Annotated in this window: 49 protein-coding genes and 2 rRNA genes (2 of these 51 only partly in view); 22 read left to right on the top strand and 29 right to left on the bottom strand. The window is 70.8% G+C overall.

Annotation, left to right across the window (positions count from 1 at the left end; translation table 11 throughout):
- From OG519_RS20470 to OG519_RS20460, 3 genes are all read left to right on the top strand, one after another.
- Positions 1-426, top strand: partial view of a bifunctional 5,10-methylenetetrahydrofolate dehydrogenase/5,10-methenyltetrahydrofolate cyclohydrolase gene (locus tag OG519_RS20470; protein WP_405585906.1) — the 3' end only. 513 nt of this gene lie to the left of the window's left edge; 426 of the gene's 939 nt are visible here — the last part of the coding sequence; its start codon lies off the left edge, out of view; its stop codon occupies positions 424-426.
- Positions 427-673: 247 nt separating this feature from the next.
- Complete coding sequence (locus tag OG519_RS20465) at positions 674-1,435, top strand: SDR family oxidoreductase (RefSeq protein WP_405585903.1); 762 nt, start codon at positions 674-676, stop codon at positions 1,433-1,435.
- A gap of 48 nt (positions 1,436-1,483) precedes the next feature.
- A complete protein-coding gene (locus OG519_RS20460; RefSeq protein WP_405585900.1) occupies positions 1,484-2,266 on the top strand; it encodes a hypothetical protein in 783 nt (260 codons plus the stop codon).
- Positions 2,267-2,293: 27 nt separating this feature from the next.
- Here OG519_RS20460 and OG519_RS20455 read toward each other — a convergent pair whose 3' ends face one another.
- The 3 genes from OG519_RS20455 to OG519_RS20445 all read right to left on the bottom strand — a co-directional run bounded on the left by OG519_RS20455 (position 2,294) and on the right by OG519_RS20445 (position 5,360).
- Positions 2,294-2,905, bottom strand: coding sequence for a hypothetical protein (locus tag OG519_RS20455; RefSeq protein ID WP_405585898.1), 612 nt, complete (start codon positions 2,903-2,905; stop codon positions 2,294-2,296).
- The gene (locus OG519_RS20450) at positions 2,902-4,521 is read right to left on the bottom strand and encodes a sensor histidine kinase (protein ID WP_405592866.1); all 1,620 of its coding nucleotides are present in this window, start codon (positions 4,519-4,521) and stop codon (positions 2,902-2,904) included. The genes OG519_RS20455 and OG519_RS20450 overlap by 4 nt, the downstream gene beginning before the upstream one ends.
- A gap of 149 nt (positions 4,522-4,670) precedes the next feature.
- The gene (locus OG519_RS20445) at positions 4,671-5,360 is read right to left on the bottom strand and encodes a response regulator (protein ID WP_405585895.1); all 690 of its coding nucleotides are present in this window, start codon (positions 5,358-5,360) and stop codon (positions 4,671-4,673) included.
- A 182-nt stretch (positions 5,361-5,542) separates the two neighbouring features.
- Between OG519_RS20445 and OG519_RS20440 the strand changes: the two genes are divergently transcribed.
- The 6 genes from OG519_RS20440 (at position 5,543) to OG519_RS20415 (ending at position 11,614) form a co-directional block, all read left to right on the top strand.
- On the top strand, positions 5,543-6,454 hold the full coding sequence (locus OG519_RS20440) for a DUF3152 domain-containing protein (RefSeq protein ID WP_405585892.1): 912 nt from the start codon (positions 5,543-5,545) through the stop codon (positions 6,452-6,454).
- A 228-nt stretch (positions 6,455-6,682) separates the two neighbouring features.
- On the top strand, positions 6,683-7,108 hold the full coding sequence (locus tag OG519_RS20435) for an RDD family protein (protein ID WP_405585889.1): 426 nt from the start codon (positions 6,683-6,685) through the stop codon (positions 7,106-7,108).
- 447 nt (positions 7,109-7,555) lie between these two features.
- Complete coding sequence (locus OG519_RS20430; RefSeq protein ID WP_405585886.1) at positions 7,556-7,702, top strand: hypothetical protein; 147 nt, start codon at positions 7,556-7,558, stop codon at positions 7,700-7,702.
- Between the two features lie 171 nt (positions 7,703-7,873).
- Positions 7,874-8,287 carry a DUF3592 domain-containing protein gene (locus OG519_RS20425; protein ID WP_405585883.1) on the top strand — a complete coding sequence of 138 codons (414 nt, stop codon included), beginning with the start codon at positions 7,874-7,876 and terminating at the stop codon, positions 8,285-8,287.
- Positions 8,288-8,486: 199 nt separating this feature from the next.
- Positions 8,487-9,686: a polysaccharide lyase family 7 protein gene (locus tag OG519_RS20420; RefSeq protein ID WP_405585880.1), complete on the top strand. Its 1,200-nt coding sequence runs from the start codon at positions 8,487-8,489 to the stop codon at positions 9,684-9,686.
- A 368-nt stretch (positions 9,687-10,054) separates the two neighbouring features.
- Entirely contained in the window at positions 10,055-11,614 is a 1,560-nt protein-coding gene (locus OG519_RS20415) for a hypothetical protein (protein ID WP_405585877.1), read from the top strand.
- A gap of 402 nt (positions 11,615-12,016) precedes the next feature.
- Here the strand turns inward: OG519_RS20415 and OG519_RS20410 are convergent, their stop codons facing one another.
- Complete coding sequence (locus OG519_RS20410; protein WP_405585874.1) at positions 12,017-12,964, bottom strand: NADP-dependent oxidoreductase; 948 nt, start codon at positions 12,962-12,964, stop codon at positions 12,017-12,019.
- A gap of 48 nt (positions 12,965-13,012) precedes the next feature.
- Here OG519_RS20410 and OG519_RS20405 point away from each other — a divergent pair, with 48 nt between their 5' ends.
- Entirely contained in the window at positions 13,013-13,636 is a 624-nt protein-coding gene (locus tag OG519_RS20405) for a TetR/AcrR family transcriptional regulator (RefSeq protein WP_405585871.1), read from the top strand.
- Between the two features lie 205 nt (positions 13,637-13,841).
- Here the strand turns inward: OG519_RS20405 and hemC (OG519_RS20400) are convergent, their stop codons facing one another.
- The 4 genes from hemC (OG519_RS20400) to OG519_RS20385 all read right to left on the bottom strand — a co-directional run bounded on the left by hemC (OG519_RS20400) (position 13,842) and on the right by OG519_RS20385 (position 16,620).
- The gene (gene hemC / locus OG519_RS20400) at positions 13,842-14,807 is read right to left on the bottom strand and encodes a hydroxymethylbilane synthase (RefSeq protein WP_405585868.1); all 966 of its coding nucleotides are present in this window, start codon (positions 14,805-14,807) and stop codon (positions 13,842-13,844) included.
- A 76-nt stretch (positions 14,808-14,883) separates the two neighbouring features.
- On the bottom strand, positions 14,884-15,441 hold the full coding sequence (locus OG519_RS20395) for a class IV adenylate cyclase (protein WP_405585865.1): 558 nt from the start codon (positions 15,439-15,441) through the stop codon (positions 14,884-14,886).
- A 142-nt stretch (positions 15,442-15,583) separates the two neighbouring features.
- Entirely contained in the window at positions 15,584-16,141 is a 558-nt protein-coding gene (locus OG519_RS20390; protein ID WP_405585862.1) for a DUF6907 domain-containing protein, read from the bottom strand.
- 53 nt (positions 16,142-16,194) lie between these two features.
- The gene (locus tag OG519_RS20385; protein ID WP_405592864.1) at positions 16,195-16,620 is read right to left on the bottom strand and encodes an ATP-binding protein; all 426 of its coding nucleotides are present in this window, start codon (positions 16,618-16,620) and stop codon (positions 16,195-16,197) included.
- A 420-nt stretch (positions 16,621-17,040) separates the two neighbouring features.
- Between OG519_RS20385 and OG519_RS20380 the strand changes: the two genes are divergently transcribed.
- A complete protein-coding gene (locus tag OG519_RS20380; RefSeq protein WP_405585859.1) occupies positions 17,041-18,219 on the top strand; it encodes a hypothetical protein in 1,179 nt (392 codons plus the stop codon).
- A gap of 19 nt (positions 18,220-18,238) precedes the next feature.
- Complete coding sequence (locus OG519_RS20375; RefSeq protein ID WP_405585857.1) at positions 18,239-18,958, top strand: creatininase family protein; 720 nt, start codon at positions 18,239-18,241, stop codon at positions 18,956-18,958.
- Positions 18,959-19,130: 172 nt separating this feature from the next.
- Here the strand turns inward: OG519_RS20375 and OG519_RS20370 are convergent, their stop codons facing one another.
- Positions 19,131-20,387, bottom strand: a complete 1,257-nt coding sequence (locus tag OG519_RS20370; protein WP_405585854.1) for an RtcB family protein — start codon at positions 20,385-20,387, stop codon at positions 19,131-19,133.
- Positions 20,388-20,694: 307 nt separating this feature from the next.
- Between OG519_RS20370 and OG519_RS20365 the strand changes: the two genes are divergently transcribed.
- The 4 genes from OG519_RS20365 to OG519_RS20350 all read left to right on the top strand — a co-directional run bounded on the left by OG519_RS20365 (position 20,695) and on the right by OG519_RS20350 (position 28,558).
- A complete protein-coding gene (locus OG519_RS20365; protein WP_405585852.1) occupies positions 20,695-21,525 on the top strand; it encodes a DUF3558 domain-containing protein in 831 nt (276 codons plus the stop codon).
- Between the two features lie 198 nt (positions 21,526-21,723).
- Positions 21,724-22,533 carry a DUF3558 domain-containing protein gene (locus OG519_RS20360; protein WP_405585849.1) on the top strand — a complete coding sequence of 270 codons (810 nt, stop codon included), beginning with the start codon at positions 21,724-21,726 and terminating at the stop codon, positions 22,531-22,533.
- Between the two features lie 277 nt (positions 22,534-22,810).
- Positions 22,811-24,472, top strand: coding sequence for a DUF2637 domain-containing protein (locus OG519_RS20355; RefSeq protein WP_405585846.1), 1,662 nt, complete (start codon positions 22,811-22,813; stop codon positions 24,470-24,472).
- 495 nt (positions 24,473-24,967) lie between these two features.
- Complete coding sequence (locus OG519_RS20350) at positions 24,968-28,558, top strand: discoidin domain-containing protein (RefSeq protein ID WP_405585844.1); 3,591 nt, start codon at positions 24,968-24,970, stop codon at positions 28,556-28,558.
- Between the two features lie 83 nt (positions 28,559-28,641).
- Here the strand turns inward: OG519_RS20350 and lysS are convergent, their stop codons facing one another.
- Entirely contained in the window at positions 28,642-30,393 is a 1,752-nt protein-coding gene (gene lysS, locus OG519_RS20345; protein ID WP_405585841.1) for a lysine--tRNA ligase, read from the bottom strand.
- A 218-nt stretch (positions 30,394-30,611) separates the two neighbouring features.
- On the opposite strand from lysS, the gene argS reads away from it, so the two are divergent.
- Positions 30,612-32,384 carry an arginine--tRNA ligase gene (gene argS, locus OG519_RS20340; protein WP_405585838.1) on the top strand — a complete coding sequence of 591 codons (1,773 nt, stop codon included), beginning with the start codon at positions 30,612-30,614 and terminating at the stop codon, positions 32,382-32,384.
- Between the two features lie 119 nt (positions 32,385-32,503).
- Entirely contained in the window at positions 32,504-33,370 is an 867-nt protein-coding gene (locus tag OG519_RS20335) for a DUF4253 domain-containing protein (RefSeq protein WP_405585835.1), read from the top strand.
- Between the two features lie 89 nt (positions 33,371-33,459).
- Here the strand turns inward: OG519_RS20335 and OG519_RS20330 are convergent, their stop codons facing one another.
- The 9 genes from OG519_RS20330 to OG519_RS20290 form a co-directional block, all read right to left on the bottom strand.
- Positions 33,460-35,028 (bottom strand): hypothetical protein, encoded by a 1,569-nt coding sequence (locus OG519_RS20330; RefSeq protein ID WP_405585832.1) that lies wholly within the window; start codon positions 35,026-35,028, stop codon positions 33,460-33,462.
- A 184-nt stretch (positions 35,029-35,212) separates the two neighbouring features.
- The gene (locus tag OG519_RS20325) at positions 35,213-35,767 is read right to left on the bottom strand and encodes a L,D-transpeptidase (protein WP_405585829.1); all 555 of its coding nucleotides are present in this window, start codon (positions 35,765-35,767) and stop codon (positions 35,213-35,215) included.
- A 93-nt stretch (positions 35,768-35,860) separates the two neighbouring features.
- Entirely contained in the window at positions 35,861-36,844 is a 984-nt protein-coding gene (gene hemB / locus OG519_RS20320; protein WP_405585826.1) for a porphobilinogen synthase, read from the bottom strand.
- A 403-nt stretch (positions 36,845-37,247) separates the two neighbouring features.
- Positions 37,248-38,897, bottom strand: a complete 1,650-nt coding sequence (locus OG519_RS20315) for a uroporphyrinogen-III synthase (RefSeq protein ID WP_405592862.1) — start codon at positions 38,895-38,897, stop codon at positions 37,248-37,250.
- Between the two features lie 44 nt (positions 38,898-38,941).
- Positions 38,942-39,982: a hydroxymethylbilane synthase gene (hemC, locus tag OG519_RS20310; protein ID WP_405585823.1), complete on the bottom strand. Its 1,041-nt coding sequence runs from the start codon at positions 39,980-39,982 to the stop codon at positions 38,942-38,944.
- Positions 39,979-41,334, bottom strand: a complete 1,356-nt coding sequence (locus OG519_RS20305) for a glutamyl-tRNA reductase (RefSeq protein ID WP_405585820.1) — start codon at positions 41,332-41,334, stop codon at positions 39,979-39,981. Before OG519_RS20305 ends, hemC (OG519_RS20310) begins: the two co-directional genes overlap by 4 nt.
- Complete coding sequence (locus OG519_RS20300) at positions 41,331-42,041, bottom strand: redox-sensing transcriptional repressor Rex (RefSeq protein WP_405585817.1); 711 nt, start codon at positions 42,039-42,041, stop codon at positions 41,331-41,333. The genes OG519_RS20305 and OG519_RS20300 overlap by 4 nt, the downstream gene beginning before the upstream one ends.
- Positions 42,042-42,172: 131 nt before the next feature.
- Entirely contained in the window at positions 42,173-42,865 is a 693-nt protein-coding gene (locus OG519_RS20295; protein WP_405585814.1) for an exonuclease domain-containing protein, read from the bottom strand.
- Positions 42,866-42,988: 123 nt separating this feature from the next.
- Positions 42,989-43,348: a glutaredoxin family protein gene (locus OG519_RS20290; RefSeq protein WP_405585811.1), complete on the bottom strand. Its 360-nt coding sequence runs from the start codon at positions 43,346-43,348 to the stop codon at positions 42,989-42,991.
- Between the two features lie 83 nt (positions 43,349-43,431).
- Here OG519_RS20290 and OG519_RS20285 point away from each other — a divergent pair, with 83 nt between their 5' ends.
- From OG519_RS20285 to OG519_RS20275, 3 genes are all read left to right on the top strand, one after another.
- A complete protein-coding gene (locus OG519_RS20285; RefSeq protein WP_405585808.1) occupies positions 43,432-44,442 on the top strand; it encodes an HAD family hydrolase in 1,011 nt (336 codons plus the stop codon).
- Between the two features lie 417 nt (positions 44,443-44,859).
- Positions 44,860-45,678, top strand: a complete 819-nt coding sequence (locus tag OG519_RS20280; protein ID WP_405585805.1) for an ECF subfamily RNA polymerase sigma factor, BldN family — start codon at positions 44,860-44,862, stop codon at positions 45,676-45,678.
- A gap of 204 nt (positions 45,679-45,882) precedes the next feature.
- On the top strand, positions 45,883-47,241 hold the full coding sequence (locus OG519_RS20275) for a DUF5667 domain-containing protein (RefSeq protein ID WP_405585803.1): 1,359 nt from the start codon (positions 45,883-45,885) through the stop codon (positions 47,239-47,241).
- Positions 47,242-47,313: 72 nt separating this feature from the next.
- Here the strand turns inward: OG519_RS20275 and OG519_RS20270 are convergent, their stop codons facing one another.
- The 7 genes from OG519_RS20270 to OG519_RS20240 all read right to left on the bottom strand — a co-directional run bounded on the left by OG519_RS20270 (position 47,314) and on the right by OG519_RS20240 (position 53,717).
- Positions 47,314-48,522: a lysophospholipid acyltransferase family protein gene (locus OG519_RS20270; protein ID WP_405585800.1), complete on the bottom strand. Its 1,209-nt coding sequence runs from the start codon at positions 48,520-48,522 to the stop codon at positions 47,314-47,316.
- Between the two features lie 52 nt (positions 48,523-48,574).
- Positions 48,575-49,621, bottom strand: a complete 1,047-nt coding sequence (locus OG519_RS20265; RefSeq protein ID WP_405585798.1) for an NAD-dependent epimerase/dehydratase family protein — start codon at positions 49,619-49,621, stop codon at positions 48,575-48,577.
- A 154-nt stretch (positions 49,622-49,775) separates the two neighbouring features.
- Positions 49,776-49,874: a 30S ribosomal protein bS22 gene (locus OG519_RS20260; protein WP_003948845.1), complete on the bottom strand. Its 99-nt coding sequence runs from the start codon at positions 49,872-49,874 to the stop codon at positions 49,776-49,778.
- A 137-nt stretch (positions 49,875-50,011) separates the two neighbouring features.
- Positions 50,012-50,224 (bottom strand): helix-turn-helix domain-containing protein, encoded by a 213-nt coding sequence (locus tag OG519_RS20255; protein ID WP_405585795.1) that lies wholly within the window; start codon positions 50,222-50,224, stop codon positions 50,012-50,014.
- A gap of 127 nt (positions 50,225-50,351) precedes the next feature.
- Positions 50,352-51,176 carry a phosphatase gene (locus OG519_RS20250; RefSeq protein WP_405585792.1) on the bottom strand — a complete coding sequence of 275 codons (825 nt, stop codon included), beginning with the start codon at positions 51,174-51,176 and terminating at the stop codon, positions 50,352-50,354.
- Between the two features lie 125 nt (positions 51,177-51,301).
- Positions 51,302-52,474 (bottom strand): acetoin utilization protein AcuC, encoded by a 1,173-nt coding sequence (locus OG519_RS20245; protein WP_405585790.1) that lies wholly within the window; start codon positions 52,472-52,474, stop codon positions 51,302-51,304.
- On the bottom strand, positions 52,443-53,717 hold the full coding sequence (locus OG519_RS20240; protein ID WP_405585787.1) for an MFS transporter: 1,275 nt from the start codon (positions 53,715-53,717) through the stop codon (positions 52,443-52,445). Before OG519_RS20240 ends, OG519_RS20245 begins: the two co-directional genes overlap by 32 nt.
- Before the next feature lie 188 nt (positions 53,718-53,905).
- Between OG519_RS20240 and OG519_RS20235 the strand changes: the two genes are divergently transcribed.
- On the top strand, positions 53,906-54,637 hold the full coding sequence (locus tag OG519_RS20235; protein WP_405585784.1) for an SDR family oxidoreductase: 732 nt from the start codon (positions 53,906-53,908) through the stop codon (positions 54,635-54,637).
- Here the strand turns inward: OG519_RS20235 and OG519_RS20230 are convergent.
- The 3 genes from OG519_RS20230 to OG519_RS20220 form a co-directional block, all read right to left on the bottom strand.
- The gene (locus tag OG519_RS20230) at positions 54,634-55,281 is read right to left on the bottom strand and encodes an HAD family hydrolase (RefSeq protein ID WP_405585783.1); all 648 of its coding nucleotides are present in this window, start codon (positions 55,279-55,281) and stop codon (positions 54,634-54,636) included. The two genes, OG519_RS20235 and OG519_RS20230, sit on opposite strands and share 4 nt — an antisense overlap.
- An 84-nt stretch (positions 55,282-55,365) precedes the next feature.
- A 5S ribosomal RNA gene (gene rrf / locus OG519_RS20225) occupies positions 55,366-55,482 on the bottom strand.
- A gap of 92 nt (positions 55,483-55,574) precedes the next feature.
- Positions 55,575-57,671: ribosomal RNA gene (locus OG519_RS20220) — 23S ribosomal RNA — on the bottom strand (it continues 1,031 nt past the right edge of the window).

Below are 57,671 nucleotides of genomic sequence, written 5' to 3'. Positions count from 1 at the left end.
GCGGCCGTCCTGGAACTGCTCGACGCGCACGGGATCGCGCTCGCCGGCCGTACGGTCGCGGTCGTCGGCCGCTCCACGGTGGTCGGCAAACCCGTCGCCCATCTGCTGCTCGACCGGGACGCGACGGTCACCGTCTGCCACTCCCGGACCACCGACCTGGCCGCCGTCACCCGCCGGGCGGACATCGTGGTCGCGGCGGCCGGCCGCCCCGGGCTGATCACCGCGGAGCACCTCGCGGACGGCGCGGTCGTGGTCGACGTCGGGACGAACCCGACGGCGGACGGCGGCTTGGTCGGCGACGTGGACGCGGAATCCGTCGCCGGCAAGGCGGGGGCGCTCTCGCCCGTCCCGGGCGGGGTGGGACCGATCACCACGGCGCTGCTCCTGCACCACACGGTGCAGGCGGCGATGGTCTCCGTCGACTGAACTGGACTTCCCTGATCTGAACTGGCCTCATCTGAACTGGTCTGATCCGGGCGGCTGTTGACACCGCGGAGCGCCGAAAGCCCAGCTCACGGGGTATCTGCACCGTGTCCACAGCGGTTGTCCACAGGGGTTGTCCACAGGGACGGCGTCAGGATCCCGGGGCAACATATGCTGCTCAGGGAGCCGATGAGCCCCGGTCCGCGGACCGGGGAACGCCCCAGGACCCACCAGGAAAGGCAGCCCCGACATGAGTCCCCGTCCGCGTACCGCAGTGGTCACCGGAGCCAGCAGCGGCATCGGTGCCGCGACCGCCCGCCGCCTCGCCGAGGCCGGCTTCCATGTGGTGCTCGTCGCCCGCCGCGCCGACCGGCTGGACGCGCTCGCCAAGGACCTCTCCGCCGCCGGGCACAGCAGTGTCGTGCACGTCCTCGACGTCACCGACCGGGCCGCCGTTGACGCTTTCGCCACCTCGCTGGCCGAGTGTGACGTGCTGATCAACAACGCGGGCGGCGCGCTGGGCCTGGATCCGGTCGCCACCGCCGACCCGGCCGACTGGCGGACGATGTACGAGGTCAATGTGATCGGGGTGCTCAACGTGACGCAGGCGCTGCTGCCCGCGCTGACCGCCTCCGGCGACGGCACGATCGTGGTGATCTCCTCCACGGCGGGTCTCGGCACCTATGAAGGGGGCGGCGGTTATGTGGCCGCCAAGCACGGCGCGCACGCCATAGCCGAGACCCTGCGGCTGGAGCTCAACGGCCAGCCGGTCCGGATCATCGAGATCGCGCCCGGCATGGTGAAGACCGAGGAGTTCGCGCTCACCCGTTTCCGCGGCGACACGGACCGCGCCGCCGGGGTCTACGCGGGCGTGCCGGAACCGCTGACCGCCGAGGACGTCGCCGACACCATCGCCTGGACGGTCACCCGCCCCTCGCACGTCAACGTCGACCTGCTGGTGCTGCGGCCACGCGCCCAGGCGAGCAACACCAAGGTGTACCGGGAGAAGTAGGGGTCGTGAGCCGTAAAGTGTGGTCATACGGTGACTGGGGGGAACCAGGTGATCACAGAGCCGGAGATGTGGGACGAGTCGGGCGCGGACCGGCCCGCGGACGTGCTCAGCGACGCCGACCGGGCGCCGGGCGCGGACCGGTCGGCGTGGCGCGGCCGACCGTGGGCGTGGGCGCTGGGCGGCGTCGTGGCGAGTTCCGCGGTCTGGGCGGCGCTGCTCAACGGGACGGCGCTCGGCCATGACACGGCCCCCGACCTGCACGGCTATCACCTCGGGGGCAGTCTCTGCGACGGCGACGGCCTCAAGCCCCTCACCGACGCCCTGCACGGGCCCACCCTCGCGACTGCCCCGACGAATGTGCGCCGGGGACCCGCGCTCGACCAGGCGTCGTGCACGCTGAGCGTCGAGGCATCGGCCGACGGGGCCGGGACCAACGAATACAACGTCTCCGTCTCCGTCGAGCTGCACAAGAAGACCGATCCCCGCGCCGAGTTCGAGAACGCCAGTCAGGTAAGGATCTCCAGCGTCACGGGCGGCGGAAGCGGCGGCAGCCTAGGGCTCAGCACCAGCGACTCGATTTTCAGCGGCGAACAGGTCGAGCCCCTCCCCGGCCTCGCCGACGGCGCCTTCCTGGAGTCGCGGGGTCCGAGCGAGCAGACCCTGGAAGTCCTGCACGGCGGCGCCGTGCTCACCATCGGTGTCTACGCCTACAGCGGTTGGAGCGGCCCGGGCAACTCCCCCGGCGCCGAGCCCCCGCAGCCCGACATCACCGACCTCCGCCCGGTCCTGCCGGTGGCGATGCGGCACTTGATGCGCGTGCTGGCGTCCTGAGACCGGCTTGCGGGGAGCGGTCAGCGGTCAGCCGGTGGGGCAGGATTCGTCGCCCTGGGTCGCCGACCAGCCGGGTGCGGTCACCCGGACCGTCACATGCTGCCGGGCGGTCGGTCGGGGGAGGGCGAGCGGGGAGCCCGGACTCGCCGGAGTCGTTTTGCCGGTCGGGGTGGACGCGGGCGAGTCGCGTAGCGGTACGGAGGTCGGCCGGTTGTTCGCGGGCGGGGCGGGGTCGGGGTTCTGCCGCAGCACTCCGGCGACCGTGCAGACCAGTTGGCTCATGCCCAGCGGGCTGATCCGGGGCACGCCGTCGTGGAGACGGACGAGGACGAGCGCGGGGCCGGCGTCCACCACCACGGGCGGCACCTTCACCCAGGGCAGCGCGGTGCCGATCTTCGAGGCCTCCATCGGGTCGGGCCCTTCGAAGAGCAGCGCCACGGCGGTGGTGACGTCCGCTTCGACCGGGCGGGAGATCGCCAGGAGCTTGCCGCCGGAGGTGAAGTAGAGACTGATCGCGGGGGTCAGACCGGTCGCCGGGTCGCCCGCCTGTATGACGCCGGAGGGCGGGACCCCGCACGCCGACAGGGTGAGGACGGCGGCGAGTCCGGTCAGTACGGCCGCGGTACGGGCGCGCCTCATGAGGTGGCCGCCCGCCGGTCCTGGGTGCCGGGGGAGGCGCCGTGGCCGCTGCCGTTCGCGCTGCCGAGGTCCATGCTGTGGTCCGGGGCGTCGTCCATGATGGGATCCGTAAGGTCGTCGCTGGCGGGGTCCATGGGGTCCGCGTCCGCCGAGTCGCGGCGCAGCGGGAGTTCGACGATGAAGGCCGAGCCGCCCTCGGGCCGGTTGGCGGCGCGGATCCGCCCGCCGTGCAGATGGACGTTCTCCACTGTGATGGCGAGCCCGAGACCGCTGCTCTCACTGCGGCTGCGGTGGGTGGCCGCCTTGTAGAAGCGTTCGAAGATGTGGGGCATCGCGGCGTCCGGGATGCCGGGGCCGTTGTCGGCCACCTCGATGACGGCCCACGCGCCGCCCGGCCGCTCGTCGTTCACCCGCAGCGACAGGCGGACCGGCGGCGCGCCGTGCCGCAGCGCGTTGCCGACCAGATTGGCCACCACGACGTCGAGCCGGCGCGGATCCACCCGCGTTCTGAGCACCCCGGGTCCCGGCAGCCGGGTCTCGACCTGGTCGAGCCAGCCGCGCGAGGCGAGCGTACGCGTCACCGACTCCGCCAGGTCGATCTCGTCGAGGTTGAGCCGGGCGGCGCCCGCGTCGAAGCGGGAGATCTCCATCAGGTCGTCCACCAGCCGGCTGAGCCGCTGGGTCCCCTCGCTGATCAGCCGCAGCGCGTCGCCGGTCTCCCGGTCCAGGTGCGCCGCGTCCTCGTCCAGCACGTCGGTGACCGCCGACATCGCGGCCAGCGGGGTGCGCAGTTCATGCGAGACGTCGGCGACGAAGCGGCGGGCCTGGGCCTCCAGGCGGCGCAGTTCGCTGACCGACTGCTCCAGCGCGGCGGCCGTGTCGTTGAAGGTCTGGGACAGGTCGGCGAGTTCGTCCGAGCCGTTGACGGCGAGCCGCACGTCGAGGTGCCCCTCGGCCATCCTGCGGGTCGCCCGGCGCAGCGCCCGTACCGGCCGCAGCACCCCGCTCGCGGCCAGCAGCGCCAGCAGGACGGCGAGGCCGAGCGCCACCCAGGTGGCGTGCTCGATGGCGGTGATCATCGCCCTGACGTAGGCCTCCTCGGTGTTCTGGGGGACCACCAGGTACATCACCAGCCCCGAGAGGGCGGGCACTCCGTCCGTGCCGTGGTAGGTGACGGGCAGGCCGACGACGAGCAGCGGTTCGCCGTGGATGTTCACCCGTTGGAAGACGGCGGCGGGCTGGGTGCGCACCGATTCGAGAAGTTCGGGGGTGAGCGCGGCGGCGGCGCCGTCAGCGCCGAAGCCGACCCGCAGGCTGCCGTAGCTGGCCAGTACCTGCCAGCCCTGTGACTGGTTGGCCCGGGACACCTGTTGGGCGAGCGCCTCCATGGTCGCCTGGTCCGCGGCCGACGGGATCTGGATCTGGGCGGCCAGCGCGTCGACGCTGTTGCGGAACTGTCTGATGGTGGCGTCCTGGCTCTGCTGCAACACACCGGTACGGGCTTCCCTGAAGGCGAGGGCGCCGGTGCTGAGGGCGCTGACCACGGCGACGAGGGCGAAGCCGACCACCAGGCGGAAGCGCAGGCCGCGCAGCGGGAGGGGTGCCTTCGCGAGCAGGGCCCGCGGGCCCCGGGGCGGCCGCGGGCGGTTCGGGCGGTTCGGGCGGGTGGCGGTGCTCCGGCCGTGCCGGGCGTGCCGGCCGTTCTGACCGTTCGGGCCGCTCCCGCCGTCCCCGCCGCTCAGGCCGCTCACGCCGCTCACGCCGCTCACGAGGAACGGAAGCGGTAACCGAAGCCGCGGACGGTCTGGATGTAGCGCGGATCGCCGCTGAGTTCGCCGAGCTTGCCGCGCAGCCGCTTGACGCAGGCGTCCACCAGCCGGATGTCGCCGTGGTAGCTGTGCTCCCAGACCGCCTCCAGGAGCTGCTGGCGACTGAGCACCTGGCCCGGTGACGCCGACAGGGTCAGCAGCAGCCGCAGCTCGGACGGCGCGAGCGGGACCCGTTCGCCGTGGTGGGTCACCAGCAGCCCGGCCCGGTCGATGATCAGATCACCGTGGGACTCCGCCCGGGGCCTGGCGAGGTCCGCGGCGGACGCGTCGAGCCGGCGCAGCACCGCCCGTATGCGGGCGTCGAGCACCCGGGCCTGCACCGGCTTGACCACGTAGTCGTCGGCGCCCGCCTCGAGTCCGACCACCACGTCGATGTCGTCGCCGCGGGCGGTGACCATGATGATCGGCACCTGGTCGCGCTCCCGGATCCGCCGGCACACGTCGAGCCCGGGTATCCCGGGCAGCATGAGGTCGAGCACGACGACATCGGGGCGGAAGGAGCGCAGCCGTTCCAGACCCTCCTCGCCGGTCGCCGCGGCGGAGACGTCATGCCCCTGGTGCCGCAGCGCGAGCTGGACGCCCCTGCGCACCGCGGGGTCGTCTTCGACGAGCAGGACTCGGGACATGCGGCCAGTATGCGCGAGCGACCTGCGGCGTCCACCTGCTGAGGCGGCTGGGAGGACAGCCGTTACAGAAGGATCACACAAGGGCCGGACCTGCGGATCGTCGCCGAGCCGGATGGCTCCGTTACCGTTTCGTCATTGCTTGGGCAAGGGGCGATCACCTGGCAACCGCAAGGTGAGCTGCCATGCACTCGGTACAACAGCGGAAATCCCGGCCGGTCGCCGGCGGCACCGGAACCTCCCACCGAGGCGGTCGCCCCCGCCGTCGGTATCGGGCGCTGCTGCTCGGCGGGGTGGTGGTCGTCGGTCTGCTCGGCTCCCTGCTGGTTTTCCGCAACGGCGGGGACGGGAAGGCGTCGAGCACGTCGAGCAGGCCCGCCGGGGAGACGCGGGTGGCCGTCCCGCCGAAGGTGCCGGGCGCCCCCGGGGCTCCCGCCGGGTCCTCGTCGTCCTCCTCCGGGGATTTCGTCGCGACACCGCGGGCCATCTCGCCGACACCGACCGCGCCCGACACGGCGCCCGCCGGCTCCACGCCGGAGACCGGGACCGGTGACTTCACCACCGCCAGGGCCAACGGGAAGTCGGTGGGCAGCGGAACCGTCCGGCGGTACAAGGTCCAGGTCGAGGGCGGCACCGGTGTCTCCGCCACGAGCGCCGCCCGGGAGATCCAGCGGATCCTGGGCGACCCGCGCGGCTGGACCGCCGACGGCCACGACGCCTTCCAGCTCGTCTCCAGCGGCTCCTACGACTTCGAGGTCAAGATCGCCACCCCCGTGACCGTGGACGCGATCTGCGGGGCCGCGGGTCTGCACACCCACGGCGAGGTCAACTGCGACGTCGGCGACCAGGTGATCGTCAACCTGAAGCGCTGGAACACCGGTTCCCCCGAGTTTCCCGGACCCATCGACCAGTACCGCGCCCTGATCATCAATCACGAGGTCGGCCACCGCATCGGCCACGGCCACGAGGGCTGCCCGGGACCCGGCAAGCCGGCCCCCGCGATGATGCAGCAGATAGACGGTCTGCACGGCTGCGTCGCCAACGCCTGGCCGTACGATTCCCACGGTCATTACCTCGCCGGTCCGCCGGCGCCCTGACCGCCCGGGCCTGCGAAGACAAGCTGTCGGACACTTGTTGCTCCGTTGTGACTACCAACTGCTTTACTCACTGCCATGAGTGAGAACCAGCCACCTCCATATGGCTCCACTCCGGGGGGACAACCCGGACCTTACGGCCAGCCCGATCCCTATGGGCAGCCGAACCCGTACGCACAGCCCGGTCCGTACGGAGCACCCGATCCGTACGGCCAGCCCTACCCGGGAGGGGTGCCGCCGCAGGACGCGTACGGTCAGCCGCCGGCCGGCATTCCGCCGCTGGCCAACTGGGGCTGGCGGGTCCTTTCCTCGCTGATCGACGGCCTTTTCGCCGGCGTGCCGAATCTGATCTTCGGGTTGGCGATCGGCGGCGGCGCGGGCCGGGCGATCTCGGACCTGTGGTCGCTGATCGTCCTCCTCGCCCTCTGCTGGATGGAGGGTACGACCGGTCAGACCCCCGGCAAGAAGGTCGTGGGCACCCGCACCCTCCGCGCCGCCGACGGCAACCTGCTCGGCTTCGGTCTCGCGCTCGGCCGCAAGGTGCTGCACATCGTGGACGCCCTCCCCTGCCTTCTCGGCTTCCTCTGGCCGGCCTGGGACTCCAAGCGGCAGACCTTCGCGGACAAGATCGTCTCCAGCGTGGTGATCAGGCCCTGACCTCGCCGCCGGGCGTCTCACCCGCCAGGGCGGGTTGAGGTCGGCCCGACCGGCCCGGGCCCGGGTTCCGCGGACGTCTCCGCCCGCGGAACCCGGTCAACGGGGCCTCGCCCGCGACCCGTTACGGCGCCACGTACGAGCCGCCGGCTACTAGGGTCTGTTGCGAAAGTGGAGGGCCCAGGGACCGGTCCTACGACCTGTTCCCGCGCTGGCAGCGCGACGGCACCTGGCAGCGCGTCTTCGTGCGACCGCAAGCCGAAGCTGACGCGAAAGGCCTGATCACCTGGGACGTCAGCGTGGACTCCAGCGTTGCCCGCGCCCACCAGCACGCTGCCAGAGCGCGCGTAAAAAGGGGCTCTGCGGAAGGATCCTCCCGGTGGTGTCTCCACAGAGCCGGGCGACCATGGCCTCGGCCGGTCGCGCGGTGGACTGACCACCAAGCCGCACTTGGCGGTCGAGCAGGGGCAAAAGCCGCTCTCGCTGATCATCACTGCTGGTCACTGGCATGGCAGTCCGCAGTTCCAACCGGTTCTGCAACACATTCGTGTGCTGGCCGGTGGTGGGTTGCTCGCGCGGTTCCTCGCGCCCCTTTGAGGCCCGGATCCTCTGGCTTGCGGGTTGGCGCCGGCCCCAGAGCTTTGCCTGGGGGTACGCCCAGCGCCCCTTTGGGGCCCGCGTGCCGGCACCCGGAACCCCCCACTTCAGAGGTTCCCTTGAGCTGGATCGGGTTCGCCGGCGGGTAGGTTCCATCGAGGGGGGATACCGATGGTCATGTTCTACATCGTGCCCGCGCTGATCGCGCTTGGCGCGCTGGGGATGGCGTACAAAGTGGTGCGGCGGGCGGGGGAGTTGCGTGCCGCCTGGCGCAGTGGGCTTACCGCGGAGGGGCGGTGTCTGCGGGCGTACACCACGCATGGGGAGAGCAGTACGACCCAGCACCATCTGTACGGATTCACCACTGCCGAAGGGCGCGAGGTCCGTTTCGAGGAGCGCAACGGGTCGGCCACCGTGGTGGCGGGCGACTACGTCACCGTCCACTACACCGCCGCGCGCCCGGAGAAGGCCACCGCGACAGCGCCGCGCCCGGTGCTCAACGTGATCGCCACGCTCGGGGTGTTGACGCTGCTGGGCGCGGTCGTCGCGTTCTCCGCCGTGTTCGTCGCCTCGGTCCCGGCGTAACGGCGGCCGCAACAGGAGGGACACGCCGCGGGGGACGAGGGCGACGCACGGCGCCTCGCCAACAAGGCCGGAAAAAGAACGAGTTGCACCCCGCCCCCGCCAAGCGTGGCGTTGACGCGCCCCCAGCTCCGTGTTATTCAACTCAGGCGCTCAACTTGGACTAGACCATCCCCCTCTAGGCGTGAAGGACCCCCCACACATGAAACGCCGCTCCAAGCTCCTCGCGGTCGCCACCGCAGCCGGCGTCGCCGGCACGCTCAGTGTGCTCGGCAACACCAACGCCTCCGCCGCCACCGCCGGCCAGATCACCGGGCTCGGCGGCAAGTGCGTCGACATCGCTTCCGGCTCGGCCGCCAACGGCGCCCATGTGCAGCTCTACGACTGCAACGGCACCACCGCGCAGACCTGGACCGTCGGCAACTCCGACAACTCCGTCCGGGCGCTGGGCAAATGCATGGACGTCACCGCCGCGGCCACCACCAACGGATCCAAGGTGCAGCTCTACGACTGCAACGGGACCAGCGCCCAGAAGTGGACCGTGAGCAACGGGGAGTTGGTCAACACCGCGTCGGGAAAGTGTCTCGACGCCACCGACAACTCCTCGGCCAACAGCAACCAGCTCCAGATCTGGACCTGTACGGGCGCAGCCAACCAGAACTGGACGCTGCCCACCGGCACCACCCCGCCGACCAGCCCGCCGTCCGGCGGCCTCAACACCTCGGTCGCCCCCGGCGGCAACTTCAACCTGTCGGTCTGGGAGTTGCAGGAGCCGGTCGGCTCGCCCGGCTCGCCCACCACCATCTCGTCGTCCAGGCTCCAGGGCTCCGGCGGCTTCCAGGACCAGTACTTCTACACCGACGGCTCCGACGGCGCGATGACGTTCTGGGCCCCGGAGAAGGGCGTCACCACCCCCAACTCCAACTACGCCCGCTCCGAGCTGCGGGAGATGAACTCCAACGGCAGCGCCGCCGACTGGTCGCTCAGCGGCAGCCACCGGATGAACGCGACCCTGCGCGTGGTGTCGGTGACCTCGAACGTCTGCGTCGGCCAGATCCACCTCGGCTCCGGCGGTACGTCCACCAAGCCGCTGATCGAGCTCTACTACCACTCCAACGGCGATGTCGTCGCGGGCGTCGAGAACTCGCCCGACGGCGGCCAGACGACCCACACCGTCGGGCACGTCGCGGTCGGCACCACCTGGAACTACACGATCGCCGTCTCCGGCGGCAACACGATCGACCTGACGGTGAACGGCAGCACGACGCACTACGCCATCCCGTCGTCGTTCAACCCCTACAAGCAGTACTTCAAGGCCGGCTCCTACAACCAGTCGTCCTCGAGCAGCACCACCAACGGCGCCCGCGTCGCCTTCTACGCGCTCACGGTCGCGCACAGCTAGGGTCTGTTGTGAAAGTGCTGGTCGCAGCCACTCGTTGATGGCTGCGACCAGCACGGTCGCTTCGTAGCGGACTGCGAGCTTGTCGAACCTCGGCGGACGCCCTCCGTGGGAACCACGTTTCCTGCGGTCGCGGACCTGGTCGGCCTTCTCCGGGATACGGTCCCAGGGCTGTACACGCCGGTACACGCCGGTACGCGCCGCCACCGCTCGGTCACGCCGGGTCGCGGCGGGCACAACCTTCCGGAGGGCTGGGCTATCTGACGGAGGGCGAGGGTGGGTGAACGCGAGCGGAACGCCGGGTGACGACAATCCCCGGCGCGGTTCCCGCGGCATCGGCCCCCGCGCCCGATCGGATCAGGGGAGGGCACATGAAACACACCCGCAGGAGAGTTCTCACGGCCGCGGCCGCGGTCGCCGCCGCCGCACCCGCGCTGCTCGCGGGCGCCGCGCCGCCAGCGGCCGCGGCATCCGCCGACGGCACACTCACGGTGACCACCGTCAACCGGTCGGGGGCGGACGTCGTCGTGCACGGCATCTCCGTCATCGACAGCGCGACCGGCGCCCTCGCCCAGGTGGACAGCGGGGTGGCCACCCCACTGCCGCCTGGCCGCTACCGGGTCGGCACCAAGATCCAGGAACCGGACATCACCGACACCCTGGCCGGGACGATCGTGACGGTGCGCGCGGGCGTGGCCACCCCGGTCACCTTCGACGCCCGCCAGGGCCGCGAACTCAAGGTCGGGCTCGACGATCCCCCGGGCCCCGGCTCGCTTTACACGCAGGAGCTGCTGGCCAGCATCTGCGACGGCGGCGTCGCCTTCACCGGCACCACCAACGCGCCGGGCAAGCTGTTCGTCATCCCCGACGCCTCCGTAGGGGCCACGCTCGGCTACGGATCGGTGTGGACCGCCCCGGGAGACGTGATCGAGGTGGTCGGCGGCGAGGCCCTCACCGCCCCTCCGGTGGCCTCTGTCGACCTGGCCACCCTCGGCACCGTGAACACGGAGGTGCGCCGGGGGCCGTGGAGCGGGAACGGCGGGGTGGCCCCGGGTGTGTCCCCGTCGGCGCCGGGATGCATGCAGTGGGCGTCCGGCGACGTCCGGCAAACGGACGGCCCCTACCGGGTGGCCTACCACCTGAGCATGGGTGACTGGAACTGGTTCTACGGCGGGGGCGTCGCCGCCTGGTCCGCGGACCGGACCGTACGGGAGGGCGAGACCAGCACGCTGGTCTTCAACGGCGCGGTCAGCGGACCGGTGCGCTATCTGCCCTGGACGAGCAAGGGCACGCTGGGCTTCTTCACCGCCGGCCTGTACGCCGACCCGGTGCTGGACGGCAGGGACCTGTCGGTGAAGGCGGACGTCGCCCTCTACCGCGGCAGCACGCTGGTCGCCTCGCGCAAGGGCCTCGGCAACTCGACGGACAGCGCGGTGCGGACCTTCTACGGCCCGGTCCGCACCTCCGCCTGGTACACGCTCAAAGCCCACGCCGTACGGTCGGAGACCGTGGCGCCACTGCGGCCCGACCGGCTCTCGACCGCGGTGGACGCGGCCTTCCGGTTCCACGCGGGGCCCGGCTCGAAGGCGGTGGCGCCCGGCTGGCTGACCCGGTTCGTGCCCGCCGGACTGGATTTCGAGAACAGCGCGGCGCCCGGCACGGACACGCCCGTCCGCCTCACCCTGGATCGCACCAGCACGCAGGCGGGCGTCCCGATGTGGCCCAGCACCGTCAGGAAGGTCGAGGTCTTCGCCTCGCCCGACGGCGGCGGAAGCTGGCGTCCGCTGACGGTCACCCACACGACCGCCGGGTGGTCCGCGCTGCTGCCCGCGCAGGCGTCGCCGACCTCCGTCTCGCTCAGCGCGCGCGTCACGGACACGGGGGGCAACACCGCGGTGACCACCGTCTACCGGGCTTTCACCGTCCGCTGAACCGCCCGACCGCGCGCATGGATCGCACGAGGGTCTGTTGTGAAAGTGCTGGTCGCAGCCACTCGTTGATGGCTGCGACCAGCACGGTCGCTTCGTAGCGGACTGCGAGCTTGTCGAACCTCGGCGGACGCCCTCCGTGGGAACCACGTCTCTTGCGGACGCGGACCTGGTCGGCCTTCCCCGGGATAGTGCAGCGGATCCCGCGTCTGCGCGGGTAGGCCCGGTTCGCTCGGGAGCCGTAGGCCTTGTCGGCGCGGACCCGGTCGGGCTTGGTACGTGGCCGGCCCGGACCCGTGCGCGGCGGCCCGGACACGACCGCAACCCCCCCTCGTGCCGGTGCCAACCCACAGCCGCCTGCCGGGAAGCGGCCCCCCGTGGCCGGCCACGCCCCCGCCACCGGGGTCAGTGCACCAGCACAACCTTCCCCCGAGCATGCCGCGTCTCACTCAGCTCGTGCGCCGCCACCACCTCCGCGAGAGGGAACGCCGCCGCGACCGGCACGCGTAGCCGCCCCTCGGCGGCGAGCGTGACCGCGATCGCGAGGCCATGCACGGCCAGCGGATCCGCGGCCGTTCCTACCCCCTCCTTCGCGCCCGGCACCCCGTGCGACATGTGCACACCATGCGCCGCCGCGGTGAAATCGTTGATCGTCACCACCCGCGCCGGATCGCCGCCCGCGACGGCGATGAGGTCCGGCAGCGCCCCGCCCGCGCAGTCGAACACCGCGTCCACGCCGCCCGGCGCGAGCGCGCGCACCCGTTCGACCAGACCTGGTCCGTACGTCGTCGGCTCCGCGCCGAGCGACCGCAGGAAGTCGTGGTTGTGCTCGCTCGCCGTACCGATGACAGTGGCACCGCGGGCGACGGCGAACTGGACGGCGACCGTACCGACCCCGCCGGCCGCGCCCTGCACCAGCACCGTCTGCCCGGCGCCGACCGCGAGCCGGTCCAGCACCCGGGTGGACGTCTCGACGCTGCCAGCGGCGCCGCCCGCCTCCGCCCAGCTCCACCCGGCCGGTTTGGGCGCCCACGCGGCGAGCACCACGAAGTCGGCGTTGGCGCCGCGCACCGCGGCATCCGCCATGCCGAACACCTCGTCGCCGACCCGCACGTCCGTGACGCCCGCGCCGACCTCGTCCACCACACCCGCCGCGTCGAAGCCGGTGCGGTACGGGAACGTGATCGGCACCACGTCACGCAGCGTGCCGGAGCGGATGTACATCTCCCCCGGCGAGATGCCGGAGGCCCGTACGGCGATACGGATCCGGCCTGGTCCGGCGTGCGGCTCGGCCACCTCGGCGACGTGCACAACGCCGGGCGGGCCGTATTCGGTGAACTGGATCGCTCTCATACGCCCACCGTGCCGGAGCACCCCGTCCGTTTGGCTAAAGTGAGAGCGATGACGGCCGAAGTGGTAGCGAAGCTGCGTTCCGACGCCCGCGACAACCGCGGGCGGATCCTCGCGGTCGCCCGCGCGGCCTTCGCGGCCGAGGGCCTCGACGTACCGATCCGGGAGATCGCCCGGCGGGCCGAGGTGGGCGTGGCGACCGTCTACCGCCACTTCCGGACCAAGGAAGCGCTGCTCACCGAGGCTTTCGCCGAGCAGATGGCCTCCTGCTCGGCGGTCCTGGCGGAGGGCCTGGCGGCGGACGACCCGTGGCGCGGGTTCTGCCAGGTGGTCGAGCGGCTGATGGAGATGCACGCCCTCGACCGCGGCTTCGCCCGTGCCTTCACCTCGCAGTTCCCCGACGCGACCGGCTTCGCCGCGGACCGCGACCGCGCGCTGCGCCTGCTGCTCGAACTGATCCGCCGCGCCAAGGAAGCGGGCCCCCTGCGGCCCGATTTCGTCCTGGAGGACGTCAGCCTGGCCCTGATGGCCAACGAGGGCATCCGCGCGGAGTCCCCCGACCTGCGCGTCGCCGCCTCCCGCCGCTTCGCCGCGCTGATCCTCCAGTCCTTCCACACCACCCCCACCCGCACCCCCCTCCCCCCACCGGTCCGCCTCCCCCTCTCCCGCCACTAGCCCCCCTGCCGGGGCCTGTCCGCGCGACGAATGCCGCCGGAGCGCCACTGACGATCGAGGCTAATCGGCCATGTCGCGCGCTTCGTAGCCGAGCAAGCCCACGGTGACAGGGCGCGCGAACTCGAAATCGATGTCGGCCGTCCTGGACAACTGTGCCTCCCGTTCTTCGGCGGGGCGGACCCGACGCGGGCCACGGGGCCGGAGTTCAGTGGGGGATGCCCGCGATGATCTCGCCTGCCCCCTGGCTCAGCAATTGCTCGCAGACACGGGCGCCGAGCGCGGCGGGGTCGCTTGCGCCACGGAGGTGGGCGTGGACGAACGCCGAGCCATCGCTGGTGAAGACCATGCCCTGGAGGGAGAGTCGGCCGTCCGGCTCGGTGGCGCAATATCCGGCGATCGGGCTGTTGCAGTGGCCCCGTAGGCCGTGGAGCATGGCGCGTTCCGCCGTGACCTCGGTCGTCGTCCGCTCGTGGTTGAGCCGGGTCAGCAGGCCGGTCACGGGGCGGTCGTCGTGGCGGCACTCCAGGCCGAGGGCCCCGGCGCCGACGGCCGGGAGCATCTCGTGGACGGTGAAGACCTGGCGGCCCCGGTGGGAGAGGCCCAGCCGTTCCAGGCCGGAGGCTGCCAGGATCATCGCGTCCGGCCTGGCATCGGTCTGCTTCTTGCCGTCGAGTTTCTCGATGCGGGTGCCGACCGCTCCGCGCACCCGGACGACGTCGAGATCGGGGCGCACCCGCTTGACCTGGGCCTTGCGCCGGACCGCCGAGGTGGCCACGACGGCCCCGGGCGGGAGATCGTCGAGCGTCCGCATCGGCGAACCCTCGGGGAAGAGCAGCACGTCCCGTACGTCGTCGCGCGGCAGATAGGCGGCGAAGACCAGGCCCTCGGGAATGGGTTCGTCGCCGGGGACGTCCTTGACGCAGTGGACGGCCATGTCCACCTCCGCGCGCTGGACCATGGCGTCGATCTGCTTGACGAAGAGGCCCTTGCCGCCGAGTTGGGCCAGGTCCCCGTGCCACCGGTCGGCCTCGGTCGTGACCGGGACCAGCTCGACCTGGATCCCCGGTTCCTCCTCGCGCAGGAGGTCGGCCACCATAGTGGCCTGCGCGAGCGCCATCGGCGAGCTGCGCGTGCCGATCCGCAGGGTCCGGCCGGCCGGAAAGTCGCTCATGGAGTCCTCTCGTTCCTCAGCCCCACGGTAGAGCGTCACTCCGGGGACCGTCGCGGTGCCCCGGAGCGCCCCCGGCTCACTGGCACGGCTCCTGCTCCTCTGACGCGAAAGTGAGCCGGGGGATCGCCTCGATGTCGATCCCGTAGCGGCGGTAGACCTTGGTGGTGTTCTCGCTGGTCAGCTCTTCGATCGGCAGGCCGAGGGCGCGGGCGGTCGCGTGGACGTGGTCGGCGCTGTCGCCTTCGATCTCCGCGTAGGGCGGGATCAGGGGCCAGTGGTCGACCTCGACAGCCGCACCGCCCAGGGTCCAGGACGAGCGGCGGTTCTCCTGGTAGGCCTTGGGCTGGTAGCCGAGCTTGGCCAGCAGGTCATTGGCGGTGTCGAAGTCACCGACGGTGGTCTCGGTCTCGGTGACGCCGTCGATGGCGTCGGAGTGGATCTCCTTGACGCACAGCGTCACCTCGGTGCCGGTGTCCCGCAGACGAACCCAGGCGCCGGGACGGCCGGGGATGTCGTAAACGTACCGGCGCTGAAAGCGGTCGCCCACATGCTCGGCCCCGGCCTCGACCAGCAGCGCACGCATCTCCTCCGGGTCGATCTCCAGGACCTTGGCTTCGAATTCGGTTGCCGTCATGGCGGGTTGTCCTTCGCGTGAGTGTTGCCGGATTGGTGGCCTCACCGGGTCAACGAAATCCACCCCTGCCCGGCTCCCGCTACCGCACCGGCCGACGCTACGAGAGCCGGGCGGCGCCGGACGTGATTGCGCTCACGAGGAGTCAGCGCTGGGCCGCGCCCGCGACGGGCTCCGTACAAACACGTGGGAAAGGACTCCCGGCAGGTGAAGCTCCGGTGGCGTGGTGTTCGGCCCAATCAGCTCGCGCTGCGATGAGCCGTGGGCGTATTTCCTGATCGAGGCGGTCAGCCTGGGCACGTAGCTGGGCCGCGACCCGAGCGAGTCCGTCCGGGTCGAGATTGTTGATCCAGAAGTCCTCGATGATCGCGAGGTTGACTACGGGGACGCGGGGCTCGGGGTCATCAGCGTACGGGTGGCAGTCGATGCTGCCCCAGAAGACCTGCTCCTCGCCCTCGCCACCGCCTTCGCCCTCGAAGGCCGGCGAGCGAACCCGCATCGACTGCCCACCGAAGTGGGTCCAGTGCCCGACATCCGCCAACCGGACCGGAAGCCGGTCGAGCGGCACACCGGTCGCGCTCGGGTCCTCCTCGGCCCAGGCCGGCAGATAGCCCTCCACGGTAAAACCTGCCGTGGTGGTGATCGTCCACGTCCGGCCGGTCCCAGCGGGCTCGGCCGAAGCAGCGGGCAAGGCGCTGGGCATGCCTGCGACGACAGCGGCAGAGCCTGGCCCGCGGGGGCGCGTCTCAGCCGCGGTCACAGCCCCTGCTCCCCGCACGGGCCGCTACCCGGCCGATCCTCATGTCCGTCGTCAGCAACAACGGCCCACACCAGTTTGCCGACACCCTCGCGCCCGCTCACTCCCCAGCATCCGCCCGTCAGAGCATCGACCAGCGCCAGACCTCGCCCGGACTCCGCGTCCATCGACGCCTCCCGCACCACCGGCCTCGTCTCGTCCGCGTCATGCACCTCGATCCGCACCCCACCCGCCAGACGCTCGTACCGGGTCTCGACCAGCCGATCCTGGGGCGCTCGGACATGCCGCACGGCGTTGGTGAGCAGCTCCGACACCACCAGCTCGGCGGCGTCTGTCAGCCCGGTCAAATCCCATTCAGCCAGCACCTGACGGAGTTCGCGCCTGGCCAGGCTGACGCACCGAGGACTACGGGCCCACCTGTTCACGACAGCCGCACCACTCCTGTCCTGCGCCAGCACCCGCGCCCTCACCGGCCCGGTCCCCGCGTAATCCGGCGCTCCGCCGACGGCTTCCCCGTCGTCGGAGCCGGGCGGCCGGCGTTTGTGATGAGTACATGCATGCGTTCCACTCTCCGTTGCTGATCTCGCATGGAAATCCACACCGCAACCCCCTGTGCAGCGAGCTCCGTTGGTCGCGCACAAGGGATCTGCCGCCTTCGCACGCCGACGGCGAAGGCGGGGCCCAGCACCGTGGGGCCCGAGCGGAGATGCCAGTAACGCGGATTTCCCGTCGCCCCGCAGCGGACAGGGTTGACAGCGCCCTGGTGTTAACCGTTAACCGCCACCGGTCGCGAGCGGGCTGGCATCATGGAAATCGCCCCACATTGCCCGACGCAGGGGGAAGCGATGAAGACGAAATTGCAGGCGGCACGCATGGCCAAGGGCTGGACCCAGGCCCAACTCATCGGGGCCATGGCAGCCGCCGCCGAACGCCTAGGCGTCGAGTTACCCGCGCCGTCCAGCCTCAAGACCCAGGTCTCGATGTTCGAAAACGGGAGGCGCATTCCGGGACGTGATTACGGACTGGTCTTTTGCGAGGTCTACGAGAGCACCCGGGCGGAACTGGGCCTCGGACTGTCCCCGATGAAGGCCGGCACACTTCCCGGAGTGCCGAACCCGCGAACGCCTTCCCCCGAGGCCAGCCCCGAAGTGCTCGACTACCTGAGGTCGGTGCTGGTCCAGCACGCCCACGCCGAACCGCTGGTCGGAGCCCGCTTCCTCGTCCCGGCGGTGCAGAGCCAGATGCCCCTCATAGAGGAGCTGTGCAAGGGCACTTCTACCGCAAACCGTACGGAAGTGGTCCGGGTAGGCGCACGGTACGCCGAATTCCTGGGCTGGCTCCACCAGGACACGGGCGACACCGAAGCAGCCATGTTCTGGACCATCCGGGCTCTCGATTACGCGTCCGAACTGGACGATCCGGCACTCACCTCCTATGTGTTCCAGCGGCGCAGCAACATCGCCGCCGAGGTGGGACAGCCGGGACACGCCGTCGGACTTGCCAACGCCGCACTCCGCGAGTCCCACCGCCTCCCCGAGCAAGTCCACGCCGTCGCCCTTCGGGCCCGTGCCAACGCTCACGCCCTGCTCGGGCACGCCACCGAATCCTTACGCGCACTCGATGAAGCGCGGGTCTTGATCGAGGCGGCGGTCCACGACGGGAGCAGCCTGGCACCGTTCTGTTCGGCCTCCTACATCGACATGGAGGCAGCGAACTGCGCCCTCCAGCTCGGGCGCCCGCACGACGCGGTGCGGACACTGGAGGCGAGTCTCATCCGCTGGCCGGCCGAGCAGCAACGCGACCGCGGCCTGTGCCTGGCCCGGCTCGCCACCGCCTACGCGCACCTGGAAGACGTGGAAGCCGGTTACAACACGGCCGCACAAGCTCTGGCGATCGCCCGGTCGACGGGCTCGGCGCGCATCCTCGCAGAGTTGCGACGGCTGCAGAAACGCCTCGCGCCCTGGAGCAAGCTGGTGGAGATCGCGGCACTCAACCGGCAGTTGGGCACTATGGGAGGTAGTTGAGCCGCACACGAGGAGAGCCGTGAACCTGCTTCCCACGATCACCACCGTCGACGTCCAGGAACGGGCGCCGCGCGTCGCCGTACTCCCGATCGGGTCCTTCGAGCAGCACGCCGGCCACCTCCCCCTCATCACCGACACCGCGATCGCCTGCGTCATCAGCCGGGAACTCGCTGCGGCCTACCCCGTCCTGCCACTGCCGCCCATCACCATCGCGTGCAGCCACGAGCACAGCAGTTGGCCGGGCACCGTCAGCATCAGCGCCCGGACGCTGCACCTCCTGGTCACGGACATCGCCCAGTCCCTCGAAGCGTCGGGCATCCGCAAACTGGTCCTCGTCAACGCCCACGGCGGCAACTACATCCTGTCCAACGTCGTCCAGGAGGCCAATCTCACCGAATCGCGCATGACCCTCTTCCCGCACACCCTTGAGTGGAACCGGGCCCGCGAACACGCCGGCCTCGTCACCAACGCCCACGACGACATGCACGCCGGCGAGATCGAAACCTCCATCCTCCTCCACGCCCAACCCGACCTCGTCCGCCCCGGTTGGAAAACCGCCGACCACGACGCCGGCGAACGCCCCTTCCTCCTCACCCACGGCATGCGCGCCTACACGCAGACCGGCGTCATCGGCTACCCATCCCATGCCACGGCGGAGAAGGGCAAAGCCGTACTGGCCAGCCTCGTCACAGACTTCGCAGCGCACCTAAGGGTTCTCGGAGAGCGGCCAGTCGGCTGACGAGCGGTCTCGGACGCGTCAACGGGCCAACCACGCTCCTCGGGAGCGGCCCGAATCCGAGTTCCCGCGCCCCGCGCCCGGCTCCCCGGTTCCGTCGAGGGCAAGGGCGAGGGGCCGCGTGGCGATGCGCCGCACGCGGGCCCTCGCCCTGGTCCAATAACGGTCAGCCCGGTCAGCCCTTGACGCAGACGACCTGCTTCAGCCTCGCCACCACCTGCACCAGGTCCTTCTGCTGCTCGATCACCTTGCCGATCGGCTTGTACGCGCCCGGGATCTCGTCCACAACCCCGGAATCCTTCCGGCACTCGACGCCCCGGGTCTGGTCCTCCAGGTCGCGGACGCCGAACTTCCGCTTGGCCGCGGAACGCGACATCTTGCGGCCGGCGCCGTGGGAAGCGGAGTTGAAGGACAAGGTGTTGCCCAGGCCGCGGACGATGAAGGACTCCGTGCCCATCGAGCCGGGGATGATCCCCCACTCCCCCGAGTCCGCGCTGATCGCGCCCTTCCGTGTGACCAACAGGTCCATCCCGTCGTACCGCTCCTCGCTGACATAGTTGTGGTGACAACTGATGACACCGGGGCGGTACTCCACCGTCCTCATCTGACCTTCGGCGTCCTCCTGTTGGCATGAGATGACCGGCTCGAAGGTCGGGCGGGCCTTGGGGAGTTGGCGGCGGACGACGTCCTGGAGGAGGGCCATCATGATCGCCCGGTTGTGCTTGGCGTACTCCTGCGCCCAGAAGAGGTCGTTGCGGTAGGCGGCCATCTGAGGGGTGTCGGCGATGAAGACGGCGAGGTCGCGGTCGACGAGGCCCTGGTTGTGCGGGAGTTGCTGGGCCTGGCCGATGTGGTGGTCGGCGAGTTCCTTGCCGATGTTGCGCGAGCCGGAGTGCAGCATGAGCCAGACGGCGTCGTCGGTGTCCAGGCAGACCTCCACGAAGTGGTTGCCGGAGCCGAGGGTGCCCATCTGCTTGGCGGCGCGCTCCGCGCGGAACTTGACCGACTCGGCGAGGCCGTCGAAACGGGACCAGAAGTCGGACCAGCCCTGGGTCGGGAAGGCGTGCAGCCGGGCCGGGTCCACCGGGTCGTCGTGCAGGCCGCGGCCGACCGGGATGGCCTGCTCGATCTTGGCGCGGAGCCGGGAGAGGTCGGCGGGCAGGTCGTCGGCGCGCAGCGAGGTCTTGACGGCGCTCATGCCGCAGCCGATGTCGACGCCGACCGCGGCCGGGCAGACCGCGCCGTGCATGGCGATGACCGAGCCAACGGTGGCGCCCTTGCCGTAGTGGACGTCGGGCATGACGGCCAGGCCCTTGATCCACGGCAGCGAGGAGACGTTGCGGAGCTGCTGCATCGCCTGGCCCTCGACCGTGGCCGGGTCGGCCCACATGCGGATCGGCACCCGGACGCCCGGTACCTCGGTGTACGGCATGACCATCCCCCCAGAGGACGTATGTGCGGTGTGGGACGTTTGAGATGTACGACGTGTATGAGAAGAAAAGAAGACCGGGTGGCCGGGAACTCTCCCGGCCGCTGGCACGTGTCACCCATTGATCCGCCCCGACGGGCGGTTTACGCAGGACGTGCGATAGACATTGTGTCCAGGGCTCGCTCAAGCGCGCCAAAGGTTTACCGCCGGACCGCCGTGTCACCGCGTCGCTACGTCGCCGCGGACCCGGGGTCGGGTGAACCTGTACCCAAGGACAGGCACAGCGCCGGACGAGGAAGGGGCCCGCTCAGTGGGGTCTACGCGAAGGCTGCCGGTCCCCGTCGCCACGGCGGTGGGCCTGGTCGCGCTCGCCGTCGTCGGCCTCGGCGCCTGCACGGGCGGCGGCTCGGATCCGGGCGCGGCGACCGACAGCAAGTCCGCCTCGCTCGGCGGCGCCGCCCTCCCGGTGCTGCCCCCGGGCAAGTACCAGACCCTCCCCCAGCCCTGCATCGCCGTCGACCTGAAGACGCTCCAGAAGCTGGTGCCGGGCGCGACGGACTACGCGGGCAAGGAGAAACTGACCTACGACACCGACCGGCGGGTCGGCTGCGCCTGGCAGGGGGCCAGCTCGGACGGGACGACCCGCGACCTCAGCGTCGACTTCGAGCGCGTGGTCTCCTACGACCCCGGCATCAGCGACGACGTGCAGGCCGAGGCGGACATCGAGCACAAGGCGGCCGCGGCGGCGATCCTGCTGACGCCGGCCAGCCCGCCCGACAGTTCGCTGACGACACCGCCCTCGACCCCGCCGACCGCCCCCACCGGGAGCCAGGCCCCGACGGACGGCGGCACGTCCACCGGGCTGAAGAACGACGGGGACGACGACCTCGCCCCCCGCGCCCTCACCGATGTGGGGGACACCGCCTTCATCAACGACGTGCTGAAGCCGCCCGCGACCCCGGCCAGTTCCCGGACCGGGGCCCGCCGTGACGTCACGCTGGTCTTCCGCACCTCGAACGTCGTGGTGAGCATCACGTACGCCCAGACGGCCCCGCGCGGCGCCGTCGACCCGCAGAGCGACACGCTGCAAAAGGGCGCGCGCGAGGTGGCCGATCAACTGGAGCACCGGATCAAGAGCTGAGGCGGGGGCCGGGCGCGGGACCCCTTAGGGTGGATGGCCCACCGTCGGCCGCGAGCCGCCGTCTCCGCACCGGTCCGGCAGCCCGCCGGCCACGCACCGGCCGCCGCCGGCCGCCGCACCGATCCGCACCCGCACCCGCACCCACACCCACACCCACAAGAGCACCCGCACCCCGCAAGAGCAAAGGACCCGGGACCCATGGAACGACGACGCCGCCGCACCGCCCCGCGCCTGGCCGGGCTGCTGGTCTGCGCGGCCGTGCCCGCGCTGCTGCTCGCCGGCTGTTCTTCCGGCTCCGGCGGCGACGCCAAGGGCTCGGACGGCGCGCCGAGTACGGCGAAGGGCACCACCTTGCCCACCGTCGCCCCGGTGAGGTTCGCCGCACTGCCCGCGCCCTGCACCACGCTGGCCAAGAGCACCGTCACCGCGCTCGTCCCCAAGGCGAAGGCGCCGGGCGGCACGCAGGCACAGTCCTCCGACGTGGCCACCCGCGGGAGTTGCTCGTGGACCGGCAACGGCAAGGACGGCTACCAGTACCGCTGGCTCTCGGTCACCCTCCAGCGCTACGACAACTCCACCGTGTTGGGCAGCGCCGAGGACCAGGCGAAGAAGCGGTACGCCGACGAGATCGGTGAGGCGAGCGCGGCCAAGGGCTTCACCACCTCGGTACTGACCGGCATCGGCGACCAGGCGGGCTCGGCGAGCGGCAAGGCCACGGTCGCCAAGATCACCTCGCAGAACGACACCGTGGTGGCCAGGACCGGCAATGTCGTGGTGATCGTGGAGTACGACGGGGCCGGCCTCATCGACAAGAAGAACCCGACCGCGACGGTCGTGAACAGCGGGGCGCTGCGGGCGGCGAAGGACGCGGTGGCGTCGATCGCGGCGGCGAACCCCGGCAGCGCCGCCGCCCCTGGCGGTACGGGTGGTACGGGCAGCGGCACCGGGGACGGCAAGGCCGGTACGCCGAGCAGCACCGCGAGCGGAAGCGGCGGCCTCAGCGGCTGAGGGGCCGAGCGGCTGACCGCCCGGCGGTGCCGAACCAGCTCCGGCCACCCCCGACGCCACTCGGCACCCCTGACCCCCCGACCCCACTCGTCACCCCTGACGCCCCCCGACGCCCCCTCCCGCAGCCTCCAGGACGTAACAACTGCCGGGAGTTCGCGCCCTCCTATCCTCAATCCGCACATTTGTCCGAGGGTCGGGTGTCCACGGCGCCGCCCCCGTATGGCAGTCTGGGGCGGCCAGTTGCGGGGGCAGGAGCAAAGCGGTAGGAGGGTCGCGGGTGGCCGCGATACATTTGACCCGGACGCACCGAATATTGGCGGGTATCGTCATCACCGGGGCGGTGATCATCGCGGGGATCGGCTTCGCCGGTTCCTACGCCGCCGTGCGTACGCTCGCGCTGCACAAGGGGTTCGGCTGGTTCGCGAACGTCTTCCCGATCGGCGTCGACGCCGGCATCGTGGTGCTGCTCGCGCTCGACCTGCTGCTGACCTGGCTGCGCATCCCGTTCCCGCTGCTGCGGCAGACCGCGTGGCTGCTGACCGCCGCCACCATCGCCTTCAACGGCGCCGCCGCCTGGCCCGATCCGCTCGGCGTCGGTATGCACGCGATCATCCCGGTGCTGTTCGTGGTCTCCGTCGAGGCCGCCCGGCACGCCATCGGGCGCATCGCGGACATCACCGCGGACAAGCACATGGAGGGCGTGCGGATCACCCGCTGGCTGCTGGCCCCGGTGCCGACCTTCAAGCTGTGGCGGCGGATGAAGCTGTGGGAGCTGCGGTCGTACGAGGAGGTCATCCGGCGCGAGCAGGACCGGCTGGTCTACCGGGCCCGGCTGCGCGCCCGTTACGGCGTTTCCTGGCGCCGCAAGGCCCCGATCGAGGCGATCATGCCGCTGCGGCTGGCCAAGTACGGGGTGCCGCTGTCCGAGACCGCGGACGCCGGGCTGGAGGCGGCCGGCATCGAGATCGGCGCCCCCGTACGGCAGTTGGAAGTCGCCAGGGTCGAGCCCATCGAGCCGGACGCGACCGCGGCATCGATACGGAAGGCGGCCGGGGGCGCCGCGGAGGCGATACCGGCCGCCGCGGCGAGGCCGCCCGGCGCCGAACAGGCCCTCGAAGCCGCCACCGAGCACACCCGCGAGCAGGACTACGACCCGGCTTTCGAGGAACAGCAGTCGGCGTACGACCAGGAGCGGCTCTACGAGCAGCAGATGTACGAGCAGCAGCCGTCGTACGAGGAGCAGTGGCAGGGCACCCACGACAGCCCGTGGTTCGCGGCCCCCCAGCCGCAGGCGCACCCGCAGCAGCGGCAGCAGCAACCGCAGGCCCGGCGCCCGTACGACCCCGAGGGCGGGCAGCAGCAGTACCCGCAGGAGGAGTTCCGGGAGCAGAGCCAGCAGCCGCAGCTCATGGTCCCCAACGGCCCCTACCGGCAGCGCCCGTTGCGCAACCCGGAGTCGAACGGCGCCGCGAACGGCAGCAATGGAGCCAACGGCTTCAACGGCGTGACGCCCGTGAACGGCACGAACTCCGTGAACGGTGCCAACGGAGCGAACGGTGTCAACGGCACGAACGGCTTCGACGCCCCGGCCGTCCAGGAGTTCCGCGAACCCCCGTACACCGCTCCGCAGTACCAGCAGGCGAACCTGAACGGCGCGGACGTCCAGCTCCCGGCCCAGGGCGGCGACTCGGAAGCCGAGACCTACCCCGTCGGCGGCCTCAACCTCCCCGACGGCATCCCACCGTCCGAGGCGTACTTCGGCGCCTATCGCAACCACGTGCTGAACACCGGCGAGCGCCTCAACACCGCCCGCCAGCTCGCCCGCATCCTGGAGAACGAGTTCGGCGGCACCGCCCCCGAACAGCGTGAACTGACGAGGGCGGTCCGCGAGCTGCGGACCCGCTTCCAGTCCGAGCAGGAGACTGAGCCCATCCCCTAACGGGCGCCGGCGCGGCCCACGGCCTCGGCACGTCCGTTATTGACCGGCCCGTCCCCGCCTGCCCGTCCGCCGTGGCTTGTCGCGCAGTTCCTCGCGCCCCTGACGGGGCACGTCCGTAACCGACCGGCCCATCCCCGCCCGCCGGTCCATCGTGGCCGAGCGCGCAGTTCCGCCCCCAGAGCTTCGCCTTGGGGTACCCCCAGCGCCACCTGACGGGGCACGGTTCCGCCGCCGCAGCAGTAGGCGGCGCCCTACAGGGGCGCGAGGAACCGCGCGACAAGCCACGACCGGCGGACGGTCCGGCAACCGGCGGGCAGGGGCACCACGGGCGGCCCGGTCACCCCACCCCGCATCGTGCACAAGCATTGACACCCCCCACGGCATCCCACAGACTCCCGGAGAGCGCTCTCCAAGCTGTGCATCATCTGTGAGCCCAGCGACTCCGCTCCCTCGCGTCCCCTGCGATCTCTCACACCCCCCACCGTGGAGATGCCCATGAGACTGATTTCCCGGCTGCTCCGGAACGATCGAAGGCGCAGACCACTCATCGCCGCCGGTGTCGCGGCGGCCCTCGCCCTCGGCGGCGCCCTTACCGCCACCGGTGGCACCGCGCACGCGGCCGACACCCTGCTGTCGCAGGGCAAGACGGCCACCGCCTCCTCCACCGAGAACGCCGGCACCCCGGCCTCGGCGGCCGTCGACGGCAACGCCGGCACCCGCTGGTCCAGCGCCGCCAGCGACCCGCAATGGCTGCAAGTCGACCTCGGAGCCACCGACACGATCACCTCGGTCACCCTCAACTGGGAGTCCGCGTACGGCACCGCCTTCAAGATCCAGACCTCGGCCAACGCCACCGCCTGGACCGACATCTACTCCACCACCACCGCCACCGGCGGCGTACAGAACCTTTCCGTAAACGGTTCCGGGCGCTATGTCCGTTTCTACGGGACCGCCCGCGCCACCGGATACGGCTACTCCCTCTGGGAGTTCCAGGTCTACGGCTCGACCGGCTCGACAACCGGCGGCACCAGCAGCGGCACCACCGGCGGCTCCACCGGCACCTGCGGCACCACCAACGCGGCGCTGAACAAGACCGCCACCGCCTCCTCCACCGAGAACGCCGGCACCCCGGCCTCGGCGGCCGTCGACGGCAACGCGGGCACCCGCTGGTCCAGCGCCGCGAGCGACCCGCAGTGGCTCCAGGTCGACCTCGGCAGCTCGCTGCCGGTCTGCCAGGTGGGCCTCAACTGGGAAGCGGCCTACGGCACCGCCTTCAAGATCCAGGTCTCGGACAACGCCACCACGTGGACGGACGCCTACTCCACCACCACCGGCACCGGCGGCGTGCAGAACCTGACGGTCAGCGGCACCGGCCGCTACATCCGCCTCTACGGCACCGCCCGTGCCAACGCGTACGGCTACTCCCTCTGGGAGTTCCAGGTCTTCACCACCGGCGGTACGAGCGGCGGCACCACGACCGGCGGCACCACCGGTGGCACCACCACCCCGCCGCCCGGCGGCGGTGACTTCTCCGGTTCGGTGATCTCCGCCTACAAGCAGGTGAGCGCCTCCTCCTACGAGGGCGGCAACGCGCCGGCCGCCGCGCTCGACGGCCGCACCAACACCCGCTGGTCCAGCCTCGCCACCGACAGCCAGTGGCTCCAGGTGGACCTCGGCAACATCGGGACCATCAGCGGCATCGTGCTCAACTGGGAGTCCGCGTACGGCACCGGCTACCACATCGACGTGTCCGACAACGGCACCGCGTGGACGACGGTCTACACGACCACCACCGGCAAGGGTGGCATCGAGAAGCTGCCGCTGACCGCGAAGGGCCGCTATGTCCGGCTGACCGGCACCGCCCGGGCCACCGGATACGGCTACTCGCTCTGGGAGTTCCAGGTGTACGGCACGGTGGACAACTCCACCGCGACGGCGCCGATGCTCTCCGGCCCGACCAAGGCCCCGGCCACGCTCAACCAGTTCCAGCTCGCCGCGCCCGCCGACAAGGCGATGGTCAGCAACACCCGGCGGCCCGCACTGTCCTGGGCGGCCGTCACGGGAACCGCGCACTACGAGGTGTGGCTCAACCTCAGCCGCACCGACTACGACTTCACCGCCTCGGGCAACCTCCTCGACCTCTACACCAAGGTCGCCGAGCCCACCGGCACCAGCTACACACCGACGTGGGACATCACCGACCGGTGGACGTACAAGTGGTTCGTGGTCGCGGTGAGCGGTTCCGGCGCCAAGACCACCTCCAACATCCGGACGTTCAGCCTCTATCTGCCCGACATCGAGCAGGTGGCCGACGGCGTCAACGTGATCAACGGCGCCCGTGACCTCAACAAGGACGGCACGATCGAGCCGTACGAGGACTGGCGGCTGTCGGTCGACACGCGGGTCAGCGACCTTCTCGGGCGGATGACGCTGGAGGAGAAGGCGTACCAGATGTTCTACAACGTCCAGCAGTACCCGCTGTCCGGCTGGCACTTCGGCCCCGCGCAGCCCGGCGACCTCAACAACGTGCTGCTGTCCACCGCGGCCACCCGGCTCGGCATCCCGCCGGTCTCCGCGGGTGACACCACGGCCGGCTACCAGACGACGTATCCGCTGCAGAGCACGCTGGCGGCGGGCAAGGACTACCCGCTCGACTACAAACTCGGCGACATGCAGCGCAAGGAGGAGCTGGAGGTCGGCGCCCGCGGCACCCTCTCCCCGCTCGCCGAGGTCGGCACCAAGGTGCTCTACCCGCGCATCCAGGAGGGCAACGGCGAGAACGCCGATGTGGCCGCGGCCCAACTGCGGGCGCTGGTATCCGGGTTGCAGGGCGGCCCGGAGCTGAACCCGGGTTCGGTGCTGGCCACCGTCAAGCACTGGCCGGGCGAGGGCGCCGGCGGCGAGGCGGGCATCGTCTACGACGGGGTGACGATCAAGTACCACATGATCCCGTTCAAGGCGGCGATGGAGGCCGGCGCGGTCAACATCATGCCGGGCTACGCGGGCAGTTCGTATCTCGACCCGGGCGGTCCCGGCGCGGGTGACAGCGCGAAGATCCTCACCTACCTGCGCCAGAACCTCGGCTACACCGGTCTCATCACCACCGACTGGCTGCCGTCGAGCGCCTGGATCAACGCGGCCAACGCGGGCTCCGACGTGATGGGCGGCGCCGACCCGGGCGCCACCGGCTTCACCATGGGAAGCTTCGAGAGCGGCGTGCCGCTGGCCCGTATCAACGACGCGGTGACCCGTGTCCTCAAGCTCAAGTTCGAGCTGGGCATCTTCGACCACCCCTACGGCGACCCGGTGAACGGTCCCTACCGCTTCCACCAGCCCAGCTACACCCAGCTCGCCAACCAGGCGTCCCGCGAGTCCAACACCCTGCTGAAGAACAACGGTGTGCTGCCGATCAAGCTCGGCTCGGGCGCCAACATCGCGGTGGCCGGCGACCGGGCCACCGACGGCGCGGCCTGCTGCATCTGGTCGAGCTACTTCCACCCGGACTACGGTTCGCTCGACCAGCTCGACGCGCTCAAGGCGAGAGCCACCCAGGCCGGCGTCAATGTCTACCAAGGCACCGGACCCACGCCGAAGTTGGCGGTGGTCTACGTCGGCGAACCCTCGTACACCCACGCCACCGCCTGGCCGGACACCCAGCCCTATCTGCCGGCCGACCAAGTGGCGCTGATCCAGAACTACAAGAACCAGGGCATCCCGGTGGTGGTCGTCCTCACCCTGCCCCGGCCCATGGTCATCAGCGACTGGCAGAACCTGGCCGACGCCATCGTGGTCACCTATCGCGGCGGCGAGGAAGTCGGCCCGGCCACCGCCAGCCTGCTCTTCGGCGACTACACCCCGCGCGGCAAGCTGCCCTGGCAGCTCCCCCGCAGCCTGGACCAGGTGCTCAAGCCGGGCGGCGGCGACAACCAGGCGGACGCCAACGAGGCGTGGGACCTGCCGTACGACCTCGGCGCGACGGCGGCGGAACGGGCCGACATCCGCGCCAAGATCGACGCGGGCCAGACGGTGCCGCCGACCTACGGCAATCCGCTCTACCAGTACGGATCGGGGCTGACGAACTTCTGACCCGACCCACGCGCTGAACGACCGGGCGGCCCGGAGTCACCGACTCCGGGCCGCTCGTCGTGCGCGCGGTACGGCGCCCCGGGCTATCCGGCGCTGCCGCCGAGCAGTTCCCGCACCCGCGGCTGGCCCACCGCGAGCAGCAGCGTCGGCAGCCGCGGGCCGGTGTCGCGGCCGACCAGCAGTTCGTAGAGCAGGGCGAAGAACGTCCGCTGGGCCACCTTGAGTTCGGGCGTCGGCTTGGCGTCCTGGGCGAGGCCGGCCCGTACCTTCGGGACCGCGTAGACGAGGGTGGTCAGGCCGTCCAGCGACCAGTGGGAGTCCAGCCCGTCGAGCAGCAGCTTGATCGCGCCGCGGTCCTCGTCGGCCAGGGACGCGAGCCGCTCGGCGTCGGGGACGGCCCGCACCACCGTGCGCTGTTCGGCCGGCACCTGGGTGCTGATCCAGCTCACCGCGCGGTCCAGCCGGGGCCGGGCCTCGTCCAGCGAGGTGAGCGGGTGCCCGGGGTCGAGCTCGGAGAGGATCCGCAGGGTCTGCGCCTGCGCGCCGGCCGTGATGTCGGCCACCGAGGCCAGCGTGCGGTACGGCAGCGGGCGCGGGGTCCTCGGCAGCTCACCGGCGGCGGTGCCGATCGCCCTGCGGTAGGCGGCGAGGTCCCCCGGCAGCGCCGAGCCGTCATCGACCTTGCGGGTCAGCGCGTCCCACTCGTCGTAGAGCCGCTGGATCTCCTGGTCGAAGGCGATCTTGAAGGACTGGTTGGGGCGCCTGCGGGCGTAGAGCCAGCGGATGAGCTGCGGCTCCATGATCTTCAGCGCGTCCCCCGGGGTCGGCACACCGCCCTTGGAGGAGGACATCTTCGCCATGCCGGAGATGCCGACGAACGCGTACATCGGCCCGATCGGCTGCTTCCCGCCGAAGATCGGCCCGACGATCTGCCCGCCGACCTGGAATGACGAACCGGGCGAGGAGTGGTCGACGCCGGACGGCTCGAAGACCACCCCTTCGTACGCCCAGCGCATCGGCCAGTCGACCTTCCACACCAGCTTGCCGCGGTCGAACTCGCTGAGCTTCACCGTCTCGCCGTGCCCGCAGGCGCAGGTGTACGTCAGCTCGGTGGTCTCGTCGTCGTACGCGGTGACGGTCGTCAGATCCTTGCCGCACGCACCGCAGTAGGGCTTGTACGGGAAGTAGCCGGCGCCGCCGCCGCTGCCGTCGTCCTCGGCCGCCGCGCCCGAGCCCTCCTCGGCCTCCAGCTCGGCGGCGTCCACCGGCTTCTGCTGCTGCTTGGCGGGCGCCTTCTTGGTCCGGTACTGGGCGAGGATCGCGTCGATGTCCGCGCGGTGCCGCATGGCGTGCAGGATCTGCTCGCGGTAGGTGCCCGCGGTGTACCGCTCGGTCTGGCTGATCCCGTCGTACTCCACACCCAGCTCGGCGAGCGCGTCCGTCATCTGGGCCTTGAAGTGCTCGGCCCAGTTGGGGTAGGTGGAGCCGACCGGGGCCGGCACCGAGGTCAGCGGCTTGCCGATGTGCTCGGCCCAGGACGCGTCGATGCCGGGGACGCCGCTCGGCACCTTGCGGTAGCGGTCGTAGTCGTCCCAGGAGATCAGATGCCGGACCCGGTGGCCGCGCCGCCGGATCTCGTCGGCGACCAGGTGCGGGGTCATCACCTCGCGCAGATTGCCCAGGTGGATCGGCCCTGAGGGGCTCAGACCCGAGGCGACGACGATCTCCGGGGCGCCGGTGGCCGGTGTTTTCCTCTCCGCCGCGCGGCGCTCCGACTCGGCGATCACGTCGTCCGCGAAACGGGAGACCCAGTCGGCCTCGGTGTTCTGCGCCACGGTCCTCTTCTTCCTGCGGTGCTGGGGTGCTGGGGTCTGCGGTTCTTCCTGCGGCTGTGTCGGTCCGCCGCCGGCCGGGAAACCGGTGTCCCCATTCTCCCAGAAGGAAAACCGGTGGCGCCCCGTGAAATAATTGGCGTGAGTCGCACCTCCTTGATCCCCCGCGCGTCCCGCACGCATCCCCCGACCATCCCGCACACACACGGAAACGGCATCCCATGGCCTCGGTCCCCTCCCTGTCCGCCTCGCTCCAGCAGCGTGTCTCCACCGCGCTGACGGCCGCCGTGCCGTCGGCCGAAGGTGCCGACCCGCTGCTGCGCCGAAGCGACCGGGCCGACTTCCAGGCCAACGGCGTGCTGGGCCTGGCCAAGCGGGCCAAGGCCAATCCGCAGCAGCTCGCGCACGCGGTGCTCGCCGAACTGCCCGGCGACGACCTGATCGCCCAGGTCGAGGTCTCAGGACCCGGCTTCCTCAACATCACCGTCGCCGACGCGGCCATCACCACCAACCTGGCGAAGCGGCACGCCGACGACCGGCTCGGCGTGCCGGCGAAGGCCGACCCCGGCATCACGGTGATCGACTACGCCCAGCCGAACGTGGCCAAGGAGATGCACGTCGGCCATCTGCGGTCCTCGGTGATCGGCGACGCCATCGCCAGGATCCTGCGGTTCGCCGGCGAGCGGGTGATCCCGCGCCACCACATCGGCGACTGGGGCACCCAGTTCGGCATGCTCGTGCAGTATCTGATCGAGCACCCGCACGAGCTGGACCACACCGAGGACGCGCCGGACGCCGGAGAGGCGTCCATGTCCCGGCTCAACCGGCTCTACAAGGCGTCCCGGGTCGTCTTCGACAGCGACGAGGGGTTCAAGGAGCGGGCCCGGCGGCGGGTGGTGGACCTCCAGGCCGGCGAGGAGGAGACGCTCGCGCTGTGGCAGCAGATCGTGGACGAGTCGAAGGTCTACTTCTACTCGGTCTACGACAAGCTCGACATCGAGATCGTGGACGCGGACATCGTCGGCGAGTCGGGCTACAACCACATGCTGGCGGAGACCTGCGACCTGCTGGAGAAGTCGGGGGTCGCGGTCGTCTCCAACGGGGCGCTCTGCGTCTTCTTCGACGACATCCTGGGCAAGGACGGCGAACCCGTCCCGCTGATCGTCCGCAAGGCCGACGGCGGCTTCGGGTACGCGGCCGCCGACCTCTCCGCGATCCGCGACCGGACCGGCGAGCTGCACGCGTCCACCCTGCTCTACGTGGTGGACGCGCGGCAGGCGCTGCACTTCCGGATGGTCTTCGAGACCGCCCGGCGGGCCGGCTGGCTCACCGACGAGGTGACCGCGACGCATCTGCCGTTCGGCACCGTGCTGGGCAAGGACGGCAAGCCGTTCAAGACCCGGGACGGCGAGAGCGTGCGGCTGGAGGACCTGCTGGACGAGGCGGTCGCCCGCGCCACCGCGGTGGTAAGGGAGAAGGGCGAGAAGATCGGCCTGTCCGAGGAGGAGATCACCGAGAACGGCGTACAGGTGGGCATCGGCGCGGTGAAGTACGCCGACCTGTCGACGTCGCTCGGCCGGGATTACGTCTTCGACCTGGACCGGATGGTCTCGCTCAACGGCGACACCAGTGTGTACATCCAGTACGCGTACGCGCGGACCCGGTCGATCTTCCGCCGGGCGGCGGCCGGGCAGAGCCCGGTGGCCCACCCGGAGCTGCCGCTCGCCCCGGCCGAGCGGGCGCTCGCCCTCCACCTGGACGCCTTCGGCGACGCGCTCGCCGAGGTCGCCACGGTCTACGAGCCGCACCGGCTCGCGTCCTACCTCTTCCAGTTGGCGTCCCTCTTCACCACCTTCTACGAGCAGTGCCCGGTCCTGACCGCCGAGGGCGGCCCCGCCGAGGTGGAAAACCGCCTCTTCCTCTGCGACCTCACCGCCCGCACCCTCCAGCAGGGCCTCACCCTCCTCGGCATCCGCACCCCAGAACGCCTTTGACCCGAGTCCGGTCCTGGACCACCCGCGCCGTCCTCAGGGGGCCGGCGCGGGGTTGGGGAGGGTGGGGGGTGTGGGGTGTGGGGGCGGGATTGTCAGTGGGAGCGCCTAGAGTCCCGGACATGGCGATGCTTCCAAATCCTCTTCCCCGCCTGGCGGATGATCCCACTGGTGCCACGCTTGGGCTGCGGCTGCCGCCCGGGACGCTGGTGGATGCCACGGCCGACGGGGCCTGGCATGAACCCCTGTTGTGGTATGCGGACGGGCCGGCGGACGCCGGGACCTGGGCGGCGCTGCGTGCGGCGCGGGCGGTCGGGCTGCATCCGGTGCTGATCGAGGTCGACGAGAAGTCCCCGGAAGGTCCGGCCGACTGGGAGCTGATGCCGGCTTCGATGTCGTACCCGGGCGATCACGACGCCGAGGAGGTGCTGGCCGGCTTTCTGGTGGACCTGACGGACGATGATGACGGGGCCGACGAAGACGACGAGCGCGAGGACGACGGCGCTGACGCCGCGGCGGAGGGACCGGGAGCACCGGAGGACGCCGACGGCGAGGAGTGGGCGGGGCTCGCGCCGGGGGGCGTCTGCGACACCGACCCGGACGAGCTGGCCGCCGAGGCGACCGCCGAGCTGGTCGGGTCGGGGGATCTGAGCAGTCCGCACGCCGCCCTCGTCCACGCCCGCCGCAGCGCGGACATACCCGCCGCCATCGGCTGGTCGGGACCGGTCAACCACGAGCAGGACGTGGCCCGCCTCTGCGCCGTGCTCCGCTCCTGGGAGGACCGCTTCGGCATCCGCCTGGTCGCCCTCGGTTTCGACACCCTGACCGTCACGGTCGCCGCGCCGCCCCGCACCCTGGCGGCGGCGGAGGCCGTCGCGGTGGAGCACTACGCCTTCTGCCCGGACACCATCGACCAGGGCACCCGGCCCCTCTCGGAGTACGCACAGGCCCTGGTCGACGCCAGGACCTGGCACTTCTGGTGGGACTGACGGCCCCGCCAGCCGGTTCGGTGCGGCCGCATTCTCCCTCGGGTGGGCGCGGCCGCACGATCGCAGGACGGCGGGGACCGCCTCCTGGGTCAGCCGGCGGCGCGGGTCCGCCGGCGGACGACGAGGGCGGTGCCCGAGGCGAGGGCGAGGACGGCGCCGCCCGCGATCAGGGAGAGGCCCGTCTCGCCGGTGGCGGCCAGGCCGCCGTGCAGGGTGCCGGGGGCGCCGCCGCTCGCACCGGTCGTGGCACCGCCGGACGCACCCGAGGTGCCGGACGCCCCGGACGACGTACCGCCGGAAGCGGTCGCGCCTCCGGCACCCCCGGCGCCGCCGGACGAGCCGGTAGCACCCGAGCCTCCGCCGGCCGAGCTCCCGGACCCGCCGGAACCACCGGTGACCACCAGCTTGATCACCGCCGTGTCGTTCGCCGGGTTCCGGTCGATGCCGGCCGCGGACTCCACGGTGATGGTGCCGGACGCGCCGGGCACCTTCCGGTCGATCCGGAGCTGTAGGTACGTACCGAAGGGCTCAGGGCCGAACGGGCAGGTGGCGGTGCGCCCTTGCCGGCCCGGCACGCAGTACGCCTCCTCCCCCTGGTAGAAGCCGACGAGCGCGCGCGTGCCCGGCGGCATCGTCACCTTCAGCGGTCCCTTGACCAGGCCGAGACCGGCCCCGTTGTCGGTCGTCGGATAGGGCACCCGCACCCGGAAGCTGTCGCCGACCTTTCCCTTGATGGTGAAGCCCACCGCCGCGTAGTCCACATGCACGCCGCCGGCCGGGAGAAACGTGTGCTGGGAGCTCGCGTGCTCCACCAGCCCGGCGCCGTCGATCGCGATGAGCCGGAGCGGCTCCACCGTGCCGTGCGGGGCGTTGGCGGGCAGCGAGGTGTAGGGCAGGGCGTCGCCGGTCGGCGCGACGCCGTAGGACACGTCGAAGCCGAGCGGCGCCGAGTCGGCGGTATACGCGAAGGCCCCGTCGGTGCGGTACGCGTCGCCCGGCGCGAGCGGCTCGTCGAAGGCGCACTCGGCCCGGGTCGGCCGGTCCGTGCGGTCGTAGCGGCAGTTGGTGTAGCGGGCGGTGGTGTTCCCCTGGCCGTAGACGGAGAGGGTGATGCCCTGGGTGACCGGCAGGTCACCGCGGTTGCCGAACTCCGGGGTGACGCTCGCGGTGCCGGCCGTCAGCTCGGTCGAGGTGTCCGGCCCCACGGTGAGCTTCGGCCGCCCCACGATCACCTCGGTGGTGGCGGAGACCGTCGGCGCGTTGCCGGCGGTGACGGTGAGCCCGATCGGGCCGGCATCGCCCACGGGTGTGCCGGCGAGGGCGGTCAGCGTGAACGGGGTGAGCTCGGTGCGCTGGTAGAAGTCGCCCAGATCACAGGTGAGGACCAGCTCGTGCGCGGTGCACGCCCGCACGTCGACGGAGACCTTGCCCTGGAGCGAGGAGAGATCGAAGGTCGCCTTGACGCCGGTCAGATTCACCTCGTCCGCGCCGTCGCCGTCCGTGCCGCCGGACGCCAGGGCGACGAAGTACGGCTGTACGTAGGCCGGGTCGCCGTGCACCGGTACGAAGTACGTCCGCGGCAGGTCCATCACCTTGATCGTCACCGCGGCGGCGGCGTCCGCCCGCGCCCCCGCGCCCAGCCCCAGTGTCGCGAGCACCAGCGCCGCCAGTATTCCGGCGGCCCTCCCCGACCGTCCCGCCACCGCTACCCCCGTCTCCCACGTCCGTCGTGCTCAACAAGACATGGCGACGCGGGGATTGGTTGTACGGCGGGACACCCGGACGCCACCCGGACGTCACCGGGCTGCCACCTGGACGTCGTCCCGGAGGGCGCCGGTCAGGTCAGGGGAGAACGACGACGGTGGAGCCGATGACCGTGTTGTCGAAGATCTTGGCGATGTCGGCGCGGTGGGCGCGGATGGCGCCGGTGTGGACGGAGGGCGGCGGCTTGAGGACCTTGTCGTCCACCCGGGCCGAGAAGGCGACCCAGGTTTCCGCGGTGTACTCGAAGTAGACGACGTGCTCGATCTTGGCGCCGTCGCCGCCGGGTTGGGTCGGCTGCGCCACGTGGCCGGTGACGTAATGGCTGCCGGGCTTGGCGGGGACCGGGCCGGGGGTGACCGTGAAGGTCGACACCGGCTTGCCCGCGGGCGGCACGACCCAGACACGTTGCTGCGCGAGCGAGTACACGATCCGCTTGCCGGTGCCGGAGTTGGCCGGGACCGGGGGTGGCGGCGGCGGAGTGGTCGGCCGCGAGGTGGCGGTGGGGCGGGGCTTGGGCGCGGCGGCCGGGGTGCCGGCCGGGCTGCCGCTGGCCTGGAGCGCCAGCACCGAGACGACGGCGAGGGCGGAGCCCGTCAGCCCGGTCACCGTCGCCCACGCGGGTATGCCGCTCATGTCAGCCCCCTCCCCATCCTGATGTTCGTCAGCTTCCGCACTCCGTACCGTTCAGCGGCGCGCGACGCGTGCGAGGCACGCCCGCCTCGCAACCTACAGGCGCTCGGCGACCTCTGTCGCCCAGTACGTGAGGATCATGTTCGCACCCGCGCGGCGGATCGAGGTGAGCGTCTCCATGATCGAACGGTCCCGGTCGATCCAGCCGTTCGCCGCGGCGGCCTCGACCATCGCGTACTCGCCGGAGATCTGGTACGCGGCCACGGGTACGTCCACCGAGTCGGCGACCTTGCGGAGTACGTCGAGGTAGGGGAGGGCGGGCTTGACCATCACCATGTCGGCGCCCTCTTCCAGGTCGAGGGCGAGTTCGCGCATCGACTCGCGGAAGTTCGCCGGGTCCTGCTGGTAGCTCTTGCGGTCGCCCTTCAGCGAGGAGTTCACCGCTTCGCGGAAGGGGCCGTAGAAGGAGGAGGCGTACTTCGCGGTGTAGGCGAGGATCGCGACGTCCTGCTTGCCTATCTCGTCGAGGGCGTCACGGGCGACGCCGACCTGGCCGTCCATCATCCCCGAGGTGCCGACGACGTGGACGCCCGCGTCGGCCTGGACCTGGGCCATCTCGGCGTAACGCTCCAAGGTGGCGTCGTTGTCGACCCGGCCCTCGGCGTCCAGGACGCCGCAGTGGCCGTGGTCGGTGTACTCGTCCAGGCACAGGTCGGACATGACGACGACGGAGTCGCCGACCTCGGCGATCACATCGCGGATGGCGAGCTGGAGGATGCCGTCGGGTTCGGTGCCCTGGCTGCCCACCGCGTCCTTCACCTCGGGCACGCCGTAGAGCATGACGCCGCCGACGCCGGCCGTGGCGGCCTGGGTGACGGCCTTGCGCAGGCTGTCGCGGGTGTGCTGGACGACGCCTGGCATGGCGGAGATGGGGGCGGGCTCGGCGAGGCCCTCGCGCACGAACAGCGGCAGGATCAGCTCGGCCGGGTGCAGGCGGGTCTCAGCGACGAGGCGGCGCATCGCGGGGGTGGTGCGGAGGCGGCGGGGGCGGGCGCCGGGGAACTCGCCATAGCGGGTCATGAGCGCGGCCTTTCGCTTTCGGCGGGTGGGGGTGGGGACCTGGCGGTCCCCGGGGGCTTTCCACGGTACGCCCGTGGGGGCGGTGCTTTTTCCGACTTTGCGTCGGGGGGACCGGGCGGTCTCGCCCCCTCGGGGCCCGGGCTGCCCCTCGCGGTAACCATTCCGGCCAGCCGCCGGTGGGGGTTGCTCGCGCAGTTCCCCGCGCCCCTGACGGGGCACGTTCTGGTCCTTGCGGTGTCCATCCCGGCCAGCCGCCGGTGGGGGTTCGCCGCGCAGTTCCCCGCGCCCCTGGTGGGGTGCCCCGTCAGGGGCGCGGGGAACTGCGCGGGCAACCCGTCACCGGCGGGTGGGCCGGGGACGGGCTCAGGGGGCCGGGCCGGCGGGTCCGGTGAACCCAGTGGGGCTAGACGCGAGTGCGGCGGCGGGCGCCGGGGCGGCGTTCGCTGGGGCGGATGACGGGATCCCCCGCCTCCTCCGCCGCCTCGCGGCGCGCCGTGCCGAAGTCGGCGAGCGCCTGCGCCAGCGCGAGAGCGGACGGCTCGGGAGCCATCACGTCCACCCGCAACCCATGCTCCTCCGCCGTCTTCGCCGTGGCCGGCCCAATGCACGCGATGATCGTCACATTGTGCGGCTTTCCGGCGATACCCACCAGATTCCGTACCGTCGAGGACGACGTGAAGAGCACCGCGTCGAAGCCGCCGCCCTTGATCGCCTCGCGGGTGTCGGCCGGCGGGGGCGACGCCCGGACCGTCCGGTAGGCGGTCACGTCATCCACCTCCCAGCCCAGCTCGACCAGCCCGGCGACCAGCGTCTCGGTGGCGATGTCGGCCCGCGGCAGGAACACCCGGTCGATCGGGTCGAAGACCGGATCGTACGGCGGCCAGTCCTCCAGCAGTCCGGCCGCGGACTGCTCCCCGCTCGGCACCAGATCCGGCTTGACGCCGAACTCGATCAGCGCCCGCGCGGTCTGCTCACCGACCGAGGCCACCTTGATCCCGGCGAACGCCCGCGCGTCAAGACCGTACTCCTCGAACTTCTCCCGCACCGCCTTGACCGCGTTCACCGAGGTGAAGGCGATCCACTCGTAGCGGCCGGTGACCAGGCCCTTGACGGCCCGTTCCATCTGCTGCGGAGTGCGCGGCGGTTCCACCGCGATGGTCGGCACCTCGTGCGGGACGGCGCCGTAGGAGCGGAGTTGGTCGGAGAGGGACGCGGCCTGTTCCTTGGTGCGCGGGACCAGGACCCGCCACCCGAAGAGCGGCTTCGTCTCGAACCAGGACAGGTGCTGCCGGTGCGAGGTCGGCTCGCCGACCACGGCTATCGCCGCGATCGGCCCCTCGGGGGTGGGCAGCGCCTTGGTCGCCTTCAGCTCGGCGGCGATCGTGCCGAGCGTCGCGGTCCAGGTGCGCTGCCGGGTGGTGGTGCCGGCCACCGTGACGGTGAGCTGGGTGTCGGGCTTGCGCCCGGCCGCGACCAGTTCGCCGGCGACGGCGGCGGCCGTCTGGAGGGTGGTGGCGACGACGAGGGTGGCGTCGCTCGCGCCGACCTCGCTCCAGCAGTCCCTGGCCGCGGCGGTGGCCGCGTCCACGAACCGTACGTTCCCGCTGAGCGGCACCCCGGCGTAAGCGGGCACGCCGAAGGCGGCGGCCACCCCGGGCACCACCTCGAAGGGGATGCCGGCGTGGGCGCAGGCGAGCATCTCGGCGGCGGCGCCGGAGTCGAATCCGGGGTCGCCGGCCACCGCACGTACCACCCGCTTGCCGGTGCGCGCGGACGCCATGACAAGCTGTGCGGCAGCGGCGGAGAGATCCGCGGCGGAGTTCAACGCCTCGCCGTGCGCGTTGGATTGAGCGGGCTGCATCGTGCCCACGTCGGCCCGGCAGTGGGTGCGGACGACGTCGAGCACCAGCGGCTCGCCGATCAGCACATCGGCGCGGGCGAGCGCTTCGACGGCGCGCAGGGTCAGCAGCCCCGGGTCGCCGGGCCCGGCGCCGAGGAAGGTGACATGACCGGTGACGGCGCCGGTGGCGGGCGGGCCGGCGGTGGCCGGCAGACCGGCCTGACCGGCAGATTTCGTTGTCGCGACGGCGGCGGGGTTCAAGGTGTGCGCTCCCCCATAAGACCGGCCGCACCCTTGGCGAGCATCTGCACGGCGAGCTCGCGGCCAAGGGCTCGCGCTTCGTCGTCCGATGCCGGTACGGGACCGGTGATGGACATCTGCACCAGCGTGGCGCCGTCGGTGGTACCGACGACACCGCGCAGACGCAGCTCGGAATTCTGCCCGTCGGCCACAAGGTCGGCCAGCGCGCCCACCGGGGCGGAGCAGCCGGCCTCGAGGGCGGCGAGCAGGGATCGCTCTGCGGTCACGGCGACCCGGGTGAACGGGTCGTCAAGATCGGCGAGCTGTGCGGCCAACCCCGGGTTGGAGGCGGCGCATTCCACGGCCAGCGCCCCTTGACCGGGTGCGGGCAGTACTGCGTCGGCATCGATCAGCTCGCCCGCCTCGGCGAGCCTGCCGATACGGTTCAGCCCGGCGGCGGCCAGCACGACCGCGTCGAGCTTGCCGGAAGTAACGTACCCGATGCGGGTGTCAACGTTGCCACGGATCGGGACCGTCTCGATCCGCAGACCGTGTGACCGTGCCCACGCGTTGAGCTGCGCCATCCGGCGCGGCGAGCCGGTGCCGACCCGCGCGCCGGCCGGCAGCTCGGTGAAGGTCAGTCCGTCGCGGGCGACCAGCGCGTCCCGCGGATCCTCCCGGACCGGGACCGCGGCGAGCACCAGCCCTTGCGGCGCGGCGGTCGGCAGGTCTTTCAGGCTGTGCACGGCGAAGTCGATCTCACCGGTGAGCAGGGCGTCCCGCAGCGCGGAGACGAAGACCCCGGTGCCACCGATCTGCGCCAGGTCCTCCCGGGACACATCGCCGTAGGTGGTGATCTCGACCAGCTCCACGGGCCGCCCGGTGATTTCCGTCACGCGGGCCGCGACCATTCCCGACTGGGCCATGGCGAGCTTGCTGCGGCGCGTGCCGAGGCGCAGTGCGCGCTGACCCGGTGCCGTGGTGCCGTTCCTCGCCGCGGCGGAGTCCGTCGCGTCCTGGCCGTGACCGTCCGGTGCGCGGTCGGTGGGGGTGTTCATACCCGCCCTCGATTCGATTCTGCGGTGCCCTGGGCGGAGCCCGGGGTGTCGGCCCGGCTGACGGCGGCGACCGCCAGCGGGTCGAGGTCGAAGAGTTCCCGCAGCGCGTCGGCGTATCCGGCACCGCCGGGCTCACCCGCGAGCTGCTTGACCCGCACAGTGGGCGCGTGCAGGAGTTTGTCCACGACGCGGCGTACGGTCTGGGTGATCTCCGCGCGTTGTTTGTCGTTCAGATCGGGCAGCCTACCGTCGAGCCGGGCGAGTTCACCCGCGACGACATCGGCGGCCATCGCCCGCAGCGCCACCACGGTGGGGGTGATCCGGGCCGCCCGCTGGGCCGCGCCGAACGCCTCGACCTCCTGGGAGACGATCCCCCGCACCTGGTCCACGTCGGCCGCCATGGGCGCGTCCGCGGCGGCGGCGGCGAGCGTTTCTATGTCGACCAGCGTCACCCCTACGAGGGTGTTCGCGGCCGCGTCTATGTCGCGGGGCATCGCCAGGTCGAGTATGCCGAGCGGTGCCCGGGTGGTCCGCGCGGCGACCGCGCCGCTCAGCTCGTCCGCGGACAGCACGAGGCCGGCGGCGCCCGTACACGACACCACCAGGTCCGCGTCGGCCAGCGCCGCCGCCACCTCGGACATCGGGATCGCCCGTGCGGGCGTGCCCTGTTCCGTCAGGGTGCGGGCCAGCCGCTCGGCGCGCTCCACCGTCCGGTTGGCGATGGTGAGGTCCGCGACCCCGGCCCTGGCCAGGGTCGCCGCGGCCAGCGACGACATCGATCCGGCGCCCACCACCAGGGCCCGCTTGCCGCGCACCTCGCCGGTGACCGGGGTGAGTTGGGCCAGGCCGAAGGTGACCAGCGACTGTCCGGCCCGGTCGATGCCCGTCTCGGAGTGGGCCCGCTTGCCGACCCGCAGCGCCTGCTGGAAGAGGTCGTTGAGCATCCGGCCCGCGGTGTGCAGCTCCTGGCCGACAGCGAGCGCGTCCTTGATCTGGCCGAGGATCTGGCCCTCGCCGACCACCATGGAGTCCAGGCCGCAGGCGACCGACAGCAGATGGTGGACGGCCCGGTCCTCGTAGTGCACGTACAGATACGGGGTGAGCTCGTCCAGGCCGACTTCGCTGTGCTGGGCGAGCAGGGTGGAGAGTTCGGCGACACCGGCGTGGAACTTGTCGACGTCGGCGTAGAGCTCGACGCGGTTGCAGGTGGCGAGCGCCACCGCCTCGGTGGCCGGTTCGGCGGCGAGCGCGTCCTGGAGCAGCTTGGCCCGCGCGCCCTCGTCGAGCGTGGCACGTTCCAGCACGGTGACCGGTGCGGTGCGGTGGCTGAGACCGACGACGAGGAGACTCATGCCGGCATCACGGCGGGTACGTCCCCGTCCGGGTCCTGGCGTCCTTCACCGGCCTTGCGCTGCTCGTGGAAGGCGAGGATCTGCAGCTCGATCGACAGGTCGACCTTGCGTACGTCCACTCCGTCAGGCACCGACAGCACGGTGGGCGCGAAGTTGAGGATGGAGGTGACCCCGGCGGTGACCAGCCGGTCGGTGACCTCCTGGGCGGCGCCCGCCGGAGTGGCGATCACCCCGATCGACACCTGGTTGTCCCGCACGATCGCTTCCAACTCGTCGATGTGCCGTACCGGCAGGCCCGCCACCAGCTTCCCGGCGAGGGCCGCGTCGGCGTCGAGCAGGGCGGCGACCCGGAAGCCGCGGGAGGCGAAGCCGCCGTAGTTGGCGAGCGCCGCGCCCAGGTTGCCGATCCCGACGATGACGACCGGCCAGTCCTGGGTGAGGCCGAGCTCCCGGCTGATCTGGTAGACGAGGTACTCGACGTCGTACCCGACGCCCCTGGTCCCATAGGAGCCGAGGTAGGAGAAGTCCTTGCGCAGTTTGGCCGAGTTCACACCGGCCGCCGAGGCGAGTTCCTCCGAGGACACCGTGGGCACCGAACGCTCGGAGAGCGCCGTCAGCGCCCGCAGATACAGCGGAAGTCGGGCGACGGTGGCTTCGGGAATCCCTCGGCTGCGAGTCGCCGGTCGGTGCGAGCGGCCTGTTGCCACGGTGCTCCTGCGGGTAGAGCTGGGCTGAGGGCGACCACGGTCCTTGGGGCCGCCCCGTGGACGCCAGGCTATGTCTTTGTGAACGCGTGCACAAAGATGGTGTCCGATTTGCACCGCCGAAGTGACCGGCATCACGCGTGTTCCGGACGGATCATGGGCACGGCCCGGCGGGCGGGATCGTTGCCCCGGCTCACCCACAGCGCGTCGGCCGCGGCGAGCACCGCGGCGGGCTTCGGCCAGCGCAGCGCGGCCGCCGCGCCCAGCTCCGCGGCGAAGCCGGCGCCCCCGGCCACGCGGGCCGCGAGGACGGCGGCGGTGGCGCGGGCGTCACCGAGCGCGGTGTGCGGGCTCCAGTCGGTGACGCCCGCGGCGGCGGCGCACACGCGCAGGCTCGGCCCGTCCGGCCCGGACAGCCGCATCGTGCACACCTCCGGCATCGCCGGCAGCCGCACCCCCACCCGCGCGTACTCAGCGGCCAGGAACGCCCGCTCACAGCCCACGTTGTGGCCGACCAGCACCCGGCCGCGCAGCAGCGCGAGCAGCCGGGCCGCGATCCCGGCGAACCGGGGCGCGCCGGCCAGGTGTTCCGGCTCGATGCCGTGGATGTGGGTGGGCCCGACCGCGCCCTGCGGGTCGACCAGGGTGGCGAATTCGCCCTGCGGCTCAAGATCGCGGTCCAGCAGGACCACGGCGAGCTCGATCACCCGGTGCCGGCGCGAGGACGAACCGGTCGCCTCCAGGTCCACCACGGCATAGCCGTACGTGTCGGTGGTTCGGCCCGAGAGGCCCGAGAGGCCCGGGGAACCCGAGAGACCCGAGAGCACGTGGCCACACTCCTCCGCATCGCCCCCGGGGTGTACAAATCGCCCTCGATGCTAATCGAATACGTGCGAGCGGAGGTAACGGTCGTAAAACATCACACCGTTCGTGCGCGATTTCACGTGCGGTTACCGGCGGTCGCGGTTAGGGCCGGTGAGCGCGGCCCGGAGCCGGCGTTCGTCCACCCGCCAGAAGGTGTGCTGCTCCCCGTCGACCAGGACCACCGGGATCTGCTCCCAGTAACGGTCGTAGAGGTCCTGCTCGCGGGTGATGTCCCGCTCCTCCACCGCCGCCCCGGTCTCGGCGGCGACCTTCGCCACCACGGTCCGCGCGTCGTCGCAGAGGTGGCAGCCGGGCTTGCCGATGAGGGTCACCGTCCGGGCTGCGGCCGTGGGGCGCGCGGGGGCCGCCGATGCAGGAGCGGCCGAAGGTGCCTCGGCGGCCGGAGCGGGGGTGCCGGGCGAACTGCCCGCCGGTGGAGTCGTCATGTGCGCCATTGTGACGCGTGGAGTTCAGTCGACGGCAAAGTCCGCGCTCCGGCTCCGCCGCCCCGGATGGTTATGCTCGGGCTATGGCCGCACCCAGATGGCTCACCGCTCGTAAGCCGCCCGCCACCGAGCGGAGCGTGCTCGCGGGCGAGGCCGCCGCCGAAGCCGCGCTCGCCACGAAGGTCCGCCCCGGGGAACCGCTGCCTGAAGTGCCGGACCCGGCGCAGGAGACCGCCGTCCCGCGGTCCCCCGGTGATCTCGGCGACCTCGGCGAACCCGAGTCCGCCGCCGGCCACGGCGAACCGAGGTTCCCGGTGGCCGGCGACCCGCGCGCCGCCGCTTTCTTCGACCTCGACAACACCGTGATGCAGGGCGCCGCCCTCTTCCACTTCGGCCGGGGCCTGTACAAGCGGAAGTTCTTCGACAAGCGCGACCTGGTCCGGTTCGCCTGGCAGCAGGCGTACTTCCGGCTGGCCGGCGCCGAGGACCCCGAGCACATGCAGGACGCCCGGGACAGCGCGCTGTCCATCGTCAAGGGCCACCGCGTCGAGGAACTGATGTCCATCGGCGAGGAGATCTACGACGAGTACATGGCCGGCAAGATCTGGCCCGGCACCCGCGCCCTCGCCCAGGCCCACCTGGACGCCGGGCAGCGGGTCTGGCTGGTGACCGCCGCGCCCGTCGAGACCGCCACCATCATCGCCCGCCGGCTCGGCCTGACCGGCGCGCTCGGCACCGTCGCCGAGTCGGTCGACGGCGTCTACACCGGCCGGCTGGTCGGCGAGCCGCTGCACGGTCCGGCGAAGGCCGAGGCGGTCAGGGCGCTGGCCCTCGCCGAGGACCTGGACCTGTCGCGGTGCGCCGCCTACAGCGACTCCGCCAACGACATCCCGATCCTCTCCCTGGTCGGCCACCCGTACGCGATCAACCCCGACAGCCGGCTGCGCAAGCACGCGCGCGCCGAGGGGTGGCGGCTGCGCGACTACCGCACCGGCCGCAAGGCGGTCCGGATCGGGCTGCCGGCCGCCGCGGGCATGGGCGCGGTCACCGGCGGGGTGCTGGCCGGGATCGCGATCCAGCGCCGGCGGCGCTGACCGCGTCCATGGCCCGCGCCGCCGCCTCATCGGGCCGCGGCCCCGGCCACGAACCGCGCTGACCGTGTCATTACGGGTCGTTACAGGTCGTTACGGGTCGGCACGGTTTGGTACGGGTCGGTACGGCTCCCAACCCGCGCGTGCCGGTCCCTCGCGCCCCGCTCGACACACAGCCACAACACGCTCTCTCCGCGACCACTTCACGAGCAGAAGTGGTCAACTAGTGGCTGCTGTTCGATAATTGACCGATCGCTTTTCCGTGCAGGAAGTGACGCAAACGGCGATTTGAGCAACTCGGTGTAGCGCCGCCTGTACGAAGCGTTATTCTCCTCAGACGCATTCCGGTACCCGCACGTCGCCACGACGAGTGAATGGTCCCGTACTGCACGTGATGGAAGTTCTGCCTCTGGGAGTCCCGTGTACCCACACGACGGGGTTGACACCTCCGGCCTGGCTGCGTTGCGCGCTCTGGTGATCGACCGCCTGATGCGCACGGTCCCCGCGTACGCCATGCCCGCCCTCGCCACGCCCGGTCCCACCGTCCCCGGCCCCGCTTACGCCCTCGCCGAAGTCAGCACCACCGCAGGCAGACGCACCCGCAACGGCTCCGCCCAGCACGACCACACCGGCGCCGCCGTCGCGCCTGGCGCCCCCGGCACCCACGCCAGGCGCCCGGCCTCCGACACCGACAGCGGCCGGATGATGGACCTGGTCGAACGCGCCCAGGACGGTGAGACCGAGGCGTTCGGCCGGCTCTACGACCACTACAGCGACACCGTCTACCGGTACATCTACTACCGGGTCGGCTCCAAGGCGACCGCCGAGGACCTGACCAGCGAGACGTTCCTGCGGGCCCTGCGCAGGATCGGCACCTTCACCTGGCAGGGCCGCGACTTCGGCGCGTGGCTCGTCACCATCGCCCGCAACCTGGTCGCCGACCACTTCAAGTCGAGCCGGTTCCGGCTCGAAGTGACCACCGGCGAGATGCTCGACGCCAATGAGGTCGAGCGCAGCCCCGAGGACTCGGTGCTCGAGTCGCTCTCCAACGAGGCGCTGCTCACCGCCGTCCGCAAGCTCAACCCGCAGCAGCAGGAGTGCGTGACGCTGCGCTTCCTCCAGGGACTCTCGGTGGCCGAGACGGCCCGGGTGATGGGCAAGAACGAGGGCGCCATCAAGACCTTGCAATACCGGGCGGTACGCACGCTGGCTCGGCTGTTGCCGGAAGACGCCAGGTGAGGAACTGTTGTCCCCCATCCGGCCGCCGGTCGGTCATCAGAGCTGCGTAACCCAACCGGACCGGCGGTCGTTGCAACACATGCAGACACTCCGGTGCCGCGCGTCGGTCAGCGCTTTTCACCCGTTCGGGTGGAGAGCGTCGGGGGGCGCAACTTACGGACGGCACGGGGAGTCGAGTGTGGATGACGAGAGGAGGTGCCGCCCGTGATCGGACAGGCAACGGCACACCGCCGGGCGAACGCCTTCGCCCAGGCCCTTGAGGACGTGGCCGTCCCCGAGGACGCCGACGGCGAGCACGACACCCGCGGCTTCGGCGACCCCGAGGACGACCGGGGCGCACCGGGCGCCGGCGGGCACGGGGGCTCGGCCGGGCATGGCGGTGCCGGCGGTCATGGCGGTGCGGGCCACGCCGGTGCGGGTCACGGCGCGCATGCCGCCGCCCGGCGCGGCGACCCCGAGCAGGCGGCCATGCTGGCGCTGGCGGCGGCCCTCAGCTCACGGCCCCGGCCGGTGATGGACGCCGAGCGCAAGACCGTTCAACGGGCCCAGCTCATCGCGGCGATGGAGCAGGCGATCGCCGACGGCAGCTTCGGCGCCGTCGGCCGCGTGCCGGAGCAGCGCGGTGAGGGCGGCGGTCAGGGCGCCCACCGGATGCGCAAGCTCGGGCCCCGCTCCCGGCTGTCGCGGCGGCTCGCGGCCGGCGGTCTCACGGTCGGCGTCGCGGCCGGCGCCTTCGGCGGGATCGCCGCCGCCAGCACCAACGCGCTGCCCGGGGACCACCTCTACGGTCTCAAGCGCGGCATGGAGGACCTCAAGCTCGACATGGCGGGCGGTGACGCCTCCCGCGGCGAGGTCTATCTCGACATGGCCTCCACCCGGATGCAGGAGGCCCGCCGGCTGATGGACCGCGGGCGCGGCGGCCACCTGGACGACGAGTCGGTCCAGGACGTCCGCAAGGCGCTGTCCGGTATGCATCAGGAGGCGTCCGAGGGGCACCGGCTGCTCACCCAGGCGTACAACGAGGACGGCTCGCTCCAGCCGATCGAGCTGCTCAACTCCTTCTCGCAGACGCACCGGCAGAGCTGGAGCGATCTTCGCGGGAAGCTGCCGAGTCAGCTCACCGATGTGTCCGAGCAGGTCAGCTCGATCTTCGCGGCCATAGACCAAGAGGTCGCGCCGCTCCAGTCGTTGCTGCCCCGGCAGAAGGAGAGCGGCTCCCCGTCGTCCTCGTCCCGCGACGGCGGTACAGGGTCCGGTGGCACGGGCAGTTCGCCCTCGGGTACGGGCTCGGCGGCCCCGTCCGCCTCGGCGACCCCGGGTATCGAGCCCGGCGGCCCCGGCGCGGACACCACCGCGACGCCCAGCCCCTCCGAGACGGCCCCCAACGGCCTCATCGGCGGCTCCGGCGACCTCTTCGACCCCACAAGCCCATCCGCGAGCCCCAGCCCCACCCCGGACGACACAGCCACTCCGCCCCACCACTCGATCATCCTCCCCCCGCTCCTCCCCGGTCTCCTCCCCGGCCTCGGCCTCACCAGCGACGACGACCCCTCCGACCAATAGCCCCCTCCCCCCCAAACCAAAGCGGGCGGCTCCCCCCTCAAGGGGAAGCCGCCCGCTACGTCATGTGCCGCCTCAGAAAAACACCGACCGCCGACTCACCAGCAGCTCGTACAACGTGTGCTGAATCGTCTCCCGCACCTGATCGGTCAAGTTGAAGACCAGCATCGGGTCCTCCGCCGCCTCCGCGGGGTACTGGTCGGTCGGGATCGGCGTGCCGAACTGGATCGTCCACTTGGTCGGCAGTGGGATCGTGCCCAGCGGGCCCAGCCAGGGGAAGGTGGGGGTGAGCGGGAAGTAGGGGATGCCGAAGACCCGGGCGAGCGTCCGGGAGTTGCCCAGCATGGGATAGATCTCCTCCGCCCCCACCACCGAGCACGGGATGATCGGCACCCTCGTCTTCAGCGCCGTCGCCACAAAACCGCCCCGCCCGAACCGCTGCAACTTGTACCGCTCGGAGAACGGCTTGCCGAGCCCCTTGAAGCCCTCGGGCATCACCCCGACCACCTCCCCCCGCTCCAGCAGCGACTGCGCGTCCTCCGTGCAGGCCAGCGTGTGCCCGGCCTTGCGGGCCAGCTCGTTGATCACCGGCAGCACGAAGACCAGGTCCGCGGCGAGCAGCCGCAGGTGCCGCCCGGCCGGATGGTGGTCGTGCACGGCGACCTGCGCCATCAGCCCGTCGACCGGCAACGTCCCCGAGTGGTTGAACACCACCAGCGCGCCGCCCTCGGCCGGGATGTTCTCGATCCCCTTGACCTCGACCCGGAAATACTTCTCGAACAGCGGCCGCAGCAGCGACATCAGCACCTGGTCGGTCAGCTCGGCGTCGTACCCGAACTCGTCCACCTCGTAATCCCCGGTGACCCGGCGCCGCAGGAAGGCGAGCCCCGACGCCACCTTCCGCTCCCACGGCCCGCCGAGCAGCCGGTCCGCGACCGCGCCCAGCGTCTCCGACAACGGCGGCGGCCCGGTCCTGGCGTCGTCCATGGGCGTCTCACCTTCCGCGGCCCGCTCGTCGTTGTGCTGGGCCCGGCCCGCCGCCCCCTGCGGGGGAATCCCCGCCCCGCGACCCTCAGCCGACTCCGCCCCCGCCGCCCCCGCCGCCCCCGCCGAAGCCGCAGAAGCCGCAGAAGGCACCGACACCAGCGGCGGCTGCCCCGGCGCGGGCGCGGCGGGCGTACGGGGCGGCGCCGCATCCTGACGGCCCCGCGCCGCGCGGGTCCTGGCGCCCTTCCGGCGCGCCCGGGAGTCGTCGCCGAACGGGATGACCTTGGCGTCCGCCATGGTTCCTGCTCCTTCCACCGCTGCGGGCTGCTCGTCGTCCGTCATCGGGTCCTCACCCACGGTCGGCCGGGACCCGCGCCGCCAGGCGGTCCACCGTGCGCGCCATCCGCTCCGGCGGCAGCAGTCCCGGCCCGCGACTGGCGGCGAAGGCGTGGAACGTCTCAGCGGTGCTGTAGGTGGGCACAAAACCGAGCGTCTCACGCATTTCCCGCGTGTCCACCACCCTGCCGTGGGTCAGCAGCCGGATCTGCTCCGCCGAGAAGTCGGTGACCCCGGCCGTCCGCAGCAGCCGCCCCACCCAGGTGACGGCCGGCAGCAGCACCGGCACGGTCGGCTTGCCCAGCCGCCGGGCGGTCTGCGAGAGCAGCAGCACACCGTCCCCGGCGATATTGAAGGTGCCGCTGTTGAGCGTGCCGCGCCGCGCTTCGGTGGCGGCCACCAGCAGCACGTCGATGACGTCGTCCTCGTGCGCGAACTGGAGCCGGGGGTCGTAGCCGAACACCGTCGGCAGCACCGGCAGCCCGAAGTACTCGGCGAGCGGGGTGTCCGCGCTCGGCCCGAGGATGTTGGCGAACCGCAGCACCGCGACCGCCACATCGGGCCGCCGCCGCGCGAAGCCCCGTACGTACCCCTCGACCTCCACCGCGTCCTTGGCGAAGCCGCCGGTGGGCAGCGACTTCACCGGGGTCGTCTCGGTGAAGACCGCCGGGTCGCGCGGCGCGGCCCCGTAGACGCTGGTGGTGGACTTGACCACCAGCCGCCGTACGGTCGGCGCCTTCTGGCAGGCGCCCAGCAGCTGCATGGTGCCGATGACGTTGGTCTCCTTGGCCTGGCCGCGGCCGCCCGCGCCCAGCGGGGTGCCGCTCACATCCAGGTGCACCACCGTGTCCACGGACCGCCGCGCCAGCACCTTGCCGATCATCGGCTGCCGGATGTCGGCCCGGATGAACTCGGCGTCCCCCAGGTCGTGCTCGGGCGGCTCCACATCGACCGCGATCACCCGTTCGACCTCGGGCTCACGCTGCACCCGCCGTACGAACCGGCCGCCGAGCAGCCGCGCGGCTCCGGTGACGAGGACGACCTTGCCGACGTTCCCCACGTTCAGCGCCTCCTAGGGGTTGCGGCCACCGTATCGTCACGGCGCGACCCGACACGCCCCGGACATGCCACTGCCCCCCTCCGGCGTCCCCATAGCCATGGTGGGCCAGGAGAACTGTGGAGAGGGGCAGGAGGAGCGGCGACGTACAGCCGGCTTACTTCTTGTTGCGACGCTGAACGCGCGTCCGCTTCAGAAGCTTGCGGTGCTTCTTCTTGGCCATACGCTTACGCCGCTTCTTGATGACAGAGCCCACGACTACCCTCGCTTCGGTTTCACTCGGTGCGGGGCGTCCGAGCCCACACGACCTACGTCGGCCTAGCCTACCCGCCCCGAGTGGGCGGGACTAACCACGGCCGGCGCTGTCGGTCATCAGCCCGTCACCGGGCCTTCTCAGGCAGATTCCACCCCCACATAGGACTCGCGGAGGTAGTCGTGGACGGCCTGCTCCGGAACCCGGAAGGACCGGCCCACACGGATCGCCGGCAGATGACCGCTGTGCACCAGGCGGTACACCGTCATCTTGGAGACCCGCATGACCGAAGCGACTTCGGCGACGGTCAGGAACACGACCTCGTTCAGAGGCCGACTTTCAGCTACAGACATGACACACCTGAACCTTCCGCACATGACGCCGCCGGCTTCCCCTCCGGCAGCTCAAACAGGCATGTGCGCTCCCCCACAGATTAGGGGCGGATGATGCAAGTGGGGAAGAGGAGTTGCGAATGGTTGACTACTGTGCGAGCCACGCCCGATTGAGTACGTAACGGCTCAGCGGGCGGTAGTAATCGGAGCGGACGGCGTCATCGAGGGGTACGGCGACCGACACCCGGCCCTCCGCTTCCGCCACGAAAACCGCGGGGTCGTCGGCGTCCGCCAGACCGATCGCCTCAATCCCCAACTGACCAGCTCCGCAGATGAATCCGTGGTCCCCCACCACCAGTGCAGGAAGCACTCCACCCTGCTCCGCGGCGGCCGCCAGCACCGCTCTCACCGGCAGCGGTGAGTGGGTGTGCACCCCCGGTCCGCCGGCCACCGGAACCGGACCGCGCTCCTCCGCGGGGAGTACCACCGCAACACCGCCGACATAACGAATCAGGTGACGGCGTACGCCGAACTCTGTGCGCATGTCCACGCCAGGGGCGTACGCGGGGGTGAGGATCACACACCCCGCCGCCGACAGCGCGGCGGCCAGAGATGCGTAGAAGCCGAGGAGGCGTTGTGGATGTCCGGTGCCCAGCAGCACCGGGAGCCGGTCGTGGGCGGCCCGGCCCAGCCGCTCGGCGAAGGCGTCGAGCGCCGCCACCGTGCAGTCCGGGTCGATCACGTCCTCGCCCGAGGTCTGCTCCGGATCGGGCGACACCCCGCAGCGGTCCGCCATCAGCCGGAGCAGCTCCTCGACCCCCCACTTCCCGTCGGGCTCAAGGCCCAGCGTCATCCGCGGATCACGCGCCGCGAACAGCCGATAGCTCCGCAGACTCTTCTCCCGCGACGTCGCGACCCGCCCGGCCAACTTCGCGTCCACCAAGTGCGCCCGTAGCGCCCCGACACTCACCACCCCCCGATCCTGCCGACCGCCGCCCGCTCACAGCGACCAAATCCGGAAATACCCCTCGACCGAGTGACGGACACCGGCCGGCGCATCAGCCGAAGGCATGGACGGCCGCGCCGCTACAGCGGCATTCACGGCAGCAGGCCGTGCAGCGGGAAGACCGCCCGCCGGGTGGCGAGGACCGCCTGGTCGAGCCGGTCCGCCGGGTCGTAGCCCGCCTCCTCGAAACCGGACCAGCGCGGCTGCCGCCCGTCCGTCATCCGCAGCGGCGCCGTCGCCCGCGTCCTGGCGTACACCTCGTGCCGCCAGTCCTCGGGCACCAGCGTCTCCGGCGCGATCGGCACCCCGGCCGCGATGGCCACCAGGTGCGTCCAGGACCTGGGCACCACATCGGTGACCGCGTAACCCCCGCCGCCGAGCGCGACCCACCGCCCCGCCGCGTGCTCGTGCGCCAGCTCATGACACGCCTCCGCCACCAGCCGCTGCGCGTCCAGCGACACCGCCAGATGAGCCAGCGGGTCCTCGAAATGGGTGTCGGTCCCGTGCTGCGACACCACGACCTGCGGCCGGAACGCCGCCACCAACTCCGGCACCACCGCGTGGAAGGCCCGCAGCCACCCCGCGTCACCGGTACCCGGCGGCAGCGCCACATTCACCGCGCCGCCCTCCGCCGCCGGACCGCCCGTCTCCTCCGGGTACCCCGTCTGCGGAAAGAGCGTCCTCGGGTGCTCGTGCAGCGAGATCGTCAGCACCCGGGGGTCGTCCCAGAACACCGTCTGGACCCCGTCGCCGTGGTGCACGTCCACATCGACGTAGGCCACCCGCTCGGCCCCCAGCTCCAACAGCCGTGCCACCGCGAGCGCCGCGTCGTTGTAGACACAGAAGCCGGCCGCCCCGGAAGGCATCGCGTGATGCAGCCCGCCGGTGAAATTGACCGCGTGCACGACATCCCCCCGCCACACCGCCTCGGCCGCCCCCACCGAAAGGCCCGCGATCAGCGCCGACGCCTCGTGCATCCCGGCGAAGGCCGGATTGTCCGCCGTCCCGATCCCGTACGACAGATCCGCCGCCCCCGGCTCCGCCGACGCCGCCCGCACGGCGGCCAGGTAATCGGCCCGGTGCACCAGCGCCAGCGTCGACTCCCCGGCGGCCGGCGCCGCCACCACCGCGAGGGCGCCATCGAGGCCGAACGCCCTGACCAGGCTCCTGGTGAGGGCGAGCCGCACCGGGTCCATCGGATGACCAGGACCGAAGTCGTACTGCGTTACCTGCTCATCCCACATCAACTGTGCGCGGCCGCTCATGGCCGACACCGTACCCAACCGGCCCTGTCTCAAAGGATCCGGCGTAACGCAACGTCGCCCCCACCAGCACCAGCGGCACCACCATCGCCCCCCGGTAACTCCACGCGTCGCCGAGCGCCCCCACCAGCGGGGAACCCACCAGGAACCCCACGTAGTTGAAGATGTTCAGCCGTGCTATCGCCGCGTCCGAGGCACCGGGGAACATCCGCCCGGCCGCCGCGAACGTCTGCGGCACGATCACACACAGCCCGAACCCCAGCAGCGTGAAACCCAGCATGCCCACCCACGCCCCGGGCGCCACCGCCACCACCGCGAAGCCCGCCATGGCCAGCACCGTACCCAGCCGGACCACGGGCGCGGCCCCGAACCGCCGCACCCCGAAGTCCCCCACCGAGCGGCCGATCAGCGTCGTCACCATGTAGACCGCGTAAGGGACCGTCGACAACTGCTCGGAGCTGTGCAGGACGTCCTGGAGGTACTTCGCGCTCCAGTTGGAGACCGTCGAGTCCCCGATGTACGCGAACGCCATCACCAGGCAGAGCGGCAGCAGCAGCCGCATCACCACCTGCTGCCCGGCGTTCACCGAGGCGGGCGCGGGCAGCTGGACCACGGGCGCCTGGACGGCGGCCCCCGCCGCCACCGGGCCGGCGCCGTCGGCCGGCTCCTGGTCCCGGTACCAGCGGCTGGCGGTCAGCGTCAGCGGGACCAGCACCACCGCCGCCGACCCGTAGAGCGTGAACAGCCCGAAGTGCCAGTGCGCCCCCGACCACGCGAGCGACGCCCCGATGATGCCGCCAAGGCTGTACGCGGCGTGGAAGCCGAGCATGATGCTCTTCCCGTACGACCGCTGAAGGCTCACCCCGAGCATGTTCATCGAGGCGTCCAAAGCGCCCACGCACACCCCGAACAGCGCCAGCGTCACCGCCGCCACCCACAGCCGGTCCCCGGCCCCGAGCCCCGCGAGCACCAGCCCCACCGCCGGCTGCGCCCAGCGCAGCACCACACTCGGCCGCACCCGCTTGACGAGCTGCTCCGTCGCTACGCTGCCCGCGCCCGCGAGGACGGGCACCGCGGCGAGAAAAACCGGCAGCAGTCCGTCGCCGATCCCGTACCGGTCCTGAATGGCCGGAATCCGGGTGACGAGCAGCGCGAAAAGCGCGCCCTGGGCGAAGAAACTCACCCCTAGAGCGGTCCGCCCGCGACGCAGCACCGGCGACTCGCTCCCCAGCCGAGCGTCATCCATGAGCGAGCAGCGTAGGGGCCGAAGCTACGGATGAGTAGGTCCGCGAGCCGACGATTTCCGCCGATCCTCAGCCGGGCTTCGGCCACCCTTCCACCGGGTGCCGGAGATTCGTACCGGCCCCGCGGAGTTCATAAGCCCTATAAAGGACAGAAGCCATCGAAGATCATCGAGGAAGGGCAGGACATGCCATGAAGATCGCAGTCATCGGCGGGACCGGGCTGATCGGATCGAAGGTCGTGACCAACCTCAAGGCGGCCGGACACGAGGCGGTACCGCACTCGCTCCGCACCGGCGTCGACCTCCTCACGGGCAAGGGCGTGCACGCCGCGCTCGTCGACGCGGACGTGGTCGTCAACCTGTCGAACTCGCCGACCTTCGACGACGCCTCCACCGCGTTCTTCCAGACCTCCATGGACAACCTGCTGGCCGCGGCGCGGCGGGCCGGAACCGGGCACTTCGTCATCCTGTCCATCGTCGGCGTCGACCAGGTGCCCGAACTCGTCTACTACCGCGCGAAGATGCTTCAGGAGGACCTGCTCAAGGCCGGCGGGGTCCCCTACTCCATCGTCCGTGCCACCCAGTTCATGGAGTTCATGGACGACGCCCTGGCCTGGACCACCGACGGGGACACCGTCCGGCTGCCCCGGACCCCGATTCAGCCGATCGCCGCGGCGGACGTCGCCGCGGCCGTCGCCGAGGTCGCGGCCGGCACACCCCTGAACGGCACGCTCGACGTCGCGGGACCCGATGTGTACGCGCTGGACGAACTGGGCCGGATCACGCTCGCCGCAAAAGGGGACAAGCGCTCGGTGACCCTCGATGACAGCGCCGGCATGTTCGGTGCGGTCCACGGCGACGTCCTCATCGCCAAGAACGGCGCCCGCATCGCCGCCACCCGCTATGCCGACTGGCTGAATTAGCGCCCAAGCAGATCAGGGAGGGCCGGCATGGCGGCGAAGAGGGCGGTCGTGTGCTTGAGCTTGGCCGGCGGGGTCATCGCGGTGAAGCCGAAGACGTCCATACCGGCCGCGCGGGCCGCTTCGACGCCGAGGGGGCTGTCTTCGACCACCGCGCAACGCTCCGGCGGCACACCCATGGTGCGGGCGGCATGGAGGAAGAGATCCGGTGCCGGTTTGCCGCGCCCGACGTCCTGCGCCGAGAAGATCCGCGCCTCGTCGAAGAGTTCATAGAGGCCGGTCTTCCGCAGCGCGACCCGGATCCGCTCATGCGTCCCGGACGAGGCCAGGCAGTACGGCACTCCCGCCGACGTCAGCTTCTCCAGTACGTCGGCCACGCCGTCCACCGGCGCCAGCTCCCGCTCGAACGCAGCGAACACCCGGGCGTGATACGCCGTGTCGAAGTCCTCGGGCAGGCGGCGCCCGAAGCGCTCCTGGATCACCTCATGGACCCGGTGCACAGCCGCGCCCATGAAGTCGCGGATCGAGTCCTCGTACGTGGTCGGGTGACCCAGCTCGGTGAGATAGCCGGCCAGGATCTGGTTGGAGATCGGCTCGCTGTCCACCAGGACGCCGTCGTTGTCGAAGATGACCAGCTCGTACTTCACAGGCGCACGATACCTGGGCACCCAACGCAGAAATGCCTCGGCCCCCGTGCTGAGCACGGGGGCCGAGGCATTTTCTCAATATTTGTTCGGCGGTGTCCTACTCTCCCACAGGGTCCCCCCTGCAGTACCATCGGCGCTGAAAGGCTTAGCTTCCGGGTTCGGAATGTAACCGGGCGTTTCCCTAACGCTATGACCACCGAAACACCATGAAACACACACCAACCCCGGAGAGAATCCCTCACAGGGGGGTGGTGGCTGATTGTTTCAGAACCACACAGTGGACGCGAGCAAACATGGACAAGCCCTCGGCCTATTAGTACCGGTCAGCTCCACCCATTACTGGGCTTCCACATCCGGCCTATCAACCCAGTCGTCTACTGGGAGCCTTACCCCATCAAGTGGGTGGGAGTCCTCATCTCGAAGCAGGCTTCCCGCTTAGATGCTTTCAGCGGTTATCCCTCCCGAACGTAGCCAACCAGCCATGCCCTTGGCAGAACAACTGGCACACCAGAGGTCCGTCCGTCCCGGTCCTCTCGTACTAGGGACAGCCCTTCTCAAGACTCCAACGCGCGCAGCGGATAGGGACCGAACTGTCTCACGACGTTCTAAACCCAGCTCGCGTACCGCTTTAATGGGCGAACAGCCCAACCCTTGGGACCGACTCCAGCCCCAGGATGCGACGAGCCGACATCGAGGTGCCAAACCATCCCGTCGATATGGACTCTTGGGGAAGATCAGCCTGTTATCCCCGGGGTACCTTTTATCCGTTGAGCGACGGCGCTTCCACAAGCCACCGCCGGATCACTAGTCCCTACTTTCGTACCTGCTCGACCCGTCAGTCTCACAGTCAAGCTCCCTTGTGCACTTACACTCAACACCTGATTGCCAACCAGGCTGAGGGAACCTTTGGGCGCCTCCGTTACCCTTTAGGAGGCAACCGCCCCAGTTAAACTACCCACCAGACACTGTCCCTGATCCGGATCACGGACCGAGGTTAGACATCCAGCACGACCAGAGTGGTATTTCAACGATGACTCCACCACGGCTGGCGCCGCGACTTCACAGTCTCCCACCTATCCTACACAAGCCGAACCGAACACCAATATCAAGCTATAGTAAAGGTCCCGGGGTCTTTCCGTCCTGCTGCGCGAAACGAGCATCTTTACTCGTAGTGCAATTTCACCGGGCCTATGGTTGAGACAGTCGAGAAGTCGTTACGCCATTCGTGCAGGTCGGAACTTACCCGACAAGGAATTTCGCTACCTTAGGATGGTTATAGTTACCACCGCCGTTTACTGGCGCTTAAGTTCTCAGCCTCGCCACACCGAAATGTGACTAACCGGTCCCCTTAACGTTCCAGCACCGGGCAGGCGTCAGTCCGTATACATCGCCTTACGGCTTCGCACGGACCTGTGTTTTTAGTAAACAGTCGCTTCTCGCTGGTCTCTGCGGCCACCCCCAGCTCACACCGTAAAGATGATCACCAGACGTGGCCCCCCTTCTCCCGAAGTTACGGGGGCATTTTGCCGAGTTCCTTAACCATAGTTCACCCGAACGCCTCGGTATTCTCTACCTGACCACCTGAGTCGGTTTAGGGTACGGGCCGCCATGAAACTCGCTAGAGGCTTTTCTCGACAGCATAGGATCATCCACTTCACCACAATCGGCTCGGCATCAGGTCTCAGACACAAGTGCGGCGGATTTACCTACCACACGTCCTACACCCTTACCCCGGGACAACCACCGCCCGGGCTGGACTACCTTCCTGCGTCACCCCATCGCTTACCTACTACCCCATCGGGTCAGCGGCTCCACCACTCCCCATCACTCCGAAGAGATCAAAGGCGGCTTCACGGCCTTAGCATCAGAAGATTCAGTACTGGGCGTTCCAAAGCGGGTACCGGAATATCAACCGGTTGTCCATCGACTACGCCTGTCGGCCTCGCCTTAGGTCCCGACTTACCCTGGGCAGATCAGCTTGACCCAGGAACCCTTAGTCAATCGGCGCAAGAGTTTCCCACTCTTGTATCGCTACTCATGCCTGCATTCTCACTCGTGAACCGTCCACCACTCGCTTACGCGGCGGCTTCACCCGGCACACGACGCTCCCCTACCCATCCGTACACCCGTTGGGGCTTAACATACGAATGACACGACTTCGGCGGTACGCTTGAGCCCCGCTACATTGTCGGCGCGGAATCACTTGACCAGTGAGCTATTACGCACTCTTTCAAGGGTGGCTGCTTCTAAGCCAACCTCCTGGTTGTCTCTGCGACTCCACATCCTTTCCCACTTAGCGTACGCTTAGGGGCCTTAGTCGATGCTCTGGGCTGTTTCCCTCTCGACCATGGAGCTTATCCCCCACAGTCTCACTGCCGCGCTCTCACTTA

The organism is Streptomyces sp. NBC_01190 (assembly GCF_045039895.1).
Lineage (GTDB): Bacteria > Actinomycetota > Actinomycetes > Streptomycetales > Streptomycetaceae > Actinacidiphila.
Note: the sequence above shows the minus strand (reverse complement) of the source record. Positions and strands in the feature narration are given on the sequence as shown.

Coding starts and splice junctions, on each gene's coding strand:
- OG519_RS20290 (WP_405585811.1), bottom strand. CDS start 43,348: ATGACGACTCCACCGGCGGGCAGTTCGCCCGGCACCCCCGCTCCGGCC.
- OG519_RS20425 (WP_405585883.1), top strand. CDS start 7,874: ATGGTCATGTTCTACATCGTGCCCGCGCTGATCGCGCTTGGCGCGCTG.
- OG519_RS20325 (WP_405585829.1), bottom strand. CDS start 35,767: ATGAGCGGCATACCCGCGTGGGCGACGGTGACCGGGCTGACGGGCTCC.
- OG519_RS20440 (WP_405585892.1), top strand. CDS start 5,543: ATGCACTCGGTACAACAGCGGAAATCCCGGCCGGTCGCCGGCGGCACC.
- OG519_RS20390 (WP_405585862.1), bottom strand. CDS start 16,141: ATGCCCAGCGCCTTGCCCGCTGCTTCGGCCGAGCCCGCTGGGACCGGC.
- OG519_RS20335 (WP_405585835.1), top strand. CDS start 32,504: ATGGCGATGCTTCCAAATCCTCTTCCCCGCCTGGCGGATGATCCCACT.
- OG519_RS20235 (WP_405585784.1), top strand. CDS start 53,906: ATGAAGATCGCAGTCATCGGCGGGACCGGGCTGATCGGATCGAAGGTC.
- OG519_RS20370 (WP_405585854.1), bottom strand. CDS start 20,387: ATGCCGTACACCGAGGTACCGGGCGTCCGGGTGCCGATCCGCATGTGG.
- argS (WP_405585838.1), top strand. CDS start 30,612: ATGGCCTCGGTCCCCTCCCTGTCCGCCTCGCTCCAGCAGCGTGTCTCC.
- OG519_RS20465 (WP_405585903.1), top strand. CDS start 674: ATGAGTCCCCGTCCGCGTACCGCAGTGGTCACCGGAGCCAGCAGCGGC.
- OG519_RS20285 (WP_405585808.1), top strand. CDS start 43,432: ATGGCCGCACCCAGATGGCTCACCGCTCGTAAGCCGCCCGCCACCGAG.
- OG519_RS20240 (WP_405585787.1), bottom strand. CDS start 53,717: ATGGATGACGCTCGGCTGGGGAGCGAGTCGCCGGTGCTGCGTCGCGGG.
- hemC (WP_405585868.1), bottom strand. CDS start 14,807: ATGAGCGACTTTCCGGCCGGCCGGACCCTGCGGATCGGCACGCGCAGC.
- OG519_RS20410 (WP_405585874.1), bottom strand. CDS start 12,964: ATGAGAGCGATCCAGTTCACCGAATACGGCCCGCCCGGCGTTGTGCAC.
- OG519_RS20405 (WP_405585871.1), top strand. CDS start 13,013: ATGACGGCCGAAGTGGTAGCGAAGCTGCGTTCCGACGCCCGCGACAAC.
- OG519_RS20245 (WP_405585790.1), bottom strand. CDS start 52,474: ATGAGCGGCCGCGCACAGTTGATGTGGGATGAGCAGGTAACGCAGTAC.
- OG519_RS20420 (WP_405585880.1), top strand. CDS start 8,487: ATGAAACGCCGCTCCAAGCTCCTCGCGGTCGCCACCGCAGCCGGCGTC.
- OG519_RS20415 (WP_405585877.1), top strand. CDS start 10,055: ATGAAACACACCCGCAGGAGAGTTCTCACGGCCGCGGCCGCGGTCGCC.
- hemC (WP_405585823.1), bottom strand. CDS start 39,982: ATGAACACCCCCACCGACCGCGCACCGGACGGTCACGGCCAGGACGCG.
- OG519_RS20380 (WP_405585859.1), top strand. CDS start 17,041: ATGAAGACGAAATTGCAGGCGGCACGCATGGCCAAGGGCTGGACCCAG.
- OG519_RS20270 (WP_405585800.1), bottom strand. CDS start 48,522: ATGGCGGACGCCAAGGTCATCCCGTTCGGCGACGACTCCCGGGCGCGC.
- OG519_RS20305 (WP_405585820.1), bottom strand. CDS start 41,334: ATGAGTCTCCTCGTCGTCGGTCTCAGCCACCGCACCGCACCGGTCACC.
- OG519_RS20350 (WP_405585844.1), top strand. CDS start 24,968: ATGAGACTGATTTCCCGGCTGCTCCGGAACGATCGAAGGCGCAGACCA.
- OG519_RS20360 (WP_405585849.1), top strand. CDS start 21,724: ATGGAACGACGACGCCGCCGCACCGCCCCGCGCCTGGCCGGGCTGCTG.
- hemB (WP_405585826.1), bottom strand. CDS start 36,844: ATGACCCGCTATGGCGAGTTCCCCGGCGCCCGCCCCCGCCGCCTCCGC.
- OG519_RS20255 (WP_405585795.1), bottom strand. CDS start 50,224: ATGTCTGTAGCTGAAAGTCGGCCTCTGAACGAGGTCGTGTTCCTGACC.
- OG519_RS20455 (WP_405585898.1), bottom strand. CDS start 2,905: ATGAGGCGCGCCCGTACCGCGGCCGTACTGACCGGACTCGCCGCCGTC.
- OG519_RS20445 (WP_405585895.1), bottom strand. CDS start 5,360: ATGTCCCGAGTCCTGCTCGTCGAAGACGACCCCGCGGTGCGCAGGGGC.
- OG519_RS20395 (WP_405585865.1), bottom strand. CDS start 15,441: ATGACGGCAACCGAATTCGAAGCCAAGGTCCTGGAGATCGACCCGGAG.